Source organism: Ruthenibacterium lactatiformans, assembly GCF_000949455.1.
Classification (GTDB): domain Bacteria; phylum Bacillota; class Clostridia; order Oscillospirales; family Ruminococcaceae; genus Ruthenibacterium; species Ruthenibacterium lactatiformans.
On sequence record NZ_JXXK01000007.1, the window covers coordinates 1 to 57,671 of the forward strand.

At 60.0% G+C, this 57,671-nt stretch carries 49 protein-coding genes (1 of these 49 running past the window's edge); 18 read left to right on the forward strand and 31 right to left on the reverse strand.

The window, feature by feature from the left end; all coding sequences use genetic code 11:
• Nucleotides 1–101: 101 nt before the first annotated feature.
• The 5 genes from TQ39_RS06590 to TQ39_RS06610 all read right to left on the reverse strand — a co-directional run bounded on the left by TQ39_RS06590 (nt 102) and on the right by TQ39_RS06610 (nt 4,921).
• Complete coding sequence (locus TQ39_RS06590) at nt 102–1,094, reverse strand: ABC transporter substrate-binding protein (RefSeq protein WP_050004967.1); 993 nt, start codon at nt 1,092–1,094, stop codon at nt 102–104.
• Nucleotides 1,095–1,166: 72 nt separating this feature from the next.
• Entirely contained in the window at nt 1,167–1,991 is an 825-nt protein-coding gene (locus TQ39_RS06595; protein WP_009324766.1) for an ABC transporter permease, read from the reverse strand.
• Nucleotides 1,978–2,745, reverse strand: a complete 768-nt coding sequence (locus TQ39_RS06600) for an ABC transporter ATP-binding protein (RefSeq protein WP_009324767.1) — start codon at nt 2,743–2,745, stop codon at nt 1,978–1,980. Before TQ39_RS06600 ends, TQ39_RS06595 begins: the two co-directional genes overlap by 14 nt.
• 322 nt (nt 2,746–3,067) lie before the next feature.
• The gene (gene glpK, locus TQ39_RS06605; RefSeq protein ID WP_050004968.1) at nt 3,068–4,549 is read right to left on the reverse strand and encodes a glycerol kinase GlpK; all 1,482 of its coding nucleotides are present in this window, start codon (nt 4,547–4,549) and stop codon (nt 3,068–3,070) included.
• Between the two features lie 24 nt (nt 4,550–4,573).
• Nucleotides 4,574–4,921 carry a RidA family protein gene (locus TQ39_RS06610; RefSeq protein WP_009324769.1) on the reverse strand — a complete coding sequence of 116 codons (348 nt, stop codon included), beginning with the start codon at nt 4,919–4,921 and terminating at the stop codon, nt 4,574–4,576.
• Nucleotides 4,922–5,101: 180 nt separating this feature from the next.
• Between TQ39_RS06610 and TQ39_RS06615 the strand changes: the two genes are divergently transcribed.
• The 6 genes from TQ39_RS06615 to TQ39_RS06640 all read left to right on the forward strand — a co-directional run bounded on the left by TQ39_RS06615 (nt 5,102) and on the right by TQ39_RS06640 (nt 12,934).
• Nucleotides 5,102–6,613 (forward strand): D-alanyl-D-alanine carboxypeptidase family protein, encoded by a 1,512-nt coding sequence (locus TQ39_RS06615; protein ID WP_050004969.1) that lies wholly within the window; start codon nt 5,102–5,104, stop codon nt 6,611–6,613.
• Nucleotides 6,614–6,673: 60 nt separating this feature from the next.
• Entirely contained in the window at nt 6,674–8,125 is a 1,452-nt protein-coding gene (locus TQ39_RS06620) for a nicotinate phosphoribosyltransferase (RefSeq protein ID WP_009324771.1), read from the forward strand.
• A 35-nt stretch (nt 8,126–8,160) separates the two neighbouring features.
• Nucleotides 8,161–9,939, forward strand: coding sequence for an ABC transporter ATP-binding protein (locus TQ39_RS06625; protein WP_050004970.1), 1,779 nt, complete (start codon nt 8,161–8,163; stop codon nt 9,937–9,939).
• A gap of 51 nt (nt 9,940–9,990) precedes the next feature.
• Nucleotides 9,991–10,794 (forward strand): glycosyltransferase, encoded by an 804-nt coding sequence (locus TQ39_RS06630; protein WP_069955701.1) that lies wholly within the window; start codon nt 9,991–9,993, stop codon nt 10,792–10,794.
• A gap of 88 nt (nt 10,795–10,882) precedes the next feature.
• On the forward strand, nt 10,883–11,410 hold the full coding sequence (locus tag TQ39_RS06635; protein ID WP_009324774.1) for a nitroreductase family protein: 528 nt from the start codon (nt 10,883–10,885) through the stop codon (nt 11,408–11,410).
• 204 nt (nt 11,411–11,614) lie between these two features.
• Nucleotides 11,615–12,934, forward strand: a complete 1,320-nt coding sequence (locus TQ39_RS06640; RefSeq protein ID WP_050004971.1) for an MFS transporter — start codon at nt 11,615–11,617, stop codon at nt 12,932–12,934.
• 135 nt (nt 12,935–13,069) lie between these two features.
• On the opposite strand, the gene TQ39_RS06645 is transcribed toward TQ39_RS06640, so the two are convergent.
• Complete coding sequence (locus tag TQ39_RS06645; RefSeq protein WP_050004972.1) at nt 13,070–13,504, reverse strand: Hsp20/alpha crystallin family protein; 435 nt, start codon at nt 13,502–13,504, stop codon at nt 13,070–13,072.
• Nucleotides 13,505–13,813: 309 nt separating this feature from the next.
• Between TQ39_RS06645 and TQ39_RS06650 the strand changes: the two genes are divergently transcribed.
• From TQ39_RS06650 to TQ39_RS06660, 3 genes are all read left to right on the forward strand, one after another.
• Nucleotides 13,814–14,146, forward strand: coding sequence for a hypothetical protein (locus TQ39_RS06650; protein WP_050004973.1), 333 nt, complete (start codon nt 13,814–13,816; stop codon nt 14,144–14,146).
• A 79-nt stretch (nt 14,147–14,225) separates the two neighbouring features.
• Nucleotides 14,226–15,389: a CobW family GTP-binding protein gene (locus TQ39_RS06655; protein ID WP_050004974.1), complete on the forward strand. Its 1,164-nt coding sequence runs from the start codon at nt 14,226–14,228 to the stop codon at nt 15,387–15,389.
• Nucleotides 15,390–15,391: 2 nt separating this feature from the next.
• Nucleotides 15,392–16,336 carry a TIGR03943 family putative permease subunit gene (locus TQ39_RS06660; protein ID WP_009324779.1) on the forward strand — a complete coding sequence of 315 codons (945 nt, stop codon included), beginning with the start codon at nt 15,392–15,394 and terminating at the stop codon, nt 16,334–16,336.
• Between the two features lie 70 nt (nt 16,337–16,406).
• On the opposite strand, the gene TQ39_RS06665 is transcribed toward TQ39_RS06660, so the two are convergent.
• From TQ39_RS06665 to TQ39_RS06690, 5 genes are all read right to left on the reverse strand, one after another.
• A complete protein-coding gene (locus TQ39_RS06665; RefSeq protein ID WP_009324780.1) occupies nt 16,407–17,123 on the reverse strand; it encodes an ABC transporter permease in 717 nt (238 codons plus the stop codon).
• Nucleotides 17,120–17,962 carry an ABC transporter ATP-binding protein gene (locus tag TQ39_RS06670; protein WP_050004975.1) on the reverse strand — a complete coding sequence of 281 codons (843 nt, stop codon included), beginning with the start codon at nt 17,960–17,962 and terminating at the stop codon, nt 17,120–17,122. The genes TQ39_RS06665 and TQ39_RS06670 overlap by 4 nt, the downstream gene beginning before the upstream one ends.
• 300 nt (nt 17,963–18,262) lie before the next feature.
• The gene (locus tag TQ39_RS06680) at nt 18,263–19,165 is read right to left on the reverse strand and encodes a LytTR family transcriptional regulator DNA-binding domain-containing protein (RefSeq protein ID WP_050004977.1); all 903 of its coding nucleotides are present in this window, start codon (nt 19,163–19,165) and stop codon (nt 18,263–18,265) included.
• A gap of 1 nt (nt 19,166) precedes the next feature.
• Entirely contained in the window at nt 19,167–20,987 is a 1,821-nt protein-coding gene (recQ, locus tag TQ39_RS06685) for a DNA helicase RecQ (protein WP_009324783.1), read from the reverse strand.
• Nucleotides 20,969–22,567, reverse strand: a complete 1,599-nt coding sequence (locus TQ39_RS06690; RefSeq protein ID WP_050005043.1) for an ABC-F family ATP-binding cassette domain-containing protein — start codon at nt 22,565–22,567, stop codon at nt 20,969–20,971. The genes recQ and TQ39_RS06690 overlap by 19 nt, the downstream gene beginning before the upstream one ends.
• 432 nt (nt 22,568–22,999) lie before the next feature.
• Here TQ39_RS06690 and metA point away from each other — a divergent pair, with 432 nt between their 5' ends.
• Together metA and TQ39_RS06700 are read left to right on the forward strand one after the other, a co-directional pair.
• On the forward strand, nt 23,000–23,914 hold the full coding sequence (metA, locus tag TQ39_RS06695; RefSeq protein ID WP_009324785.1) for a homoserine O-acetyltransferase MetA: 915 nt from the start codon (nt 23,000–23,002) through the stop codon (nt 23,912–23,914).
• A 1-nt stretch (nt 23,915) separates the two neighbouring features.
• Nucleotides 23,916–25,292, forward strand: a complete 1,377-nt coding sequence (locus TQ39_RS06700; RefSeq protein WP_009324786.1) for an MATE family efflux transporter — start codon at nt 23,916–23,918, stop codon at nt 25,290–25,292.
• Nucleotides 25,293–25,357: 65 nt separating this feature from the next.
• On the opposite strand, the gene TQ39_RS06705 is transcribed toward TQ39_RS06700, so the two are convergent.
• From TQ39_RS06705 to TQ39_RS06725, 5 genes are all read right to left on the reverse strand, one after another.
• Nucleotides 25,358–26,239, reverse strand: a complete 882-nt coding sequence (locus tag TQ39_RS06705) for a carbon-nitrogen hydrolase family protein (RefSeq protein ID WP_050004978.1) — start codon at nt 26,237–26,239, stop codon at nt 25,358–25,360.
• Between the two features lie 16 nt (nt 26,240–26,255).
• Nucleotides 26,256–27,425, reverse strand: a complete 1,170-nt coding sequence (locus TQ39_RS06710; protein WP_050004979.1) for an MFS transporter — start codon at nt 27,423–27,425, stop codon at nt 26,256–26,258.
• Between the two features lie 69 nt (nt 27,426–27,494).
• Complete coding sequence (locus TQ39_RS06715) at nt 27,495–27,983, reverse strand: NUDIX domain-containing protein (RefSeq protein ID WP_050004980.1); 489 nt, start codon at nt 27,981–27,983, stop codon at nt 27,495–27,497.
• A 501-nt stretch (nt 27,984–28,484) separates the two neighbouring features.
• Nucleotides 28,485–29,249 carry a helix-turn-helix domain-containing protein gene (locus tag TQ39_RS06720; RefSeq protein WP_050004981.1) on the reverse strand — a complete coding sequence of 255 codons (765 nt, stop codon included), beginning with the start codon at nt 29,247–29,249 and terminating at the stop codon, nt 28,485–28,487.
• 174 nt (nt 29,250–29,423) lie between these two features.
• Nucleotides 29,424–30,440 (reverse strand): sugar kinase, encoded by a 1,017-nt coding sequence (locus TQ39_RS06725; protein WP_050004982.1) that lies wholly within the window; start codon nt 30,438–30,440, stop codon nt 29,424–29,426.
• A 273-nt stretch (nt 30,441–30,713) separates the two neighbouring features.
• Between TQ39_RS06725 and TQ39_RS06730 the strand changes: the two genes are divergently transcribed.
• Together TQ39_RS06730 and TQ39_RS06735 are read left to right on the forward strand one after the other, a co-directional pair.
• Nucleotides 30,714–32,090, forward strand: a complete 1,377-nt coding sequence (locus TQ39_RS06730) for an MATE family efflux transporter (RefSeq protein ID WP_242853459.1) — start codon at nt 30,714–30,716, stop codon at nt 32,088–32,090.
• A gap of 33 nt (nt 32,091–32,123) precedes the next feature.
• Nucleotides 32,124–33,398, forward strand: a complete 1,275-nt coding sequence (locus tag TQ39_RS06735; protein ID WP_009324793.1) for an AI-2E family transporter — start codon at nt 32,124–32,126, stop codon at nt 33,396–33,398.
• 113 nt (nt 33,399–33,511) lie between these two features.
• On the opposite strand, the gene TQ39_RS06740 is transcribed toward TQ39_RS06735, so the two are convergent.
• The 15 genes from TQ39_RS06740 to TQ39_RS06810 form a co-directional block, all read right to left on the reverse strand.
• Nucleotides 33,512–33,865, reverse strand: coding sequence for a GNAT family N-acetyltransferase (locus TQ39_RS06740; protein WP_242853460.1), 354 nt, complete (start codon nt 33,863–33,865; stop codon nt 33,512–33,514).
• Between the two features lie 244 nt (nt 33,866–34,109).
• Nucleotides 34,110–34,535, reverse strand: a complete 426-nt coding sequence (ruvX, locus tag TQ39_RS06745; protein ID WP_050004983.1) for a Holliday junction resolvase RuvX — start codon at nt 34,533–34,535, stop codon at nt 34,110–34,112.
• A gap of 101 nt (nt 34,536–34,636) precedes the next feature.
• On the reverse strand, nt 34,637–35,089 hold the full coding sequence (locus TQ39_RS06750; RefSeq protein WP_050004984.1) for a threonine/serine exporter family protein: 453 nt from the start codon (nt 35,087–35,089) through the stop codon (nt 34,637–34,639).
• A 2-nt stretch (nt 35,090–35,091) separates the two neighbouring features.
• Nucleotides 35,092–35,886 carry a threonine/serine exporter family protein gene (locus tag TQ39_RS06755; RefSeq protein WP_069955702.1) on the reverse strand — a complete coding sequence of 265 codons (795 nt, stop codon included), beginning with the start codon at nt 35,884–35,886 and terminating at the stop codon, nt 35,092–35,094.
• Between the two features lie 104 nt (nt 35,887–35,990).
• A complete protein-coding gene (locus TQ39_RS06760) occupies nt 35,991–37,037 on the reverse strand; it encodes an exo-alpha-sialidase (RefSeq protein WP_082052149.1) in 1,047 nt (348 codons plus the stop codon).
• Nucleotides 37,038–37,217: 180 nt separating this feature from the next.
• On the reverse strand, nt 37,218–38,486 hold the full coding sequence (locus tag TQ39_RS06765) for an MFS transporter (RefSeq protein WP_050004986.1): 1,269 nt from the start codon (nt 38,484–38,486) through the stop codon (nt 37,218–37,220).
• The gene (locus TQ39_RS06770; RefSeq protein ID WP_050004987.1) at nt 38,483–40,552 is read right to left on the reverse strand and encodes a hypothetical protein; all 2,070 of its coding nucleotides are present in this window, start codon (nt 40,550–40,552) and stop codon (nt 38,483–38,485) included. Before TQ39_RS06770 ends, TQ39_RS06765 begins: the two co-directional genes overlap by 4 nt.
• A 56-nt stretch (nt 40,553–40,608) precedes the next feature.
• A complete protein-coding gene (locus TQ39_RS06775) occupies nt 40,609–42,021 on the reverse strand; it encodes a sialate O-acetylesterase (RefSeq protein ID WP_050004988.1) in 1,413 nt (470 codons plus the stop codon).
• A gap of 46 nt (nt 42,022–42,067) precedes the next feature.
• On the reverse strand, nt 42,068–43,876 hold the full coding sequence (locus tag TQ39_RS21205; protein WP_009324802.1) for a sialidase family protein: 1,809 nt from the start codon (nt 43,874–43,876) through the stop codon (nt 42,068–42,070).
• 55 nt (nt 43,877–43,931) lie between these two features.
• Entirely contained in the window at nt 43,932–44,846 is a 915-nt protein-coding gene (locus TQ39_RS06785; protein ID WP_050004989.1) for an aldo/keto reductase, read from the reverse strand.
• A 21-nt stretch (nt 44,847–44,867) separates the two neighbouring features.
• Nucleotides 44,868–45,773 (reverse strand): dihydrodipicolinate synthase family protein, encoded by a 906-nt coding sequence (locus tag TQ39_RS06790; protein ID WP_050004990.1) that lies wholly within the window; start codon nt 45,771–45,773, stop codon nt 44,868–44,870.
• 150 nt (nt 45,774–45,923) lie between these two features.
• Nucleotides 45,924–47,153 (reverse strand): DegT/DnrJ/EryC1/StrS family aminotransferase, encoded by a 1,230-nt coding sequence (locus tag TQ39_RS06795; RefSeq protein ID WP_050004991.1) that lies wholly within the window; start codon nt 47,151–47,153, stop codon nt 45,924–45,926.
• A gap of 150 nt (nt 47,154–47,303) precedes the next feature.
• Nucleotides 47,304–49,043 carry a type 2 periplasmic-binding domain-containing protein gene (locus tag TQ39_RS06800; RefSeq protein WP_050004992.1) on the reverse strand — a complete coding sequence of 580 codons (1,740 nt, stop codon included), beginning with the start codon at nt 49,041–49,043 and terminating at the stop codon, nt 47,304–47,306.
• A gap of 62 nt (nt 49,044–49,105) precedes the next feature.
• A complete protein-coding gene (locus tag TQ39_RS06805) occupies nt 49,106–50,041 on the reverse strand; it encodes a carbohydrate ABC transporter permease (protein WP_050004993.1) in 936 nt (311 codons plus the stop codon).
• Between the two features lie 21 nt (nt 50,042–50,062).
• On the reverse strand, nt 50,063–51,037 hold the full coding sequence (locus TQ39_RS06810) for an ABC transporter permease (RefSeq protein ID WP_009324808.1): 975 nt from the start codon (nt 51,035–51,037) through the stop codon (nt 50,063–50,065).
• A 375-nt stretch (nt 51,038–51,412) separates the two neighbouring features.
• On the opposite strand from TQ39_RS06810, the gene TQ39_RS06815 reads away from it, so the two are divergent.
• The 5 genes from TQ39_RS06815 to TQ39_RS06835 all read left to right on the forward strand — a co-directional run.
• Nucleotides 51,413–52,555, forward strand: coding sequence for a Gfo/Idh/MocA family protein (locus TQ39_RS06815; protein ID WP_050004994.1), 1,143 nt, complete (start codon nt 51,413–51,415; stop codon nt 52,553–52,555).
• Nucleotides 52,556–52,788: 233 nt separating this feature from the next.
• Entirely contained in the window at nt 52,789–53,628 is an 840-nt protein-coding gene (locus TQ39_RS06820; RefSeq protein ID WP_009324810.1) for a class II fructose-bisphosphate aldolase, read from the forward strand.
• Nucleotides 53,629–53,631: 3 nt separating this feature from the next.
• Nucleotides 53,632–55,152, forward strand: coding sequence for a xylulokinase (locus TQ39_RS06825; RefSeq protein WP_050004995.1), 1,521 nt, complete (start codon nt 53,632–53,634; stop codon nt 55,150–55,152).
• 182 nt (nt 55,153–55,334) lie between these two features.
• Entirely contained in the window at nt 55,335–56,732 is a 1,398-nt protein-coding gene (locus TQ39_RS06830) for an L-arabinose isomerase family protein (protein ID WP_050004996.1), read from the forward strand.
• Between the two features lie 35 nt (nt 56,733–56,767).
• Nucleotides 56,768–57,671, forward strand: the 5' portion of a protein-coding gene (locus TQ39_RS06835; RefSeq protein ID WP_050004997.1) for an aminotransferase class III-fold pyridoxal phosphate-dependent enzyme. 656 nt of this gene lie beyond the right edge of the window; the window shows 904 of its 1,560 coding nt (coding positions 1–904); it begins with the start codon at nt 56,768–56,770; the stop codon falls past the right edge of the window.

The following is a 57,671-nucleotide window of genomic DNA, read 5'->3' on the forward strand; positions in this document are numbered from 1 at the left end:
CTTTTTGAGTACGCTGTGCGCCAAAACCGTCAGCCCAAAACCGATGTTTTCTTGCGTCAACGCGCCTTTGGCGGGACGCTTTTTTATTGTGTCGTATCGCTTTACTGCATCGCCTTTTCCGCAAAGGTATTGTTTACGATCACGTCGTGCGGCGCTGTTTTCTCCAGCTCGCCTGCGGCTGTCATCACCGTTTGCAGCAAATCGAAGCTCTCCTGCGTGAGCACCGGGTCCGTGCTGTACGCGCCGATGTCCTTGTAGCGCTGGACAGCGCTGGTCAGCAGGGCAATATCGGTGTCCGGGAAGCTGTCTTTGACCACTTCCGCGATCTCGGCGGCGGAATGCTCCGCCACCCATTTCTGGCCCTTGTACACGGCATTGGTAAAGCGCTGGATCATATCCGCGTTTTTTTCGATAAAGCTCTTTTTGGCAAAATACGCGGTGTAGGGCATCTCTCCCGCTTCCTCGCCCACAGCCGCCACGATGTAGCCCTTGCCCTCGGCTTCCACGGAGGATGCCGTCGGCTCGAACATCGTCACATAGTCGCCTGTGCCGCCCAAAAACGCACCCGTCATGTTGTCGAACTGGATGCTGTTGTCCAGCAGCAGGTCGGACGCCGGGTCCATGCCGTTTTTGCGGATGGCATACTCAAACGCCATATACGGCACGCCGCCCTTGCGGCCCGGCAGGATGTGCTTGCCCGCCAGCTTATCCCAGGTAAAGCTGTCGTCCTTTTCGCGCCCCACCAAAAAGCTGCCGTCGCATTTCGTTACCTGCGCAAACACCTCGGTGTAGTCCTCTTTGCCCTCGTTGTATACATAGATGCTGGCCTCCGGCCCCGCAAAGCCGATGTCCACGTTGCCGGAAAGCACCGCGCTCATCACTTTGTCCGCACCGCCGCCGTTGGAAAGCTCCACGTCCAGCCCCTCGTCCGCGAAGAAGCCCTTTGCCAGCGCCACATACTGCGGCGCATAGAAAATGGAATGCGTCACCTCGCACACCGTCACCTTTTGCATTTCCTTTGTCTTGCCGCTGCAGCCCGCCAGAGCCGTCAGCGCCAGACCCACACACAGGAGAAGCGCCAAACCTTTTTTCATTTATTACCACCCTTTCTTTATCGGTAAGCCCGGCGCTTTTCGCCGCGCTTATTCCCCCTGTTCCGCCCGCCGTCAGCCCCCGAACCAACGGCTCACGAATTTTTGCAGCAGCACCACGCTCTGGTACATCAGCGCCGCCATCACGGACAAAATGAGCACGCTGGACATCACGAGGTCCAGTTGAAACACCTGCCCGCCGTATACGATCAGATACCCCAGCCCGGCCTTGCTGACGAGGAACTCGCCCGCAATAACGCCCACCAGTGATAACCCGATGTTGATTTTCAATGAATTAAACAATGTGTTGATATTGGACGGAAATACGATCTTGGTGAATACCTGGCGCTTTGTGGCGCCGAAGGTGCGCGCCATTTTAATGCTTTCCGGGTTGGTTGCACGGAAGCCCGCCAGCATCTCCAGCACCGTGACGATGAGGGAAATGGCCAGCGCCATGAAAATGATGGCCTCGGTGCCCGCGCCCACGACGATGATGATAACAGGCCCCAGCGCGATCTTGGGCAGGCTGTTGAGCACTACCAGATAAGGCTCCGCCACGCGGGACACAAAGCCGGACCACCACAGCACGACGGCGATGGCCACGCCCAGCAGCACGCCCAGCACAAAGCCCGTCAGCGTTTCATACAGCGTCACGCCCACATGCATCATCAAATGGTTCTGGGACATGTTGCGCAGCGTTTCCAGGATGCGCGATGGCTGGCTGAGGATAAAGCTGTCGATCCACCCCAGCCGGGCGGATATCTCCCATTGGGCAAAAAAGAACACAAGAAAGCCGATCTGGCACGCGTGCACCAGATGGGTGCGCCGCCTTTTGCGGCGCAGATACAGCGTGCGCTCGCGCGAGACGGCGGGCGGGTTCGTCGGTCTAGCTTTTTTCATCGGTACTCAGCTCTTTCCATATATGGTCGAAGTAAGGGCCGAACTGCCGGTTGGCCCGGCACGAGAGCGGCGAGCGCCCCGGCCCGAAGTCCACGGACAGGATCTCCTTTACCTGCGCGGGCCGCGCGGAAAGGACGAGTATCTTATCCCCCATGCTGATGCTCTCCGGGATATCATGCGTGACCATCAGCGTGGTAACCTGCTCCCGCTTCAAAATGCGGTATACATCGTCGGTGACGTTCAGGCGCGTCTGATAATCCAGCGCCGAAAACGCCTCGTCCAGCAGCAGGATATCCGGCCCTGTGGCCAGTGTGCGGATGAGCGCCACGCGCTGGCGCATGCCGCCGGAAAGCTGGCGCGGGTATTTGTGGCGGAATTCATACAGGCCGTAGGTTTTGAGCAGCTCCCGGGCGCGGGCCACGTTCTGCGGCGTTTTGGCGCCGCGGATCTCCAGCCCGAACAGCACATTGCTTAAAATGGTGCGCCACTCCAGCAAATTGTCGCGCTGCAGCATATAGCCGATGTGCCTTGAAATACCTGTGACGACCTCTCCGTCCACATAGACCCGCCCGGAAGTGGGCGGCAGCAGCCCGGCAATGATGGAAAGCAGCGTGCTTTTTCCGCAGCCGGACGGCCCCACGATGCTCATGAACTCCCCCTTCTGTACAGTGAAGCTGATGTGCTCGAAGGCTGTGACTTCCCCGTTTTCGGCCTGGTATTTGTGGCCGACGTCCTCTACGCGCAAAATCTCCATGGCGCACTCCCCCTCTCCCGCCGCGTCGGCGCGCCCCGCCGCGGCATGCCGGCTGTAACGGCGCGCCGGACACCCGGCGCCGCATACCGTCTGTTCAGCCGTGATAGTACAGTACATGCAGAACAGCCGCGTTTTGATACTCAGCGCAGCGCACGGTTCTTTCTTTGCGCGCCCTGAAACGGGTCCGGGCTGTTTTTTTGCCGGGAAGAGGCCTTGGAAATAAATTTTCGTACAACAAAAGCAGCCGCGGCGAGTCTCCCCGCCGCGGCTGCTTTTGTCCGCATGGATTTTATTGTAACGGCAGCGCGGCTTCCCGGCCGCGTTACGCCCAGCCCCGGGCGCGCTCCACTGCCTTGTGCCAGCCGTCCACCAGCTCCCGCGCACGGGCCGTTTCCATCTGCGGCTCGTACAGCTTATCCAGCGTCCACTGGCCCTTGATGTCGTTCAGGTCGCGCCAGACGCCTGTGGCCAGGCCCGCCAGATACGCCGCGCCCAGAGCCGTGGTCTCGCGGATCATCGGACGGCGTACCGTCACGCCCGCAATGTCGGCCTGGAACTGCATCAGCAGGTTATTTGCCGAAGCGCCGCCGTCCACCTTCAGTTCTTTGAACTGCACGCCGCTGTCCGCCTGCATGGCTTTCAGCACGTCCAGCGTCTGGTAGGCGATGCCCTCCAGCGCCGCGCGGATGATGTGGTTGCGCCCGGCGCCCCGCGTCAGCCCCAGGATGGCGCCCCGGGCGTACATATCCCAGTACGGCGCGCCCAGCCCGGTGAACGCGGGCACCACATACACGCCCGCGCTGTCTTTCACTTTATTTGCGAAATACTCGCTGTCGGCGCTCTCGTTGATGAGCTTCAGCTCGTCCCGCAGCCATTGGATGACCGCCCCGCCCACGAACACACTGCCCTCCAGCGCATAGGTCGCCTTCCCGTTCAGGCCGACGGCCACGGTGGTGAGCAGGCCGTTTTTGCTCTCCACAGGTGTGTCCCCTGTGTTCATCAGCATAAAGCAGCCCGTGCCGTATGTATTTTTCACATCGCCCCGCGCAAAGCATGTCTGGCCGAACAGGGCGGCCTGCTGGTCGCCCGCCGCGCCCGCGATGGGTATTTCGGCCCCGCCGATGCGCGCCGCACCGTACACCATGCTGGAATCGCAAACTTTGGGCAGCATGCACATGGGAATGTCGAGCAGCGCACAGATATCCTTGTCCCATTCCAGCGTATGGATGTTGAACAGCATCGTGCGCGAGGCGTTGGTGACGTCCGTCACATGGGCCGCGCCGCCCGTCAGCTTCCAGATAAGCCAGGTGTCCACGGTGCCGAATAAAAGTTCGCCCCGCTCGGCCCGCTCACGTGCGCCCTCCACATTGTCCAATATCCACTTGATTTTTGTCGCGCTGAAATATGCGTCGATGAGCAGGCCTGTTTTGGCCCTGATCTCGTCCGCATAGCCCCGCTCCACAAGATTCGTGCAGAAATCGGACGTGCGGCGGCACTGCCACACGATGGCATTGTACACCGGACGGCCGGTGTTTTTGTCCCAGACGATGGTCGTCTCGCGCTGGTTGGTGATGCCGATGGCCGAGATCTCGCCCGCCTCCATGCCGCTGCGGGCCAGCACCTCCACCAGCACGCCGTACTGGGAGGCATAGATCTCCAGCGGGTCGTGCTCCACCCAGCCCGTTTTGGGATAATGCTGTGTAAATTCCTTCTGTGCCATGTTGACGATGTTCTGGTGCTCGTCAAAAATAATGGCGCGGCTGGACGTCGTGCCCTGGTCGAGGGCCATGACGTATTTGCTCATGCGGTACGCCCCCTTCCGGCGGGCTCAAAGCGCCGCCGTCACCGAAATTTTAATTTTGTATTCCGGCACGGCCAGCTGGCCGCCCGTGACGCTGCGCGCCGGTTCATAGCCGTCCACGACCCAGGCGTCCCACACGGCGTTGAACGCGCCGTAATCGGCCATGTCCGCCAGCGTGATGGCAGCTGTGAGCACCCGCGTTTTGTCAATGCCGTTGCGCGCCAGAATGTTGTCGATGATGTGGATGACGTCCTGCGTCTGGCCCGTGATATCGGCGTCCAGGTCTGTGGTGGTGATGCCGCTGGTGTACAGGATGCCGTTGTACGACACGCTCTGCGCGCGGCGGCCGTTTGCCCCGTTGCGTTTGATCTCCATAGTTTTACCCTCCCGTTTGTATTTCGCGCCGCGCGCAGAACGCGCGCGGCGGCAAAAATCCTTTTCATTTTCGTGCCAATCTGCTATAATCTAAAGTATGAACAGCCTTTTTTCACGCCTGCCGGGTCATACTATGCAGGTGTTTCTTTTATCTTAACATTTTCTGCGAGGAATTTCCATATGAAAAAATGCGCTGCCGGGCTTGCAGCCCTGTTTCTTATCGTTATTTTTCTTTCGCCGCGCGCCTTTGCCGCCGGGTACGAGCTGCCCGAAGGTACGTCCATCACGGCGCAGTCGGCTTATTTTGTCAACCTGGACACGGGCATCGTGGTGTTTGAACAAAACGCGGACGAGCAGCGAAGCGTGGCCAGCCTGACCAAATTGATGACCGCGCTGCTGCTGATGGAAAATGTGAGCGACCTGGAAAGCACCATGATCGAAGCAAACCGCGATTTATATACGGGAGCCATCATTGACCCCACAGTGCGCGCCTCCCACGCCGACATCCGCCCGGGCGAACATGTGAGCGCGCTGAACATGCTGTACGCGATGATGCTGCCAAGCGCCAACGAGGCCGCCGAGGCCGTGGGGTATTACCTGGGCAACGGCAACCTGAACAACTTTTACGCGCTGATGAACGCCCGCGCGGCCGCGCTGGGCTGCACCAACACCAATTTCACCAGCACCAACGGGCTTGTGGATATGGATGAAGGCAACTATTCCTCCGCCCACGACATTGCGCTCATCACGCAGGAATGCTGGAAGCACGAGGTCTTCCGCACCGTCGTGGGCACGGCGGCCCATCAGATGCCCGCGGCCGAAAGTCACAATGAACCATATAATATTCTTAGCTTAAATGCTATGATCAAGCCGTCTTCCACGGTGTATCGTTCCTATATCAAAGGCGTCAAAACGGGGTCTACCCATGACGCGGGCCGCAACTTTGCCTCCGCCGCCGTCAACGACAAAGGCGAGACATACATCGGTGTGGTGCTGGGCGCGCCGTGGGACGCGGCCGAGGACGGCTATGCTTATTCGTTTCATGACACCGCCACCATCTACGACTGGCTGTTCGCCAATTACTCCATCAAGCCTTCCATCGACACCGGTTCGCCCGTGACGGAGGTCAAGGTGAATTATTCCTCTGAAGCGGACACGCTGATGCTCTACCCCGCCGGCGACCTTAAGACCGTGCTTCCCAACGACAGCGACGAGCTGCTGGAAAAAACCTTCGATGTGCCCGAAAGCGTGGACGCTCCCATTGCCATGGGAGACAAGGTCGGCACCGTGACGCTGACGCTGAACGGCGCGCTGGTCGGCACCGTGGATCTCATTGCAGGGCAGGACGTGGCCCGGAACGGTTTTTTGTATGCGGTGTCACGCGTGCAGGCATTCTTCGGCGGGCTTTATTTCCGTGTGGTATGTATCCTGACGGCCATCTTTCTTGTGGGATACGGCCTGCTGACGTTCTGGATGTACAACCGGCAGAAGCGGCAGCGCGTCCGCCGCGCGGGCGGCCCGGGCAATGCGCCCCGCGCTCCGCGGCCCGGCCGGCCTCCCTCAGCCGGGCGCGGCGTTCCGCCTCCTGCAGGAAAGCCCTCCGCCTCCCGTCCCCCCAGCTCCGGGCCGGACGAGCTTGACCTCGGCTTCCTCGAAGACGATTTCACCTTCGGCCCGCCGGGCGAGGACTGACGCCCCTTTTTGTTTTTGAAATAAATGCAGCAAATACAATAAAGAAAGCCGGAATCTGTGATGACAAATATCAACGACGCACGCAACCTGACGCTTCTGATGGATTTCTACGAGCTGACCATGGCGGCCGGCTATTTCGAAGAAGGCTACACCGACAAGGTGGGCGTGTTCGACATGTTCTTCCGCAAGATACCCGACGGCGGCGGCTTTGCCATTGCCGCGGGCCTGGAGCAGTTCTGTGAGGTAGTGGATAACCTTCATTTCAGCGAAGAGGACATCGAATACCTGCGGGGCAAGGGCTGCTTCTCCGAGCAGTTCCTCGACTATCTGCGCCGCTTTGAATTCCACTGCAATATCTGGGCTGTGGCCGAGGGCACGCCCATTTTCCCCCACGAGCCCATCGTCATCGTGGAGGGCCCGGCCATCGAGGCCCAACTCATCGAGACGCTGCTTCTGGTCACCTTCAACCATCAAAGCCTGATCGCCACCAAGACGAACCGCATTGTCCGTGCGGCGCAGGGCCGCCCGGTGATGGAGTTCGGCTCCCGGCGGGCACAGGGGTACGACGCCGCCGTGCTGGGCGCGCGCGCAGCGTACATCGGCGGCGTGGTAGGCACCGCCTGCGTCATGGCGGACAGGCAGTTCGGCATCCCCGCGCTGGGTACCATGGCCCATAGCTGGGTGCAGATGTTCCCCAGCGAATACGAGGCCTTCAAGCGGTACGCCGAGCTTTACCCCGACAACTGCACGCTGCTGGTGGATACTTACAGCGTGGTGAAGAGCGGTGTGCCCAATGCCATCCGCGTGTTCGACGAAGTACTCAAGCCTCTGGGCATCCGTCCCAAGGGCGTACGCATCGATTCCGGCGACATTGCGTACCTTTCCAAAAAGGCGCGCAAAATGCTGGATGCGGCGGGCTATCCGGACTGCGGCGTGTGCGCGTCCAACTCTCTAGACGAATATCTGGTGCGAGACCTGATCCTGCAGGGCGCGCAGGTGACGAACTTCGGCATCGGTGAAAATATGATCACCAGCAAGAGCGACCCTGTGTTCGGCGGCGTGTACAAGCTGGCCGCTGTGAAGGATGGAGGCCGGTATCTTCCGAAGATCAAAATCAGCGAAACAGCGGAAAAGACCACCATCCCGCACCTGAAAAACCTGTACCGCATCTACGACAACGACACCGGAAAGGCCATGGCCGATTACATCACCATGGCGGACGAGACCGTGGATGTGACGGACGGCATCACCTTGTTCGACCCGGTGGAGACTTGGAAAAAGCGTACCTTTACCAACGTGCGCGCCGAACGGCTGAACCGTCCCATTTATGTGAACGGAAAGCGCGTGTACGAAAACCCGCCGCTGCGGGATATCCGGGATTTCTGCGCCGCTCAGGTGGCGACTCTGTGGGATGAGGTGACCCGCTTTGAAAATCCCCACCGCTATTATGTGGACCTTTCCCAAAAGCTCTGGGACGAACGCCAGCGTCTGCTGACGGAATTCGGCCGCTGAGCGCGGCATTCAAAGGAGAAAACACAAGGAGAATCATGGAAAAACAGCAAAATTCTATGGCCACGCCGGCGCTGCTGCGCCGCTTCTGGCCCTACATGGCCCGCTATAAGGGCATCCTCTGCTTCGATCTGTTCTGTGCGGCGCTCACCTCGGTGTGCGAGCTGGTTCTGCCGCTCATCATGCGTTCCATCACCAATATGGGCGTAAACGACCTTTCCAGCCTGACGGTGAGCTATATCCTCCGCGTTGGCGCGCTTTATCTGGTGCTTCGGCTCATTGACGGCGCAGCCAACTACTTTATGGCCAACACGGGCCATGTGATGGGCGCGCGCATTGAAACGGATATGCGCCGAGACGCCTTTGACCACCTGCAAAAGCTGTCCGACAGCTACTTTGCCAATACCAAGGTGGGCCAGATCATGGGGCGCATCACCAACGACCTGTTTGATGTAACGGAATTCGCCCACCATTGTCCGGAAGAATTTTTCATCGCCGGGCTGAAGGGCGTTATCTCATTCATCATCCTCGCGGGCATGAACGTATGGCTCACGCTCATTGTGTTTGCGGTAGTGCCCGTTATGGTCATCTGCTGCACGCGCTTTAACCATATGGTGCGCGCCACATTCCTCAAGCAGCGCCGCCACATCGGCGAACTGAACGCCCGCATCGAGGACAGCCTGCTGGGCGAGCGCGTGGTGAAGGCCTTCGGCGGCGAGGACCTTGAGCGCGAAAAATTCGAGCAGGACAACGGACGCTTCCTGGACATCAAAAAGGAGACCTACCGCTGGATGGCCGCCTTCAACACCACCACACGCCTGTTCGACGGGCTGATGTACCTTGTTGTGATCGTGGCAGGCGGCCTGTTTATGCTCTACGGCAAGATCGAGCCGGGCGACCTTGTGGCCTACATGCTGTACGTCACCACGCTGCTGTCCACCATCCGGCGCATCATCGAATTCGCCGAGCAGTTCCAGCGCGGCATGACAGGCATCGAGCGCTTCTGCGAGATCATGGACGCGGATGTAGACATCTTCGACGACGAGAACGCAAAGCCCCTGGAAAATGTGCAGGGACGCATCACCTTCGAGCATGTGAGCTTTGAATATCCGGACGACCACAATAAAGTACTGCATGATTTAAGCCTGGATGTGCGCCCCGGTGAAAAGCTGGCTCTCGTAGGGCCGTCCGGCGGCGGCAAGACGACGCTGTGCAACCTCATTCCCCGTTTTTACGACGCAACGTCCGGCCATGTGTGCATCGACGGCCGCGATGTGAAAACCGTAACGCTGGAATCCCTGCGCAGGGCCATCGGCATCGTGCAGCAGGACGTTTATCTGTTCAGCGGAACCGTGTACGAAAACATCCTCTACGGGCGTCCGGACGCCACCCGCGCCGAGGTGGAGCAGGCCGCAAAGCTGGCCGGCGCGCACGAGTTCATCTCGGCGCTGCACAGCGGCTACGACACCTATGTGGGCGAGCGCGGCGTCAAGCTTTCCGGCGGGCAGAAGCAGCGCATCTCCATTGCCCGCGTATTTTTGAAAAACCCGCCCATCCTCATTCTGGACGAGGCCACCAGCGCGCTGGACAATGAAAGCGAACACCTGGTGGGCCAGAGCCTGGCGCGGCTGGCCCAGGGGCGCACCACCCTCACCATCGCCCACCGCCTGACGACCATCCAGCACGCGGACCGCATTCTTGTGCTGGGCGAGAACGGCATCGAGGAAGAGGGCACCCACGAAGAGCTGATGGCAAAGCACGGCGTTTACCACAAGCTGTGGACGGGCGCCGCCGCGCTGGACAAGCCCATGATGTAAATAACGTTTTCTTTTCCGCACATCCACACCGAAACAGCAAAGGAGGCACCCTTGGAACAACCGCTCGTATCCATCGTCATCCCCGTGTACAACGCGGCGCCGGACCTTGCGCGCTGCATCGAGAGCGTCCGCAAACAGACCTACCGAAACATCGAGGTATTCCTCGTCAACGACGGCAGCAAGGACGCTTCCAGCCCCATCTGCCACATGTACGAACGCATCGACCCCCGTGTCCATGTCATCGACAAGGAAAACGCGGGCGTTTCCGCCGCGCGCAACACGGGCATCGCGGCCGCACAGGGCAAATACATCCAGTTTGTGGACAGCGACGATTACCTTGCTCCGGGCGCCACGGCCACGCTCATTGAGCGGGCCGAACACGCGGGTGCGGACATGGTGATCGCGCATTACTACCGCGTAGACGGCGGCAAAACCACCCGCCACGGCTTCTTAAAACGCCGCGACGTGATGGACCAGCGCGAATTTGCGCGGGAGCTGATGGACGAACCGGCCAGCTTCTACTACGGCGTGCTGTGGAATAAGCTGTACCGCACGGCGCTCATCCGGGACAACGGCGTGCTGTGCCGGGAGGAACTGAACTGGAGCGAGGATTTCCTGTTCAATTTGGAATACATCCGCTATGCCCACCGCTTCTGCGCGGTGGATACCCCGGTGTATTATTACGTCAAAAACGAAAAAAGCATCACTCATACACAGATCGACCTTGTAGGCGTGGTGAAAACCAAGGCCAAGCTGTTCACCTATTATAAAGGCCTGTACGAAAGCCTTGGCCTGTATGAGAAATTCAAGCCGCAGATCTACAAATATCTGGTGGCCACGGCCGAGCATCCATGACGGGAGGGCGCGCGGCACCATCGGCGCCTTACCGCCCCGCCTGTACTGTGCGCGGGGCTTTTTGCAGCCTGAAACAGGGGGATTTTGAATGGACTATAAAAAAATGACCGAAACGCGCCAGAGCTGCCGCGCGTTTGACCCTGTGCGCACACCGGACCGCGCCGTGCTGACGCAGGTGCTGGAAGCCGCGCGCCTTGCGCCCAGCGCCTGCAACAGCCAGCCATACCATTTTTATGTGGCCGTAGACGGCACGGCCCGTGCTGTGGGCGCCGCCACCCAAAGTCTGGGTATGAACAAATTTGCCGGCGACTGTCCCGCGTTCATCGTCGTGGCGGAGCAGCCCTACAACCGCAGTGCCGCCGTGGGCGCAAAGCTGAAAGACCAGGACTACCGCGCCGCGGACATCGGCCTGGCTGTGTCCCAGCTCGTCTACCGCGCCCACGAATTGGGGCTTTCCACCTGCATCCTGGGCTGGTTCGACGAGAAAACGCTGCAGGCGCTGCTGAACACAAACGCCCGTGTGCGTCTTATCATCGCCATCGGCTATGCCCGCGCGGACGATGCGCTGCGCACCAAAAAACGCAAATCCCTGGAAGAACTTGTCACCTGGCTGTGACGGCTCCTTCCGTGAAGAAAAGGAGGATACGCACGGTGAAGCTCTGCATCGCGTCCGCTCCATGCAAGGTCTGACAGGACGAGCCTGCATGGAGCCTCTTCCCCGCATTCGTCCCGGCGGTGTGCGGTTCGCATAGCGGTCCACACCCGGCAGACTTTGCATTTTTGGATTGAAGTATTTCAAACAAAAAGGAGCAAAGTCGATATGAGATCTTTCAAAGTACTGATCAGAGAGCTGCGCGGCTTTTTGATCTTATGGCTGACCCAGTCCTTTTCCGCACTGGGCAGCGCAATGACGAATTTCGCCCTCATCGTCTGGTCTTACCAGGCGCAGGGCTCTGCACTCACCACAGCGCTTTTGTCCGTATGTTCCTATGCGCCCTATGTTGTGATGAGCATTTTCGCAGGCGCTCTGAGCGACCGTTGGAACAAAAAGGCCGTTATGCTGGCCAGTGATAGCTTTGCTGCACTGTGCACGGTCGCTGTGCTGGTACTGCTTCAGGCCGGACGGCTGGAGATCTGGCACCTGTACTGTCTCAACGCATTGAACGGACTGATGAACACCGTGCAGCAGCCCGCCGCGGATGTAGCCATCAGTCTGCTGACGCCCGAAAGACATTACCAGAAAGCCAGCGGCCTTCGTTCGCTCGCCAACTCTCTGATCAACATGCTGACGCCGATGTTTGCCACGGCACTGTTGGCGCTGGCCGGCATCCATGCCGTCATTTTGTTCGATCTGTTCACCTTTTTTGCCGCGTTTCTGTCGCTGCTGTTTCTGGTGAAGCTGCCCGCAGCCCCCTCCGGCGCTGCCCGTGCAGAGAGCGTGCTTCGTTGTGCCCGGCAGGGGCTGCGCTTCTTAAAGGGACAGCGGGGCATCCTTCACCTGATTTTGTTCCTCGCCGCCATCAATTTCACCGCGTCGGTCTACAACGCGGCATTCCCCGCCATGCTGCTTTCCCGCCAAGGCGGCGGCGAGGCTGCTCTGGGTGCCGTCAACACCGCTACGGGAGCCGCGCTGCTTTTGGGCAGTGCCGCCGCCTCGGCGCTGCCGCCGCCCAAAAGCCGTGTGCGGGCGGTTTGCAATACCCTGCTGCTGGCCATGAGTACGGAAAACTTTTTTCTTGCCTTCGGCCGCAGCGTCCCCGTCTGGTGTCTGGGCGCGGTATTGGGCTGGGCCGCCATCCCGTTGATGAATGCCAACCTGGACGTGCTGATGCGCACCCACATCCCCATTGCCATGCAGGGGCGTGTGTTTGCTGCGCGCAATACGCTGCAGTTCTTCACCATTCCGCTGGGGTACTTTGCCGGCGGCCTGCTGGTGGACAAGGTATTCGAGCCGCTCATGGCCCGCCGCCCGGCCGGAAGCCTGCTGTGCGTTTTGTTCGGTGCCGGAAAGGGCTCGGGCGCCGCGCTTCTGTTCTTCCTATTGGGACTGCTGGGTGCTGCCACCTGCCTTGTGTTCCGTCGGGACAGGCAGATCTGGGCGCTGGAATGTCCGGACGGGGCGCGCGCTGCAGGCCGGTAAAACGGCCCGCAGCGCTTTCCCGTATAGCACACTGCTTTCCCTGCACTGCATCCATCTCATAAAAAGGCCCGTGGGCCGCCGTATCTGCGGCGGCCCACGGGCCTTTTTCTTCCTTTTTCTGCCGTACTTGGGGGCTTATTCCCCAGCGATCTCGATGCGGCGCGCCTGCGGGACCCGCGCCGCCTGCTTGGGCAGCGTCAACTCCAGCACACCGTTTTTGTATGCGGCGCTGATGTGTTCCGTATCCACGCCCGAAACGTCGAAGCTGCGGCTGAACGAGCCAAACTTGCGCTCCCGGCGCAGATAGTTGCCGTCTTTGTCCTTTTCTCCGCTCTCGCTGCTGTGGCGCGCCGTGATAACAAGCGTTGTACCGTCCAGATCAATGCCGATGTCCTCGCGCTCAAAGCCCGGCAGCTCTGCCTCCAGCAGATAGCTGTCGCCTTTGTCCTGCACATCGCAGCGGAACTGTGCCATATTGGAAATGCTGCCATCCCAGAAGCTGCGCTCCACATTATCGAGATAATTGAACAAATTGCGTTCATTGCGGCCAAACGGAATCAAGTCAAACATAATCTGCTCCTTTTCTCTGTGCGTACTTTATTTTTCCCGGCGCCCGCGCGCAGACAGGTTGTTTTGCCGGAACATGTTCTTTTTTGTTCCCCTTCGGAACAATTTTTATTATAAAGGCTGTTCGTGAACTATTTTCGCTAAATTTATGAACAAAACATGAATTTTTAGCACTCTATTATATCGAGTGCTAAAAATTTTCAACTTGCAAATTACACTGCTCTTGTGTATAATGAATTTATCTGCCCGCGATGCTTATAATGTATAAAAAGCGTCTGCAGACGGTTTTACAACACCCCAAGGAGGGATATCATGAGCTTTCTTTCCAAACTGGTCGGCATCGGCCTCGTGGCCGGCGCCGCCGTGGCCGCTGTTAAGCTGATCGAGAAGGTTTGGCCGCAGGACGATGCGCTGGACGACGTAGTATACACTGTTGAAACGGGCGAATTTCCGCTGGAGGACGGCACGGACGCCGAAGATGCGCCCGAAGCGCCTTACCGCCCTTTCGATCCCGACGCAGCCCTCGCGCCCGTGCCGAATGTGAACCCTGTGGAGGCGCCGCCCGCCGTGCCCGTGACTGATCCGACCAAAATCGCGGACCCGGCCGATTTCCAGGACTGGGATGAGCTCGGCTGCCAGGGCTGAACGTTCCGCGTTCCGCCGTATTTGTACGTTACACGCCGCTGCCCTGGATGCAGCGGCGTTTTGCATGGAGGTAACAGCAATGACAAAAATCACAATTTTTTCCGGATTCCTGGGCGCGGGCAAGACCACGCTCATCAAAAAACTCATCCCCACGGCCTACAAGGGCGAAAAGCTGGTGCTCATTGAAAATGAATTCGGTGAGATCGGCATCGACGGCGGCTTTATGAAAGACGCCGGTATCGAAGTAACGGAGATGAACTCTGGCTGCATCTGCTGCAGCCTGGTGGGCGATTTTGGCGCGGCGCTGCAAAAGGTACTGGACGAATACCATCCCGACCGTATCCTCATCGAGCCGTCCGGCGTGGGCAAGCTGTCCGACGTCATCCGCGCCGTTCAGGCCCTGCATGCCGATGTGGAGCTTGCGGGCTTCGTCACCGTGGCGGATGCATCCAAATGCCGCATTTATATGAAAAACTTCGGTGAATTTTACAACAACCAGATCGAGCACGCCAGCGCCATCATTCTGAGCCGCACGCAGAACCTGCCGGAGGATAAACTGGCCGCGGCCGTTGCGCTGCTGCGCGGGCACAACGAAAAGGCCCCCATCGTCACCACGCCGTGGGACGCGCTCACCGGCGCGCAGCTTTTGGACGCGATGGAACAGAAAAACAGCCTGATGGCGGAGCTGACCGCTCTTGCCGGGGAAACTGCCCACACGCATCATCACCATGAAGATGGCTGTACCTGCGAGGCGTGCCGACATGAGCATGGGCATGATGAACACCGCCACGACCACGGGGATGAGCATTGCCACGACGAAGCACACGCACACGGTGGAAACTGCTGTCACAGCGCAGAAGAGCATCACCACGGCGAAGACTGCACCTGCGGGACATGCCGGGACGGGCACGGCCATAACCACGCCGAACACCATCATCACAGCCACGAGGGGCATCACCACGCGGACGAGGTGTTCACAAGCTGGGGAATGGAATCGCCCCGCAAATTCACCGAGGCTGAGGTTGCATTCTGCCTGACGGCTCTGGATTCCGGCGACTACGGCGCGGTGCTGCGCGCCAAGGGCATCGTCCCCGCGGCGGACGGGACCTGGCTGCATTTTGACTATGTTCCCGGTGAGCAGGACATCCGCACGGGCGCCGCCGATTACACCGGCCGCCTGTGCGTTATCGGCGCACAGCTCAACGAAGCGGCGCTCAAAACGCTGTTCGGCGGGGAGGCATGAGCATGAGTATCCCTGTTTATCTGTTCACGGGCTTTCTGGACGCGGGCAAAACCGCTTTCATTCAGGAAACGCTGGAGGACCCGGGCTTCAACACCGGAGAAAAAACGCTGGTGCTGCTGTGCGAGGAAGGTGAAAATGAATACCGCCCCGAAAGGTTCGCAGGCGGAAACGTCAGCTTTCTGCCGGTGGAGGAGCAGGCCGGCCTGACCACCGCTTTTTTAAAAGACTACCAGAAAAAACACCGTGTGGACCGCGTGCTCATTGAATACAACGGTATGTGGCCGCTTCAGGCGCTGTATGACGCGCTGCCCACGGACTGGGATATCTACCAGATCATCCTTCTGGCGGACTCTACCACCTTCGCCTCCTATATGACCAATATGCGCCAGCTTGCCGTGGACAAATTGCAGGACCCTGAAATGGTGATCTTCAACCGCTGCACCGACGCCACGGACAAGGCGTACCTGCACCGCGCCGTTCGCATGGTGAACCGCCGCGCCCAGATGGCGTTTGAGCGCACCGACGGCAGCGTGGACCCCGACGACGTTGTGGATGAGCTGCCCTTTGATACTGACGCGCCTGTCATAGACATCGCGGACGAGGATTTCGGGCTGTGGTATCTGGACGCTATGGACAACCTGGACAAATACATGGGCAAGACCGTGCGCTTCAAGGGTTATGTCTGTCAGACGCCCCGTGTGCCCAAGGGCTGCTTTGTGCCCGGCCGCTTCGGCATGACATGCTGCGCCGAGGATATCTCTTTCATCGGTTTTATCTGCGCGGCGGAAAACGCCGCCGCGCTGCAGCACCGCAGCTGGGTGACCGTGACGGCCACCGTGGGCGCAAAGGAGCATCCCATCTATGACGGCGTCGGCCCCTGGCTGGAGGCTGCCAGCGTCACCCCCGCCCAGCCGCCCAAGGAAGAGCTTGTATACTTCCTGCGCTGAACCGAAAACAGCATCCGCCCGCCGGGTATCCGGCGGGCGGATGCTGTTTATTGAACGATAAAAATTCCGCTCAGTTGTCCACGCCCTTTTTGCGGAAGGCCAGCGCGAACAGCACTGCACTGCCCGCCGTCCACACGGCAAGCACAGCGACGTCCCAAAGCACGTTCGCCCCCATCCACGATTGGTGCCCAAGCCCCAGAAACATTAAATCGGCCGTAGCCGTGGTCGGCACAAAGGACGCGACTTTCTGAAGCACGCCGCCCATCCCGGCAAACATGGTGGGCAGCATGAATACCAGAGCCAGCGGGCCTGCAATGGTGCCCGTAGAGGTCTGGTCCCGGCAGACGATCCCCGTCAGGCCGCCCAACAGCAGCATCGTTATGCTGCCTGCCGTGCACACCAGCAGGAATACCGGAAGCTGCACCGGGCCGAAGCCCGTCAGAAAAAACAACACCGTGTCCACCAGCAGAGTGCCTGCCAGCACCGCCAGCGTTTTCGCGGCCAGAAACTCCCCGCCCGTCACATTGCACAGCATCAGCGTGCGCATGGTGTTCTTTTCCTTTTCCTCGGCGATCATCATGCCCAGCACGGAAAGCGGCGTCAGGCACAGGTTCATCATCACGCCCAGCATCAGGAGATAAGCGGGCGACATGCCAAGATCTACGAACTGATAGATAACGATAAAGATCAGCGGCAGCGCCAGCATCAGGAGGACGTTGGGATTTTTGAACATATCCACAATGTCCTTTACAAACAGCGTGCGCAAAACACGCAGATGCTTTTTCATACCAAATTCCTCCCCGTCACCTGCAAAAATATTTCTTCAAGGTCCGGCTCTTCCGAATGCACGGACGCAATGCCCCGTCCGGAAAGGTCCGCCAGCAGCGCCCCAATCGCCTCTGGATTCCTGGCACACTCCAGCGCCTCACCGTCCTCCAGCAATACGCGCACCCTGTCTTTGGCATACTTCAGCTTCAGTTGTGCGGGCACGCCTGTCTCGGCAATACGCCCCTCGTTCAAAAAAGCCACGCGGGCGCACAAACGGTCCGCCTCCTCCATGTTGTGCGTGGTGAGGAAGATCGTCGTGCCGCCGTCGTTCATTTCCCGCAGCAGGCGGTGGATGGCCGCCGTGGTGGCGGGGTCCAGCGCAGCGGTGGGCTCGTCCAGAAACAGAAGCCGGGGCCGGTGCAGCACGGCCATGGCTAAGATCAGCCTCTGGCGCATACCCTTAGAGAGCTTTTTTGCCACGCGCTTGCCCGCGTCGGCCAGGCCCACTTTTTCCAGCACTTCCCCGATGCGGGAGGCGGGCAGGCCGCGCAGGTCTGCAAACAGCTTCATATTTTCATAGACGCTCATACGCTCGTACACGCCGCTGTTGTCGGACAAAATGCCGATCTGCTCATAAGCCGCGCTGTCAAGGCGGGCAATGGGCGCGCCGAATACGGCAATCTCTCCCGCGCCGGGCCGGAGCTGACGTGTGAGAAGCTTGATGGTAGTGGTTTTTCCCGCGCCCGAAGGCCCAAGAAAACCAAAAATCTCCCCTTCCTTCACGGCAAAGCTCAGGCCGTCCAGCGCCCGGGTACTGCCGAAGGAAAGGGATACGTTCTGCATGGATAGAATGTCCATTGGCGGTTCGCTCCTTTCGGTGAATGATATCATTTTACCGAAAAAAAAGCAGTCTTGCTACAAAAATGCCGTGAAGGGAGCATCCCAAACGGCGAACGGAGCATTACGGGGCATGAACGGAGCAGAAACCATTGCCGTTTTCCGCCGCCGCCCTTTTATTTCCGGCGCGAAAATTCCTCCAAAGGCCCATAAAGCAGATACGGGCATCCGTATCGAAACGATAAGCTGCGCCATCCCCGCCGCATACGCCGCCCGGGCAGGCACAGCTTTTATTTTCTCCCGCCATACGCGGCTTCTTTGTCAAAACCGGTACTGCCGCCGCATGGCATCAATGCGGCCCTTGCTGAGCGGCACACCGGATTCCGGCCCGTTCTCCAGCCGCAGCGCGTAGCTGTTGCGCGTCCAGCGCACCACCTCCTGTACCTTCTGCATGTTCACAAGGTAGGAGCGGTGGCAGCGAAAAAAGCCGTAGCGTTCCAACCGGGCGGACAGCTCCTCCAGCGTGAGCGCGCAGGCGTATTCTTCGCCCCGGACGCTGAGCGCCGTGCGGCCGGACGCGCTTTCGGCAAAGTCGATGTCCGAGGGATTGAACAGCAGCAATGTCTCCCCGGCTTTGGCCGGGATCTTTTCCACCGCTGCGCCCTGCGCCGCGCTTTCCTCGGCGGCCTCAAGCCTTTCCAATCCGTTCCCGTCCAAATGGTAACGCTCGCCCGGCAGCAGATAGACCGTGCGCGTGGAAGCCGTGGCCGCGATGCAGCGCCGGCCTGTGGACGGCACGCCGTCCATCCATTCCAGAATGCGCCTGCATCCTTCCGCGTCCTGCCCAGCCAACGGTTCTTCGATGTAAAACACCTCGGGAGCGCGGACGATCTCCCGCGCGATGGAAAGCCGCCTGCGCTGGGCCGGCGTCAAACGGCGCAGCGGTGTGCGCCGCGCATCCTCCAGCCCCATGGCGGCCAGCGCGGCGTCGGCCATGCCCCGTGTGCCCGCCATCCGCTCGAACAGACGCAGGTAAGCCGCCGTATCCATTCTGTCGTAAAAGCCTTCGTCCGCACGCACGAAGCCAACGCTGCGCCCGCTTCGGGCCAGCTCCGCGCGCAAAGGCGCGCAAAGCTCCGGCGCACACTCGAAGTTCACGGCACAGCCGCCGCCTTTCAGCAGCAGTTCCCGGGCTGCGTGCGGCAGCGCCGCACTGCTTTCCATGTCAGCTTTCCTCCCCGATCCGTTCCAAAAACGCTTTGCCGTAGGCGTCGGCCTTTTTGCCGCCCACGCCCGGCACCTTCAAAAATTCAGCCATCGTGCGCGGCTTTTGGGCGCTCATGGCGCGCAGCGTCGCGTCGGTGAAAATAACGAACGCAGGCACGCCCGCGCGCTTTGCGAATTTCAAACGCAGTTCCTTCAGGCGCTCGAACAGCGCCATATCCGCGGGCAATGCCGCCGTGCTCTCGTGGGCGCGGGGTGCCTCCTTGGCCACGCGCAGCGTGACGGTGCCGCCGTATTCCAGAAATTCCAGCGCGGGCGCCCCCAGTGAAAGCGTGGGATACTGCCCCGCTGCCTGTTCCAGATAACCCGCGGCCGTAAGGTGGTTGAAGATCGCGCGCAGCCGCGCGGCGGAAACACTGCGCAGGCGGCCATAGCCGTCGGCACGCTCCAGCCGGTGGCGCAACACGCGCTCGCTCTCGCTGCCGCGCAGTGCGTCGATGACAGTGGCCGCGCCCAGCGGGTAGCGCAGGTCCCTCAGGAACAGGAAGATGATGCGGGCCTCGCCGCTCACGTCCACCTTTTCCGTCTGCGTGCTGCACACCGAGCAGTTGTCGCAGTGTTCGGGCGCGTTCTCGCCGAAATAGCGCAGCAGATACGCCCGCAGGCAGCTGCCGGAATGGCAGTAAAATGTCATACGGCGCAGCCGTTCCTCGTCCTTCTCCCGTACCAGGCGGCGCGTTTCCTCGTCCAGCGCGTCGTTTTCATCGTCCTTTTCAATAAAAAACCGGTTCGTCACCACATCCTTGCCGCCATACAGCAAAATACAGTCCGCCGGCTGGCCGTCGCGGCCCGCGCGCCCGGCCTCCTGGTAATAGCTCTCGATGTTTTTTGGCATGTTGTAATGCAGCACAAAGCTGACATTGGATTTGTCGATGCCCATGCCGAAAGCGTTCGTCGCCACCATCACCCGCGCTTCGTCATACAAAAACGCGTCCTGGTTGCGCTGGCGCTCGTCCGCCGAAAGGCCCGCGTGATAACGCGTGGCCGCGTAACCGTCAGCCCGCAGCTTTTCGCACACCTCTTCCACGGTCTTGCGCGTCAGGCAGTACACAATGCCCGAAGCGCCCGTGTGGGCCGCCAGATACCGTGTGACGGCCGCGTATTTGTCCCGCGGTTCCTCCACACCAAAATACAAATTCGGCCTGTCGAAGCCCGTCACCACGGTTACAGGGTCCGCGAGGCCCAGCAGGCGCACGATATCCTCCCGCACCTCGCCCGTGGCCGTGGCCGTAAACGCCCCCACCACGGGGCGGCGGGGCAGCGTTTCCAGAAAGCGGGCGATATCCAGATACCCGGGACGGAAATCCTGCCCCCACTGAGACACGCAGTGGGCCTCGTCCACACACACCATGCTGATGTTCATGCCCTGCGCAAAATTCTGAAAGCGCGGCGTGAACAGCCGCTCGGGCGCGACGTAGATGATTTTATACACACCTTCCATAGCGTTGGCTATGGCCTTCGCCGTCTGCCCCTCCGTCAGGGAAGAGTTCAGGTATGCGGCGCGCACGCCGCTTTGCACCAGCGCGTTGACCTGGTCCTTCATCAGGCTGATGAGCGGCGACACCACCAGCGTGATGCCCGGCAGCAGCAGCGCGGGCAACTGGTAGCACATGGATTTGCCCGCGCCCGTGGGCATGATGCCCATGGCGTCGCGCCCCTGCAAAAGCGCGTCGATGAGCTGCTCCTGCCCGGGGCGAAAACCCTCGTAGCCGAAAACAGATTTGAGCAACGCGCGTTTTTCACTCACCGGTTGTGCTTCCATTCCAAAAATTCCTCGTAAGTGCCCGTGCGGTCCAGACAGCCCGGCTGGCCCAGCGGCAGCTCGATGATGCGGTTCGCGATCTCATCGATGAACTGGTGGTCATGGGACGAGAAAAGCAGGTTGCCGGGAAAGCGCGCCAGGCCGTCGGCCAGCGCCTGGATGCTCTCCAGGTCCAGATGGTTGGTGGGCTGGTCCAGCAGCAGCACATTGGCGTGGGTCATCATCATACGGCTGAGCATACAGCGTACCTTTTCGCCGCCGGACAGCACCTTTGCGGGCTTGTATACCTCGTCGCCGGAAAACAGCATCCGGCCCAGAAAACCGCGCAGATATGTTTCGGTGGTGTCCTCGCTGTACTGGCGCAGCCAACAGATAAGGTCCTCGTCAAAGCCCTCAAAAAAAGCGGAATTGTCTTGGGGAAAATAGCTCTGGCTCGTGGAAACGCCCCACTTGAAGCTGCCCGCGTCCGGCTCCATCTCGCCTGTCAGGATCTTGAACAGCGCGGTCTGGCCCGCCTCGTTTTCGCCCACGAGGGCGATTTTGTCGCCCTTGTTGGCGATAAAGCTGACATTGTCCAGCACCTTCACGCCGTCCACCGTCTTGGTGATGCCCTCCACAAACAGGATGTCCTTTCCGGCCTCCCGCTCCGGCTCAAAGCCCACATAAGGGTATTTGCGGCTGGAGGCGGGCATCTCCTCCAGCGTAATGGAATCCAGTATCTTCTTGCGGCTTGTGGCCTGCTTGGATTTGGATTTGTTTGCGGAAAAGCGCTGGATAAAGTTTTGCAGATCGCGGATCTTTTCCTCTTTTTTCTTATTCTGGTTGCGGATGAGCTGCTGCATCAGCTGGCTGGATTCGTACCAGAAATCGTAGTTGCCCGCATACATCTGCACCTTGTTGTAATCGATATCCACGATATGGGTGCAAACCGCATTCAAAAAGTGGCGGTCATGGCTGACGACGATGATGGTGCCGGGATAATCCATCAAAAATTCTTCCAGCCAGTCGATGGATTCAATGTCCAGGCCGTTGGTGGGCTCGTCCAGCAGCACGATGGACGGCCGGCCGAACAGAGCCTGCGCCAGCAGTACCTTCACCTTCTGGCGGCCGTCCATCGCCGACATGGGCGCGGTATGCAGGTCCATCGGAATGCCCAAACCGTTCAAAAGCTGGTCCGCCTCCGTCTCGGCCTCCCAGCCGTTCATCTCGGCAAATTCACCCTCCAGCTCAGCGGCTTTTTCACCGTCCGCGTCGGTAAAGTCCTCTTTCGCATACAGCGCTTCTTTTTCTTTCATAATGTCATACAGGCGGCGGTTGCCCATGATGACGGTGTCCATAACATTGTACTCGTCGTATTTGAAATGGTCCTGCTCCAGAACGCTCATCCGGTCGTCCGCGCCCATAGTCACCGAGCCGGTGGTAGGCTCCAGCGCGCCGGAAAGGATGCGCAGCAGCGTGGACTTGCCGGCGCCGTTCGCTCCGATGATGCCATAGCAGTTGCCGGCCGCAAATTTCAGATCGACGTGTTTATACAGCGTGCTGCCCGCGAACTGCAGGCTGACGTCGGTTACAGTTAACATAAAATTCTCCTTTTTCCCGGGCCGCACCGCACAATCCGCGGCTGACGCCTTAAACTCCGTCCCGCCTGCAGCTTTTCCGTCCTGTTTCGCAAAAGCCCTCGCCAAAACACAACGTGCGGCGGTTTCGCCCACGGGCGAAATCGCGCTGAATGGAGCCGCCTGCGCCGAAGGCACAAGCTGTGAGCCTTGTTTCATGTGACGAAAAAATTTTTGTACGGTCCGGCGTTTTGGAATGCTACAATGCCGCCCTTTTACAAAACGCTATCTTGTTTACCATACCATGCCCGGCACGCTTTGTAAATACCTTTATACTTTATTATTATGGACACACGGCGCTTGACGGATGCCGCCGCCATGCCGTACAATGGATGCTGTACCCCCGCTGCGGCAGCGCCCCGCGCCCCGGGCGGGTTCAGAAAGGAGCGCCGCTTTATGCCGCTGATCATCCCACAGACCCTGCCCGCCTACAAGGCGCTCGAGGAAGAAAACGTGTTCGTCATGCACCGGGCCCGCGCCATGACGCAGGACATCCGCCCGCTGCGCATCCTGCTGGTAAATCTGATGCCGACGAAAATCGCCACCGAAACACAGATCGCCCGCATGCTGGCCAACAGCCCCCTGCAGGTGGAGCTGACGCTGTTGCACATGGATTCCCACGAGAGCACGCATGTGCCCGGAGCGCATCTGGAGGCGTTTTACAAAACCTTCGACGAGATCAAAACCGAGCGCTTCGACGGCATGATCGTTACCGGCGCGCCCGTGGAAATGCTGGCCTACGAGGAAGTAGATTACTGGCCCGAGCTTTGCGCCATTTTTGAATACAGCAAAACGCACGTGTACAGCACGGTGCACATCTGCTGGGGCGCGCAGGCTGCGCTGTATTACCATTACGGCATCCACAAGCGCGTACTGCCGCAAAAAGTGTTCGGCATTTTCGCCCACCGGGTGACACGCCCGAAAAACCCGCTGGTGCGCGGCTTTGACGAAGTGTTCTACGCGCCCCATTCCCGCCATACCGAGCTTTGCCGCGAGGAGGTGGACGCCTGCCCTGCGCTGCGTGTGCTGGCCGAAAGCGGCAGGGCCGGGCTGCATATCCTCGCCACGGATTCCGGCCGCCAGATCTTTGTGTGCGGCCATATGGAATACGACCGCGACACCCTGCGCCTGGAGTACGAGCGCGACGTTAAAAGAGGCCTTCCCATCGCCGTACCGGAGAATTATTTTGAGGATGACGACCCTGCCAAGGGCGTTGTTTTCCGCTGGCGCAGCCACGCCAACCTGTTTTTTTCGAACTGGCTGAATTATTACGTCTATCAGGAAACGCCTTACGATTTGGAGAAGCTGTGAAATGGAAGCAAAGACAGTAAAAAGCAATATGACGGATATGACACAGGGCAGCCCAGCCAGACTGATCCTGTTTTTCGCGCTGCCGCTGCTGGTGGGCAACATGTTCCAGCAGCTTTACAATATGGTGGACAGCATCGTAGTGGGCCGCTTTGTGGGCAGCACGGCGCTGGCCGCCGTGGGTACGGCGTTTCCTGTGGTGTTCCTGCTGTCCAGTATGTTTATGGGGCTGGGCATCGGAGCCATGGTCATGGTGAGCCAGTTCTACGGTGCGGGCGACGCCGAACGCCTGAAGGCCACCATCGACACTATCTATACCGCGCTCATCGTCGGCATCGTGCCGCTCTCCATCGTGGGCATCCTTGTCAGCCGCCCCATCATAGCGCTGCTGGCGGTCCCGGCCGACACCGCGGACCAGTGCTGGATCTACATGGTCATCGTGCTGGGCGGGCTGATCGGCAGCCTGGGGTATAATGCCAACTCCGGCATCCTTCAGGGTCTGGGCGACAGCAAAACGCCGCTGCTGTTCCTTGTCATAGCGTGCATCATCAACATCGTACTGGACCTTCTGTTCGTGGTGGTATTCCACTGGGGGGTAGCGGGCGTGGCCATTGCCACCATCATTGCACAGGCGTTCAGCTGGATATTCGGCATTTTCTACATCAACAAAAAATATCCCCAGATCCACATCCATCCGTTCTGCTTCAAGTTCGACAAAGCGCTTTTCGGCCAGATCGTCAAGCTGGGCGTGCCCGCCGGCGTGCAGCAGGCGCTGTTCAGCTTCGGCGTCATGGCCATGCAGCGGCTCATCAACAGCTACGGTTCGGCGTTTATGGCGGGCTTCAACGGCGCCAACAAGCTGGATACCTTTGCCTTTATGCCCATCCAAAGCTTTGCCACCGCAGCCACCACGTTCGTTGGGCAAAACATCGGCGCCAACAGGCCCGAGCGCGTGCACAAGGGCACTGTTGCCACGCTGTGGATGAGCTGCGGCTTCAGCGTGCTGGTGGCCGCGCTGCTGCTGCCCACGGGACGCTTCTGCATGCGTCTGTTCTCCACCGAACCCGCCGTCATTGAAAGCGGATTTGCGTACCTGGCGCGCATTCTGCCGTTCTACTGGATGCTGGCCATTATGTTCGTGCTGTCCAGCATCATGCGGGGCGCGGGCGAGATGATGGTGCCTATGATCTCCAGCCTTGCGGCGCTGTGGCTGGCCCGTGTGCCCGCGGCCTATCTGCTGGCGCATTTTTTCGGGCCGATGAACATCCATTTCTGCTACGCCATCGGCTGGGCGCTGGGGCTGGCCATCTGCGTGCCGTACTATTTCTCCGGCCGCTGGAAAGAAAAAAGCATTGTCGTGCGCGCGGCCGGCGGAAGCTGAATACAAAAAAGCGCCTTGAACGGGACCTTCAAAAGTCCTGTTCAGGGCGCGCTTTTTTGCTGCTGCTATTTTCGACGGTCTGCCCGGACAAAAGGCGGCTCAACGCGCGGATCCACCAGAAGCCTGTATTTTTCAGGACGGCGGTATGCGTTGCCGTGCGCCTCGCATTCGCGGTAGGCGCGAAGCCGCGCCAAATCAAGTGCGGCAAGATAAATTCCTTCCTCTTTATCCGCTTGCAGGATACAGGTATCCCGCGAGCCCTCCAATTCGGGAAGATATGCTACGCCGTCAAAAGCGCTGGAGCCGCCGTTGCAATCCGGAACAGATGCCGGATAATTGCAGGTGGCGACCGCCAGCATGTTTTCAAAGGCCCTTCCCCGCAGCTGGGAAAGGCGGTTGATTTCCATAGGACAGGCATTGGGAACCAAAATGAGCTCTGCCCCTTTCAACATCAGGACCCGTGCGCTCTCCGGGAATTCCCTGTCGTAGCAGATCATTGCCCCTACTTTTACTTCACCGCAGGCGGTATCCAAAGCGCAAACGTAAAAATCCTCACCGGGTGTCAGCTCCCGCTCCACATCAAAATCACAGGTATGCACTTTGGCGTAAACGAGCTTTCTCTCTCCGAACCTGTCAAAAAGAACAAGCGTATTGCGCGGGCCTCCCGCATATTCTTCCAGCAGCGTGACGCCGATGGCCATTTCCAGCTCCCCGGCAAGCCGCTGGAAGGAACGGACAAAGCTGCCGCCGGACGGAACAGCCTCAGCCTTCCACTCCTCCGCGGGTCGCCCGTAAATATTGTATCCGTTGCTCCACATCTCGGGGAACAAAGCGATATCCGCCCCCATCTTCTTTGCTTTCCGACAGGCACGGATTCCCTTTTCCAGATTCTCTTCCAAGCCGCCGCAGGGCGCTATCTGCAATAAGGCAATTTTCAAAGGCCGCATATATGCCTCTCCCCCTTTACCGCCCGCACAGCGTGCGAACGCGTTCCGCACACAGCAGCATTCCGGCCACGCCCGCCAGCAGGAACGCCGGCAGCAGACCGATGCCCAGCCGTGCGGCCAGCACGCCGAACAGAGCGGGCACAAATGTGGTGCCCACATATGCGCATGCCATCTGCAGGCCAATGACCGCCTGGGAACGCTCCGCCCCAAAGCGGTAAGGCGTTTCATGGATCATACTCGGGTACACGGGCGCAAAGCCCAGCCCAAGCACGGCCATTGCCGCCACGCCGAACCCGGCAGGCAGCGGCAGCATCAGCAGTACGGCGCCCCCGGCGCTGACGAGCTGGCCCAGCCGGATGAGCGCCGCGCTTTTCATACGCATACTGGCAAACCCGGAAAGGAACCGTCCCAAAGTGATGCCCAGAAAGTACAGCGACACGCCCCGGGCCGCCGCCTCTGCTGAAAGCCCCCGTGCTTCCACCAGGTAGCTGGCGCCCCAAAGGCCCGCGGCCGCCTCGATGGCACAATAGAAAAAGAATGTCGCCAGCGCGCCTTTCACGCCCGGAATGTTCAGCGTGCTTTGTTTTTTGCCCGCCTGCTTCGCGGCCGCGGCCTCGGCCCGCAGAGCCGCCCGGTCCTCATATCTGTCCCACATGGGCAGCGTGACGGCCAGCACCGCCACCAGACAGAACTGGATGGCACACACCGCGCCGTAACCACCGCGCCAGCCATGCTTCCCGCCCAGGAACAGCGATAGGATAACAGGCCCCAATGTAGCTCCCACGCCCCAAAAGCAGTGCAGCCAGCTCATGTGGCGCGCCTCGTAGTGCAGCGCCACAAAGTTGTTCAGCCCCGCGTCCACCGCGCCCGCGCCCAGGCCCATTGGCACCGCCGCCAGCGCAAGCCACCAGAAGCCCGGCGCAAGCGCATAGCCCAGCAGTGCGCAGGCCGTCATTGTCACACTTACCAGCGTTACACGGCCGGTGCCGAAGCGGTGCAGCATCCTGTCCGCCGAAAGGCTGGCCACCACCGTGCCGCCCGCCACGATCATTGAAAGCACGCCCGCACTGTCCAGCGGTACGCCCAACGCGGGCTGCATGGCGGGCCACGCCGCGCCCAGCAGCGAATCCGGCAAGCCCAGGCTGATGAATGCCGCGTAGATCATACAAAGAAAAAACGTCGCCATAGATCCGGTCCCTTCTGCCCCATCGGGGCGATGTCCTGTGCATGCGCCGGGCTAAGCCCACGGCGCGGTTTAAAACTCCGCAAGCTCCGTAAATGCACTGTCCTCCGCTTCGGTGACGCTCCCATAGATGCACCGGGTCCTGCAGCCCACACGCAGATAATGGCGCAAAACGGTCTTTGCCGTGAAAGGCATCTCCCGCTTCAGCACGCTGTCATACGGCACCCACTCCAGCCTGCCCTCATCACATGTGCCTCTCACTGCGGCGCCGGGCTTCAGCCCTGCAAAAAAATAGTAATTCTGCCGGATCTCCCCGTTTTTCATGCGCAGCGTGATATACCGCAGACGCAGCTCCTCCAGGCTTTCCTCCGTAAGGCCGGTCTCTTCCCGCAGCTCCCGCAGAGCACAGGCCCGAGGGTCGTTCAATTCGGCCTGCTCAAAATGGCCGCCTACGCCGCACCAGGACGGCGCTACCACGCGGGAGCCGACCCGGTACAGCATCAGCAGTTTCCCCTCCCGGAAAAGGTATACCGCAGTCATATTCCGCAGCTTCTCAGCCATGGCGTTTCCCTCCGTCCGGCGCACTGCTGCACGCCAATGTTTCCAGTATAAAACGGGCCGCCCGTTTTTTCAAGCCGGACAGCCTGTTTCATCTTGGAAAAGAACTGCTTTTTCGCCAAGGTGCTTCCGAACAGGCGTTTGGCCCCGTTCGCCGCGCACGGCGGTCTTCGCCGCAGCTTCGCTTTAAACGCCCCGCGCCGGCCCGCGGGGCGCACAGCATTGTTTGAAATGAAAAAGGGGACAGCTGAGCGCTAAGGGCCGCATCCCCTTTCGGCGCGGTTGTCCGCAAGGGGACTTTGCACGCTTCTATACGCGCCTGCGGGCGCAGTTCCCCTTTTGGCCGCATGCGCCCCATGGCCTGCACTTTGCTTCGCAAGGCTGCATGGCTTTGCCGCCGCCAGCTTTTTCTCCGGAAGCTCTTTTACCTTTTCACTTTTTTCGGCATTCCGACAGGCCGCCCGTTCTTTTATCGCCTCGGCAAAAACGGAATGCCGCAGCGCTTCACGCCGCCCCCAGGCTCAGCAGCCACCGCAGCGCGGGACAGAGTCCCGGACAATTCGCCGTCAGATACGCCGCCACATCCTGCATCTTCGTCGCTTCGGTGATAACCAGGCCCGCATCTGCATTCGCCCCCACAGAGACAGGCGCCGCAGCTGCGCCGCCCACGGCCACCCGGGAAGCAACGGCCGCGCCGCCCATGGCGTACATACCAATGGCACAGCCGCCTGCCGCCACCAGCCCCACGGCCACGCCGCCCACAGCGAACCCGCCCAGCGCAAGGCCGCCCAGGCTCAGCAGGCCCACACCGATGCCGCAGAAGCTTACAACGCCCACGCCAAATCCCCCCAGCGCGACGATGCCCGTGGCAATATTGCCGATGGCGATGACGCCTTTTGCACGCCGTAGGCCATAGCCGCAGTTGATGTGCACCAGTGGAAGGCCGAGCAGTGTGTGTTTGCTTTTGTATTCATAACCGGGAACAACGTTTACCGTCGCGCCCGCCGGCACACACACCGTCTGTCCTGCCGTCACCACCTGCACCGTACCGCTGGGCTTCGTTTCCACCACGGCCTCCGGCCGCACCAACGCGTCCAGTGAAGTACCGAACAGGTCCGCCAGAGCCACCAGCTTGGGCAGATCCGGCATGGTCTGCCCCGCCTCCCATTTGCTCACCGCCTGACGGGAAACATCCATCAAGTCTGCAAGCTGTTCCTGGGAAAAGCCTTTTTCCCGCCGCAGCCGCACAAGGTTATCCGCAAAGGTCATATTGATCTCTCCTTTTGTTTTTGATGGACTTATCATAGCCTGTTCCCCTTTCTGTGCGCCACCAACCTGCGCCTTGCAATTTGTCAACCGCAGGTTGCGTGTGCTTTTTCTGCTCTTCACAAAGCAAAAAGGGCCGCGCCGTGGCGCGGCCCGCAAAACAAGCGGGGAGTGCGGTCAGCGGTTCATCTCGCTCACCGGGCCCGTGGCGTTGTGCTCCCGGATGATGCGGTCGATCTCCTTGAAATCGGAAGAAGGCAGATCGCCCGGCACTGTGTTTTTGACGCTGGATGTGGCGTTACCGAACTGCATGGCTTTCTGTGGATCGCCGTATTTTAACAGGCCGAACAGCACACCCGCCACATAGGCGTCGCCGGAACCGATGCGGTCAATGACGTCGATGTTGGTATAGGGCGGCTCCGTGTAAAACGCGTCCTGCTGGGCGGAATACAGCACCGAGGTGAAATTGTGCTTACGCGGGCTGAGGACCGTGCGCTGGGTGGTGGCGACAATTTTCACGCCGTACTCCTGCGCGTAACTTTTCATGATGTCCTGCAGCTCTCCGGTTTTTTGGAACATACGGCGGCTGGTCTCTTCAGAAACGAACAATACATCCACCAGCGGCAGGATGCCTTTGATGGTCTCTCGCGCTTCGTCTTCACCCCACAGGTTCGCACGGTAGTTCACGTCAAAGGAGATGAGCGCGCCGTTTTCCTTGAATTTTTTCAGCACCTGAATGGCCACGTCGCGCGTGCCCAGCGCCAGGCTGATCCCGCTTAGATGGAACATCCGCGCGGAAGAAAACGCCTCGGCCGGAATATCGTCCATCGTAAGGCCGCAGACGGAAGCGTTGAATCGGTCATACACGATGGTCGGCTTGCGCGGCGCGGCGCCCATCTCATAATAATAGATGCCGAGGCGTGCGCGCGGGTCGTCGTCATACGTTAAATAATCATCCGACACGCCGACGAAGCGGATGCGGTTTTTGATGAAGGTCCCCAGCTCGTTCTGCGGCAAGCGAGAGATGATGCCCGTTCGCAGGCCCATGAGCGCTACGCCGGAGGCTACGTTCAGCTCCGCGCCGCCGGCGCGCTTTTCAAAAATGTCCCCATCCACGATGCGGGCATGACGCGGCGGCGAAAGCCGCAGCATGATCTCGCCGAAGGTAATGAGGTCGAACGCCTTTTTTTCCATAGGAAAGCCCTCCATACGGTTATTTTCAATTTCAGTATAGCATAAAACTCCGCGCCTTGCGAGAAGGTTTTGCATTGTGGAACGTGCCTCCCGCCCGCCGCATCAGCACTGTGCAACTCTTGCGCGGGCGGGTTGTAAAAGGTGCGGAAAGGGCACCATGCGGTTTCTTTCTTTTGCTGCGCATGCTATAATAAAAATGTATTGAAAATTTACAAAAGAGCCGGAGCGGCCCGAAGCGGGGTTGCTCCACAAGGTCAAAAAGGAGAGGTTTTTTTGCAGAACAAGGACGAAGCGCTGGGCACACAACCCATTGGCAAGCTGATGCTCAGTCTTGCCCTGCCGGCCGTTGCCGCGCAGTTCATCAACATGCTGTACAATATCGTGGACCGGATCTACATCGGCAACATCCCCGGCACAGGCGCACTTGCGCTGACAGGCGTGGGCGTTACGTTCCCCATCATCCTGCTGGTCTCGGCCTTTGCCGCATTCGCCGGAATGGGCGGCGCGCCGCTGGCTTCCATCCAGCTGGGCGCCGGCAACCGTGAAGGTGCGGAAAAAATTCTGGGCAACTGCTTTTCCATGCTTCTGGTGCTGTCTGTTACACTGACAGTCATTTTCAGCATCTTCAAAACGCCGCTGTTGTATATGTTCGGCGCCTCCGACGCCATCATCGGCTATGCGGAGGACTATATCTCCATTTACCTGGCGGGTACTATTTTCGTACAGCTTGCTCTGGGCCTCAACACTTTCATCAGCGCACAGGGCCACGCCACCGTTGCAATGCTCAGCGTGCTCATCGGCGCGGTCATTAACATCGTGCTCGACCCGGTGTTTATTTTCGTGTTCGGCATGGGCGTTTCCGGCGCGGCGCTGGCTACCATCCTTTCTCAAGCCGTCAGCGCCGCGTGGGTGCTGCGCTTTTTGTCCAGCGCAAAAAGCGGCATCCGCATCCGGCGCGGGAACATGAAGTTCGAAAAGCGTGTGGTTGGCAAGGTCATCGGGCTGGGCATCGCTCCTTTCATCATGCAAAGCACCGAGAGCCTTGTGAATATCACGCTGAACGCCGGGCTGCAGCGCTACGGCGGCGACCTGTACGTGGGCAGTATGACCATTATGCAGAGCGTGATGCAGATGCTCGTCATGCCCATCCAGGGCATCACACAGGGCGCGCAGCCCATTATGAGCTACAACTACGGCGCCAAGAATTACAGCCGCGTGCGCAAAACTTTCAGCCTGCTGCTCAAGGTAATGCTGCTCGTTACCGTCTCGGGCTTTGCCCTGGCCGCGCTCCTTCCCGGCGTGCTGGCGCGCATGTTCACTCAGGACGCGGAGCTGATAGAAATCGTTAAAAAAATGATGCCCATTTTCTTCGGCGGCATTTGGGCCTTCGGCGCGCAAATGGCCTGCCAGACCACCTTTATGGCGCTTGGCCAGGCCAAGATCAGCCTGTTCCTGGCGCTGCTGCGCAAAGTGGTGCTGTTGGTGCCCCTGGCATTGCTGCTGCCTGTTGTCATGGGCGGCAATGTGCTGGGCATCTATATTGCCGAGCCTGTGGCCGACGTGATCGCCAGCTTTACCACGCTGTCCCTGTTCCTCATCAAGCGCAAAACGCTGCTGCCCGACGGCGGCGCACCCGCAAAAAGCAAATAACCCGACGCTTATTTTCAAACGACGGAGGCTGCCGTGAAGCACGATTCCTTTAAAACTTATCTGCACTGGGGGCTCACTGCCTTCGGCGTTGTCGCGTTGAGCATCCTGTTCTTTTTCTCTCTGTTCAAGGTGGGCGCGCTGGTGCATTTCTTCCAAACGCTGCTGGGCATTTTAATGCCGTTTGTGTACGGGCTGGCCATGGCCTATCTGCTGACTCCGGTGTTCAACTGGCTGCACGCGCGCTTTGCGCCCGCGCTGCAAAAACACGTAAAAAATCCACGCCGTGCTGCCCGCGCCGCAAAATTTCTTTCCACGACGCTTTCGGTGCTGCTGGCGCTGCTGCTTGTAGCCGCGCTGCTGTGGATGGTGCTGCCGCAGGTGATCTCCAGCATCGTCGGGCTGGTGGAATCCAATCTGCTGACGAACAGCATCCAGAACGTGACGGGCTGGATCGAGGACACGCTTCAGAACAACCCGCAGTTCGAAGCTGCCGCACAGCGGGTATATGCCGAAGCCGTGGCAGCTCTCACCGCATGGGTAAAAACGGACATGCTGCCCCAGCTGACGAACCTGATGAGCGGGCTGCTGGGCACCCTGACCTTTTTCAAGAATGTATTCATCGGCATCATCATCGCCATTTATGTGCTCAACAGCAAACAGCTTTTTGCCGCACAGGCCAAAAAATTGCTGTACGGCTGCCTGAGCACCCGCCGCGCCAATATCGTGCTGGATAACGCACGTTTTACTCACCGGGTATTCGGCGGCTTCATCAACGGCAAGCTGCTGGATTCCCTCATCATCGGCATCCTGTGTTTTGTTGGGATGACAGCGCTGCGCATGCCGTATGCGATGCTCATCAGCGTGGTGGTGGGCGTAACGAACATCATCCCGTTTTTCGGGCCGTTTATCGGTGCCATTCCCAGCGGGCTGCTTATCCTTCTCATCGACCCGCTCAAGGCGCTTTACTTCGTGCTTTTTATCCTTGCGCTGCAGCAATTCGACGGCAATATCCTGGGCCCAAAAATTCTGGGCGATTCCACCGGCCTTTCCAGCTTTTGGGTGATGTTCGCCATTCTGCTGGCCGGCGGGCTGTTCGGGTTTGTCGGCATGGTCGTCGGCGTGCCGCTGTTTGCGGTGCTGTACAGCATCCTCTCCGGGCTGGTGTGCCATTCGCTGCGCCGCAGGGGCATGCCGGAGGAAACACAGGCCTATTATGAACTGGACCATGTGGATGAGCGCACACACGACATCCTATACAATGAGGCTCCGGCCCGGCCGGCCGCGGGATCTGCGGACAGGCCTGAATGACCGTCTGTCCGCTTTGAATTGAAAATCGGGGATGTATGATACATCCCCGATTTTATTTTTCCACTTTCCGGCCGTGCGCTCCGTTTTTTTATACCCGCCAGCCTTCGCCCGCGTTACAGCACCCTTTCCATCACCACAGCCGTATAGCTTCCGTTGTTCACTTCCTCGCCTGTGCGCACAAAACCATTCTTGGTCCAGAATGCCTCGCTTTGGCAGTTTCCTTTGGCAAAGCCCAGCCTGGCACGCCTCAGACCCTGCCGTTTCAAAAAGCAGAGGCACTCTTCGATGATCGCCGTTCCCGTCCCTTTTCCCTGGCTGGCGGAATCCACCATGAAAAGGCCGATGAACGCAGTCTCATCATTGGGATATTTGAGGATCAGGTCCATAACGGCTGTCAGCATACTGCCGTCAAAAAATCCAACGTAAAATTTATCTTCTCCGCTTTTCCCCGGCGGCAGAACTTTCATATCCTCCCGGATGCTTTCCAACGTTACACACGGCGGACAATATTTGTAAAATATGGGATTTCCCGCCGAAAGGCGGTACACTGCGCCGACATCGCTGTCACACAGCCTTCTGGCGCCATACCTCGAAGATAACCCGGCGGGCTCCATCCTTTCCCCTTCTTTCTCACCTATGGCTTCATGCTGCTCCGGCTGGAAAACAGGCAGGGCCGCCGCAAATGCGGCGGCCCTGCCTGTATCCGTCTGTTCAGCTTTTTCCCGTATTGCGGCGGTATGCCATGTAACTTTCCAAAATCACCGTCGCCGCCACCGCGTCCAGCACATCCTTACGCCTTTTGCCGTAAGTGCCGTTTTCCGAAAGGATGTTCGCCGCGCTTACGGTCGTCTGCCGCTCGTCCCACAGCTCCACGGGAATGGGCACAATGGCCCGCAGCGTATCGGCCAGCTTATGGCTCTTCTGGGCGCGCGGGCCCTCACTGCCGTCCATGTTTTTCGGCAGGCCGATGACGATCATCCCCACCTCATATTCGCGGCTGGCGTACACGATTTTTTCCGCCACCTTGGCCAGACTCTTCTCCTCGATGATGCCGATGGGACTGGCCAGGAACTCGGTGCGGTCACACACAGCAAGGCCCGTTCGGGCATCGCCGTAATCCACTGCCATGATCTTCATTGCATTCTCCCTTCCTGCATGCTTGTATCTCATGCGGAATATACCTTTTATCATACAGGATACGGATGGTTTTTTCAAGCTGCGGCACACCCTGAAGCGCTCTATTTGCCGCCCCGCGCCCGCACACGCAGGCCCGCGATGATATTCATGAGCGACGCCACACAGATAATGCCCAACGCAATTGCACCGGCCTCGGTGAGCACCCGCTGGGCATACTGGCCGAACGCCTCATACTGCCCGCGCACAAGAAAGCTCATCATATAATATAGGTCGCCGCCTGGAATCAGCGGAATGAGCATGGGAACCAGCAGCATGATGACCGGCGCCTTGACGGCGCGCGCCAGCAGCTCGCTGGCCAACGCCGCCGCCAGCGTGGCGAAAAACAGGCCCGCAAAAATATCCAGGCCGTTACAGGTGCAGGCCAGATACACCGCCCACGCCAACGCGCCGCCTCCGGCGGCCAGCAGCAGCTTGCGCCCGCGGATATTGAACAGCACGGCAAACCCAACCGAGCCGATGCAGCCCATAAGCGTCTGTACAAAATACCAAGCCATTTTCATCCCCCCATCCGCATCAGCACGGCTGCAAAGCCGATGGCAATGGCCAGAGCCTTGAGCACGGCCTCGCTGAGTCCCAGAAGGCCGGAAATGGTATCGCCGTTAATCATGTCCCGCAGCGAGGTCGTCAGCGCAATGCCCGGAATGAGCAGCATGATGTTGCCGATGATGATCTTATCCGGGTTCTGGCCCAGGCCGAAGCCCACCATCAGCATGACGGCCAGTGCTGCCAGCGCGCTGGCCAGCATACTCTGCAAAATACCGTTGAGCCGCAGCCGCTGGCAAAAGCGCAGCGCGCCGAACAGCAGCATGCCCGAAACGGCCGCCGTCGCAGCGTCGCGTAACGTGCCGCCGAAAAAGGCGGAGAACGCCGCTGAGATAACGGCGTACATGGCGCACTGGGCGGCGTCCGGGTAAGCCGGGGCATTGCGTACCTCCTCCACCGCCTGCCGGAATTTTTCCGGCGGCAGCGGGCCTGCACACAGTCTGCGCGAGAGCGCGTTCACCCGTTCCACACGGCCCAGGTCCGTATCCCGCGCGCGGATGCGCCGCGTTTGTGTAAGTGCGCGCCCCTCCGGTGTGCGCACCGTCAGCACGATGCTGGACGTGATGGTAAAAACGTCCGCCTGCGCAAAACCATACACCATACACAATCGGGTGAGGGTATCCTCCACACGCATCACCTCGGCACCGCTGGTCAAGAGCAGTTCACCCATGTCCAGAATGCACGCCAAAAGCGCGCCGTCCTGCGTTTCCGCCTCGCCCGGCGGCGCGGCGGCCTGTCCCTGTGCCATGCGTTTCCCCTCCGCAAAATCCACAATTTTTCCGGCGGCATCCGCGGGCGCGGGGCCCGCGTGAACCACACAAAGCGCGGCACAGCGTGCCGCGCTTTCTGTTTTTACTCCTTGATCTCCAGCACCAGGTGTTCAATGGCCGTATGCCGGTTCATATATACCACATTCAGACGGCCGTCCCTGTCCCTGCACATGGCGGGCTGGCATTTATTTCCCGGCGCGGCGGCCAGTTCGATAAGGTTTTTCCAGGTTTTTCCCTCATCCTTCGAATAGGCCAGCGTCAGAGGGCTGCGCTCGTGCCAGTCTGCCACAGGCGTGTCGTTGTAGGCCATCAGGATGGTGTCTTTGTCCCAGCTGATGACATCGATCTTCGATTCGTTATTGAGGATGGTTGTGGGCACAGGCTGCGTCCAGGTTTTGCCGCCGTCCCGGCTTTCGGCTGTATACGACACCAGTGATTTCACGCCCGCGCCCCAGCCCGTACTGCCCGGACAGGTACGCGTGAACATACGGATGGTGCCGTCCGGCCGAAGGCAAAGCGCCGGCTCCCGGATGAGATTGCCGTCGTCCGCAGAGAGGATGGGGCCTTTTTCCCATGTCTCGCCGTCGTCGTGGGAAAGATAGATGCGAACTGCGCCGAAGTATTTATCCGGAAGCTCACTGCTTGTGGAGGCGAACACGATGGTGCCGTCATCCAGCAGGACGCTGTCGTTGGAGGCGTGGCCGCTCTGGATGCCCGCGGGCTGCGCCGGCTCCCATGTGCGGCCGCCGTCCTTCGTTTTGCGTGTCCACAGCTCGTCCCGGCCGTTGCACCAGGTGGTGAAGTTCACCTCGGTGTCCAGAAATTTTGCGAACAGGAGAATGATCTCCCCCTTTTTGTTTTTGAGAAACACCGGGTCATGGCAGCAATAACGGATGTCACAGCCCACGGCGTCCGGGTTCGACCATTCTTTTGCGCCCGGCTCCAGCACAGACACCCAGTCTTTGGCGTCGCGGCCCATGGGGTCGCCGTTCCACTGCAAAAAGCCACCGTTCCATACGGCCAGCAGATTGCCGTTGTCCGCCAGCGTCAGGCTGGGCATATGATAGCACTGGCGCTCGTCGAACCACTCGACGACCCACTTTCTGTCTATGATCTTTGCCTGCATCATATTTCTCCTTTTTTAACAATGGGAAGCTTGCTGGGGCAGCAGCCGCCCTGAATTTCTTTGCGTTGCCGGGCCGGCAGGGTTTTCTTTCCGCAGTTTTTTAACAACGGAAAGCGCTTTGCGGCCAACGGCTCTTCCGTTTTTGGCAAATATGTTTTTGTTTATGCGGAAAAACGCCCGCGTTCAAGCCCCCGGCGCGGCCTGCTTCGCGGAGCGCATGGCCCCGCGGCACAGCAGCACCGTGCCCACCTGGGTGAGCGTCAGCACAAGCAGGCTCCACACCTGCACGCCCACATCCTCGCCCACATATACGTTCATAACGATGATGATGGAAAGCCCCACACAGCGCCCAAGCTCCAGAACGGTATCGTTGACAGCCAGCAGCTCGGGCCGGTGGTCGTCCATCTCGGGCACCAGCTGCATCATATCCAGAAAAGTGCTGTATGTGGAATTCTCCAGAAAGCCCGCAAAAAACGAATTGACCACTGTATATAGAATAACCGTCATCGGGCTGAGATGCAAGATGCAAAGTGCGGCAATGCCTGTGAGCACCGCTACCGCGACACCCATATACCGTACCCGGTTCGCCAGTGAAAGGATGCGGCTGGCGATGACGTAGGAAGCGATGGCCGCCGCGGCTGAAAGGAAGGTATTGAAGCCCACCAGCAGCTCATTTTTCACCATCTGGTACAAAACGATACTGAGGATGAACGTGAACGCACCTTCTCTCACCCCTTTGCAGCCCTGCGCAGCCAGGCTGTACAGCAGATGCCGGTTGCGTCCAATGGCGCGCAGCGTGCGGGGATAGTCCACCTTATGCGCGCCCGCCATACGGCGCTTGGGCAGCCGCAGCGCCAGCGCACAGGTGACGGCGGACACGGCAAACGACAGCCCGAACACCGCCATATAGCCCCGCGTACCGCCCACTGCGTCGATGATGAAGCCCGCCAGCAGCGGGATGGTGAGGTTGACGACGTTGGCGCAGATGTTCACAATGGCAAGGCCGCTGTCCCGGTTGGTAAGGTCTGTGGAATCCGACAGCAGATGGCCGTAGCTCAGCCAGTAGCAGCCGTCCGCAAGACCCGCCAGAAGCCCAAGCCACAAGTGCCAGCGCGAGGCGTTGTCCCCCAGCACGATCAGCAGCAGATACAGCACATTGTAGCCCAAAATACCCAGCACCGCCGTCACGCCGGAATCCGTGCGCTGCAAAAGCCCTGCCGCCAGCAGCATGGCCGCCGCGCTGCCCAGGAAAAACGTAGCGTTATACATCACCACGACCTTTACGTCGCCCGTCTGCCCCAACAGCATCGTATTGATAAATACATGGGGCAGGCCGTAAAATACCAGAAAACACGCATGCACCGACAAAAAACGGTAAAATCCGCCGCCCAGCGTCTCGCCGTTCACCAGCACCTTCAGATAGCCAATAAATGCCCTTATTTTTTTGCTCATGCCGGGGTCTCCCCTTCCGCCCCCGGCGCGGGCATGCGCAGCAGAACAGCTTCCATGCTGGGCACATCTACCGGCACCCGAACGCCTGTTCCCGCCGCTTCACACACAGCGGCCTGCGGCGCGGCCTGTTCTACGTGCGAACGCCAGACCTCCGCGCTTTCCGGCGCAGTTCCCGCAGAAAACGCCAGCTCCACAGCGTCGGCATCATCCGTGCTGCCGTTTACAAGGTAGACATCCAATCCCCCGTCCCGTACAAAGCAGTACGGCTCCAGATACGGCGCGCCGCACACCAGCGGAAACGGCGCGCCCGCTGTGCGCAGCACGTCGTGCAGCACAGCCTGGCGCATGCTGTTCAGCAGCATGGGCGGGATGGATACAGAGCTTTCAAAATTCCCGAAGGGATAGACGAGTACGCGGCCGTCCACCACCACCTGGCCGTGGGCGGTACGGCGGCGGAAAGAATCGTACAGCGCAGTATATTCGTTCACCTGTGCGCCCTGCGCATAGGTCACATCCAGCGCGTCGCTGCACGAGACGATGGCCGAGGCCCGTGCGTTTTTACGCCCGCAGTAGGTCTTGCCGTTCGTCACCTGCTCATAGGCGTAGCCGCCGTCGTTTTGGCGCAGCCAGCGCACGCTCTCAATGCCCGCAAGGCGGCCAAGTCCCATTTCGCACAATGTCCAGGCCGCGTCTCCGTTCAAAATAACGAAATTATTAGCGAACAGCCGCGCCAGCGTTCCCGCATCCCAATTGCGCAGCACCTGGCCGGATGCCGCCACTATCTGACCCGTCAGTTCGGGGCTGCCGGTGTAAGCATAGGGCACGCCCATGGCGGGCAGCAAGCCGGCAAAAAACGCCTCCTGCGGATACAGCTCCTCCATGGAAGAACCTTCCCGCGTGTGCAGCGTGTACGAAGAACAGGGGCTGTACAGTACGCGTACCCCCAGGCGCTCCTCTCTGAACACACCTCTGCGGGTCAGGGCATTCAGATAGGGCTTTGTACGGTGCAGCATCTGCTGATAGCCATCCTCCCAAACGATGCCGTTGCCGTTGAGGTCATACAAGTCGATGGTGATGCCCGCCAGATCCAGCGGCAGTGCGCTCAGCAGCTGGAAACGCGTGAACCGGCGGGATTTCGAAAACAATGAGAACGGAAAGTTTTCCAGCTCCGGGTATACCTCGGTCTCCGATGGGAGCATTGCACGGGTGAGCATAGACACCATATTGAATCCGTGCAGATAGTTCGACGGGGAATTTTCCTGATATCCGGGCAGATGCACACGGTCCACAGGCGGGCGTCCAGCCGCAAGCGTGTGCAGCAATGCATGCCAGTCGCGCCCCTCGGCGGCGTGGATGTGCGGAGCCGAGCTCATGAGGCCCACCTTCGCCTGCTTTGACGCAGCGCGCACCGCCTGTCCGATGGCTCCGGCGGCGCTGAGCATCGTCTCACGGCTCACATCCAGCCATATCTTCCGATAAGGATGCGGCTCGCCGGGACACAGCACGCCTGCCAGAAATTCTTCCCGCGTCAGCGGCTTGCCCGCGCGGGCGCTGTACAGCTTCATATGCTCGTCACAAAAGCAGCCTCCCCACGCAAGAGGCTCGTGGTTATGCAGACGGAAGTCGTCCTCCACCCAAAGGATGGAGGGCTCCAGCTCCGCATAGCGCGCGTACAGCCGGGCGATGTATTTCTGCCATTCGCCGCACAGCGGGCAGACGCACAGCTTCGCTTCATTTCCCTCCACATCCACCATGGGGCGAAAGTTCTGCTCCGGCCGCAGCGTTTTGCCAAGGTCCGCGTGCATGACGCTGTGCCACTGGTTAACAGACATCGTAACACCTTTTTCGGCCAGCAGCGCGCTGATTTTGCGCATCATTGCAAGATACACGTCCTGCTCGTCAAAGCTCATATGGCCGGTGTTGATCTCCTCCACGTTGGCGAATACGGCCACGTCGTCGATATCCGCCTCGTCCACATAGCGCAGCAGCGCCGGGATCTCCTCGGCATCGTTGAAGCCGGGGTCGCAGCAGAAGCGGAAAATATATTGAAATGGATCTTTTTTCATAGGGCGGCAGCCCTCCTGTCTGTGAAATGCGGCCGCGCCGCGCGCGGCAAAAAGAGTCAGCCCTGTTCTACGGGCACGCCGTAGAACGAGAGCATGGGCATGCGCATGCAATCGCTTGGGATGGCCGCGCCCGGGTTCATGCGCCATGCGCCATGCAGGCGCGCATCCGCGCCAAGCGGGCGTTCAAAAGTGATGGTCAGGCTGTCCGCGCCCGTCTCATACGCTTTCGGGGCGGCAAGGCCCTGCGCGTCCTCGGCTTCAAAGGGCAGCAGGGCCGCGGGCACGCCAAAGGGATTGAGCCAGTTGCGGATGCGCGAAAAGCGAACCGTCACCGTGTCCGGGGCAGTCTGAACCACGGATTCCGGCTCCGGCGCCATCCAGTCCACATCGCGCCCGTAGCATTCGGCCAGCGCGGCGCGGGCGCACCGTTCCCCCACCACAAGATTGCCCTCTGAAGCATTGTGGATGAAGTCATACAGCGCAAGGTCCGCGGCCGGCACCACGGTCACATGCTCCAGCGTGTGCCACGCCTGGCGCTGCGCCTCACGCACCATGCCCCACTGGCGGTCCAGCTTTTCACTCGGGCCCTCCATGCAGCGGTTGAGCTGCACAGTGAGGAACGGCAGCTCCGGCTGGCCCAGCGCCGCGCGTGTGTGCCGCACAAAAGCCGCAAACCGCTCCAGATATGTCTGCGCGCTGTCCTCGTAGCCCTCGGCCTCGCCCTGATACCACAGCACCGCCCTGGGATGGATGTCGTAATCTGCCAGCATCTCCAGCATATTGGTGAAAAGCGCGCCGTTTTCCTCCGGGTTCCACCAGCGCAGCGGCGCGCCGCCGTAAGCGCATGGAACAAGGCCGATGGGATACCCCAGCTCTCGCTTGAGCCGCTTTGCGAAATGCAGCCACGGGCTGTGGCCCGGGTTGTGGTTCTCATAATGGCCGACGTGCAGGGCGTTCGTCGTCTCGCCCAGCGGATGAGTTGCAAGCTCCCACCGGGCGCTCGTGCGCAGCACGTGCACGCCCAGCTCAGGGTCGTCCGCTACCGGGTTTTTTGCGCGGCCCGCCGCATTGCTCTGCCCCGCGATGACGAACACATCGCCCACGCCCACATTGTGCACCATATCGCCGCGTGTGCAGGAGAGGCCGTCCCAGCCCTCGTAATCCATATACGTCTCAATGCGGTATAGCCCGCCCGCCGGTACCCGCGGAAAGGTTATCGTCCAGTTTTCGCTGTCCAGCACCGTACATTCCGTCCACGGAACGACGGATTCCCCTGTGCTCTCCAGCGCTACACGGGCCTTCACGGTCGTTTTCGCATGCGGCACGGCCGAAAATTGCAGCGGCAGCTCCTGCGACAGATGCACCAGATGATATTTTCCCTCCAGCCGAATGCACGCCGTACCGCCCGGCCCCTGCTGAAAGATCTGCCACGGGGCCACGCCCCGCGTAATGGTCACGCCATAGTCCATCCTGTATCCCCTCTTTTTCTTTTTATCCAAGTCACCGGCTCTGCCGTCAGACATACCAGTCCGCGCTCGCCATGGGCCGCACGTCGTCCAGCGGGCGCGGCGCATGCACGCTGTGGATCCACCGCAGCGCCCCGTCCTGCCCGCGCCGCAGCACGCCGCACCCCAGCAGCCGTTCCACGGCTTCTTCACACAGCGCGCCTTGCGGCAGAACGCCGGAGCCGCCCGCCGCCCCGCGCAGGGCCTCCTCCGCCTGCGGGAAATCCCGCAGGAACTGCGGCGCAAGGTACAGTGTTCCGCCCGCAAAGTAAGCGTCGTAGGGATAACCGGCCTCACGCCTCGGCGTCAGCGCCAGGATCGTCATCATCGGGCCTGTGCAGGCGCGCACATCCTGCGAGCCATGGCACACTACGTCCACATTGTAGGCCAGGTGTATGTCTCCGATGCCGTTGTAGCGCACTGCCGAAGCAACAGCCCAGCCTTCCGCGTCCGTGCATACCTGTTCTTTATCCGGCGCATCCTCCTGCGCCGTGGTGTTTACACTGCCGTCTTCGTTCCAATAGGTGTTGAAGCGGAACTCCACCTCCTGCCCGGCCAGCGGGCGGCCGCCCGCCGTCAGGCGTGCGCGGAACGAATTGATATATCCGCTCCCGTCCGGCGCAAGCATCCGCTCCAGCGAGAGCTGCGCGGCGCGCGGCATATCGCGGGCGCACTCCGGTGCAAACACCTGCGCCTGGATGGTCATGTCATTCTCGCCAAAAGCGTTGTCGCCGCCCACATGGCCATACAGGCCAAGCCGCCCGCCGTCCAGCGCCAGCAGATAGGGCTGGTAGAGGAAATCGAACGGGACGTCCGGCTCGATGCGCGTCCAATTTTCACCGTAATCGTTGGAGAGTGAAAAGCATTTGTTGCGCCGGTAACCCACGATGCAGCCCCGCTGTGCGTCCCATGCAATGGTCTCGGGCACATACCCCCCCTGGGGGTCACGCACCGGGTCCCCGGGCGCGCCCGTGCAGATGGGGTACAGCGTGCCGTTCAGCCAGCCGTCCGGAGAGGGCGTGACGAACTGGCGCCCCACCGGAGTGCCCTGCACGTCTCCCGCGATGAAGAGAAGCCGTCCGTCGGGCAGTTCCACAAAATCAAATTCATGGGCGCCGATACCGGGCAGGATGTAATTCGGCGCGCTGAACTCGCGGCCATCCCTGCTGGTGAGAAAAAACGGCTGTATCTTGCTCTGGTAGGTCTCGCCGGGCAGCATGGTGTTGCGTGTGGCGCGCTCCCTGCCCGGGCCCCAGGGCGTTCCGTACAGGCTGGCCAGCACCACGAGCGTACCGTCCCGCAGACAGCGCACGCGCCACAGGTAGGGCGCAGTGCCTTCCAGCAGCCGGCGCACATCTGTCCATGTGCTGCCGCCGTCCCGGCTCTCCCGCACGCGGATGCAGTCGCTCCAGCCCGTGCGCTCATCGTTGTAGCGCGGCACGTCGAAGCCCACGATGCGCCCGTCGGGAAAGCCTGCGTTGCACAGCGAACCCTCCCGCCGCCCACAGCGGCCCGTTTCGGTAAAATTCACACCGTCCACAGAACGCATATACACCCGGTACGAGCGCTGCCGCGCGCTGCCGCCCTCCACGGAGCAATAAGAAACCGGCACGCCCGCCGCCTCGGCAAATTCCAGCCGGGGCGGGATGAAATCCGGATTTTCAGCTTCCAGCGTTTCGTCGAACGAAATACCGATGGAACCGTCTCCGTAGGGAAACGCCGTCACCCAGGCCACAAACCCGGGCCGTTTTTCCGGCGCATAAACGAGCTTTTGCTCAAAGTCCCCGCGCCAGGGGATGCTGTCGGTCAAACACGCCATCTCTCACACTCTCCTTTTGCGCGCCTGTGCGCGCCGCATTTTTTTTGGGCCGGCGTCACCGCACCGCGCCCGCCGCCTCGTCGATCTGTTCTTCACGCTTGACGCCCACCAGAGCGCTCACCACGCCGGGCTGTGCCAGCGCCCAGCGCAGCGCGTGCTGTGTCATCGTCACACCCTCTGCCGCGGCTTCGGCCGCGCAGCGCTCTATCACATCATAGGTTTCGTCGGTGAAAGGCTTCATCCACTCCGGCTTTTCCGCCAGGCGGCTGCCCGCGGGCGCTTCCTGTCCCCGGCGGTATTTGCCCGTCAGCATCCCGCCCTGCAGGAGCTGGTACGGCACCACGCCCACGCCCTCTTTTTCACACAGCGGCAGCAGCTCCTCCAGCGCGCCGGTATTCAGCATACTCAGGGCAGGCTGGCACAAAGCCGGAGCCGGAACGCCCTCGTCCGCCGCCGCCGCCAGCAGCGCGGCCAACTGAGCCGCTGTGTAATTGCTGACGCCCCAGGCGCGTATGGTGCCCGCGCGCAGCTCTTCCCCCATTGCGCGGGCGACGGCATGCGGCTCCGTATCGGGGTCGTACCGGTGCAGGTAATAAACATCCACATAGTCTGTGCGCATTCGCACCAGGCTTCGGCGCAGCTGAATGCGGATGGCCTCGGGGCTGGTATTTTCGTCCTCCGGGGCCTCCCCCACCTTCATGCCCACCTTTGTGGCCAGGATATAATCCCCGCGGCGGTGTGCCACGGCCTCGCCCACGATCTCCTCCGCCACGCCGCCTGCGCTGCCCGCATAACGGTTGTAGCCCTCGTACATATTGGCCGTATCGATGAAATTGACGCCATGCTCCTCCAGCGCGTACCGCACCAGCCGCACCGCGTCAGGTCCGGCCACCGGGCTGCCGAAAGTCATGGTGCCCAGGCATATCCTGCTTGCCTGCATGTCTGTGCCGGGAATCTTCGTATACTGCATAGGGTCGCTCCTTTCCGCGGCTCATAACGCCGCCGCCATATCCTCCAGCCTTTGCAGCCGCGCCAGCAGGTCGGCCAATACGGCCGGCTCCACCTTGCCCGGCTCCCATGCGCTGGGCCTGCGGAAGCACCGCCCGGCATAGCCCCTGGCCCGCATCAGCTCTTCAAATGTATCGATAATGCCGTAGTTCCAGCCCACGGCCAGAAATGCGGTGAACTCATCCATCACCGGCTTCACGGCGTCCGTCCCGCCCGCGCGCACGCGCGCGTATACCTTTGCATATAAATCGGGCAGCAGATTCGCCCAGGTGCCGATGCATCCGTCCGCGCCGTACAAAAGGCCTGGCACCAGCATCTCGTCAAATCCAGAATACACCACTTTTTCCGGATATTCCAGCACCACACTGCGCAGAAGGAAAATATTCCAGTCGCTCATTTTGATGCCCGCCACGCCCGGGATGTCCAGCAGCATGCGCAGCTCCGGCATGCCTGCCGTCATGCCTGTGACGCCGGGGATATAATACACGATCACCGGCGCACCGGCGGCGGCCAGCGCCTTGTAATATTCTACGATCTGCGGCCACGGTTTTTTCGGGGGGATGCTCGCCACCGCATGCGCGCCCAGCGCAGCGGCCTGCCGCGCCAGCTCCACGGCCTGGCGCTGGTTTGTCTGGCCTACATGCACAATGGCCAGCTTGCCCGCGGCAAGCAGGCGCGGCACCAGAAGCGCCGCCGTTTCCAGCCGCTCGTCCTGCGTCAGATTGGCCGCGTCGCCCGTGCCGCCGTTGATGTACAGCCCTGCAACATCCGTTGCCAGCAGCCGGGTGAGGTTTGCCTCCAGTGCGCCGCGGTCCAGGCTGTCGTCCTCACCGCAGGGGTTCACGATGGGAGCCACCACGCCCCCGAAACGTGTCTTGTCGAATGCCATATTCTTTATCCTCTCCGCCGTAATGGCAAAACGAAACCGAAAAGGCCGGCGTCCGATGCTCCGCCGAGGACGCCATCGGGCCCGCTGCCTTTTCGGCCGTTTCCCTGTTCATTTTCGCTTGTCAGGGTACCGTTCCGTTTTTGCCCGCGCTCAACCGCGCAGGTCCTTCACCGCATGGATGAGGCCTTCGCACATGATGCGCATGCTCTCGTCGTCGATACCGCACCACCACGGGAACGAGAAACTGTTGTCCCACCAGGCGTCCAGCACCGGGCAGTCGTACGCGCCGCAGCCCTTTTTCTGGAACAGCGGGTAGCGATACAGCGGATAATACTGCACGATGGCGCGTACGCCGTATTTCTGTGTCAGCAGGTCCAGCAGGTCGTTGCGGTTTTTTCCGTATTTGCTTCCGTCGTAGTGCATGATGTACTGGTGGACGACATAGCGCCCTCCCTCAACGATGCCCGGGAAAGTGATCTCCGGCACATCCTTGAGCCATTCGCGGATCTTGCGGTCCTGTTCGATGAGGATCTCGTTATTGGCGATCACGCTCTTGAGCTGCTCGGAGCCAAGCGCACATTGCGCTTCGCCCAGGCAGAAGTTCTGCGGCCAGCGGTCTTCCAGGAATTCGTCCACGTTGCTCATGGCGGGAACCCAGTAGCGCTCACGTTCCCCCTGGAACGCGCACAGGCCGTTGTGACGGATGCCCGGCACGTTGTGAGCCACCTGGTCGTCGCTGCACACAAACATGCCGCCCTCGCCCAGAGTCGTCATCGTCTTGGCCGCATGGAAGCTGAAGCAGCCAAAATCTCCGAAGGTCCCCACATGCTGGCCGTCGATGCGGCAGTCCAACGCCTGTGCGCAGTCCTCCACCACCTTGATCCCGTGACGCCGGGCGATGGCCACGATGCGCTTCATGTCGCAGGGGATGCCCAGCAGGTGAACGGCCACCACAGCCTTGGTCTTGGGCGTGATCTTACGCTCGAAATCATCGGGGTCGATGGTCCAGGTATCCTTATTGATGTCTGCCCAGACGATATGTGCGCCAAGGTCGCCGAAGGGAATGGCCGACGCACAGTAAGTATACGCGGGCACGATGACCTCGTCGCCGGGCTGGATGTGGCAGAAGATAGCCGCCAGCTTCAGCGCGTTGGTACAGTTATTTACGCCGAAGGCATACTTCGCACCCACGAATGCGGCGAAGTCCTTCTCGAACTTTTCAAGATATTTGCCCTGCGTCTGGCCCTCCGCATTGCGCATCACATCTACAACAGCCTGGATCTCGGCCTCTGTGTACGGGTGCTGCATCATGGGAAAAATCACCTTAAACCCCTCGGCCTTGCCGCGGCCGGAAGGATCGGACAGCTTTGCCTGTGGCATATTCATACCCTCCTGAATCGTTTTGTTCTGCGCCGCGCGGCGCGCGGCGCATATTTTTCTGTTTGGCCCGGAATCCCGTCATGCCGGGGCTCCGGACATGGTGCCGCGCCCCTTTGGGGCGCGGCTGCTGCGGGCAGTGCCGAATAAAGTTTACGCGGCGGCGCGGGCTGTGGCAATGGCCTCGTTGACCATCGTTTCCAGTTCGGCTGCACCGGCAGCCTCATACTCGGCCACATAATTCGGCCATGCCGTCTCGACGTCCATCTGGCCGCCGATCATCTGCGTCAGATACTGGTTGGAGATATCCTGCAGCTTCGTGCGGATATCAGCGGCCTCAGAGGGCAGGCTGATCAGATTGTAGTACGCCGGCAGATACTCCACGGCTTCATCCACGAAGCCGGAGACGATCCCCTTGGCATAATCCACAAGCGCGGCGTCCTCTTCAGTGGCCCACTCGTTGCTGTTGTCGATGGGGTGGGACACGGCCGTCCACCAATCGTTGTCTGCAAAGTTCACTTCATATTCCGTGCCGCTGAGCAGGTAGCTGAACCAGACATATTTGCAGCGGTTGTCGTCATAACCGTAAGCTTTGTTGATGGGCTGCCAGAAATCAGAGCCCTGATCGTTGCGGAACTCGTAATTTGTGGTGTTGTGCAGCAGGTCCTGTCCCTCTGTGCTTGCCAGATACTCCACCAGGTCGAGCACGCGGTCAGGGTTTTCGCAGGTAGTGGGAATAAAGTAATGCGCACCGATCCACGTGCCTGTGGTATATGTTTTACCATAATTTCCGTCGGACGTGAGAGACGTGCCCAGCGTCAGGTCGCTCATCTGCGCGCCGTCATTGGCAGCGGCCCAGGCTGTTTTATAAAAGTCGCGGAACTGGCCCGGATAACCAAAGCCGAAGTCCGCAGAAGCGATCTTGCCCGCGCCGAAATCAGAGTATGCGTCATCGAAATCGCCCTTGACGCCGATACCGGAATCCAGGCCGCCCGCCGCATACATTTCGGCAAGCTGTTTCACAACTTCCTTTGCTTCATCGCTGACAGTGGCCAGCGTCCAGTGCTCGCTGTCGGTACCGATTTCGCCGCTGGGCACAAACCCGCTCCAGACGTCGCCCGCCGGAGGCAGAATGCTCGTACCCTGCGGGGCAGCCAGAGTCTTGTCAATCTGCTGCCAGTTGGTCAGTTTGTCGTTGCGGGGCCACCAGCCAACATAACCGGCCGCGCCGCACGCCTTGGTGAAATCAATGAATTCCTCCACGGTAGCGGGCGTTTTTCCCTCGTTCACTTCGTTCAGAATCGCAGTATTGTACACGGGCACACCGGCAAAGCTGGGGTCCGCAAACGCGGCCACGGAATAAATGGCATAGGCGGCGTTTTCATCGCCTGTGTACAGCTTGTTGTAAGCCTTGTACTCGTCGCTGTTGATGATTTTGTACAGCGTGGGGTAGCGGTCAGGCTCAGCATTGACGATCTCGGCGATATTGACAACGAGGTCCTCTTCAGCCCATTTGCTGATCTTCTCGCTCTCGCCCCAGGTGGGGAACAGGTCGGCGGCGCCGCCCGTGAACAGCTCGGTCTGCATGCGCTCGTCAAACCCATCTGTGCCGGTATCGTACTCCAGCGTGACGTTCACGGCTTCTTCAATCGCTTTTTTAATAGGGTCGTTCTCCATGCCGTCCACGTCGTCGACGCTGTTGCCGAACTGAGCGAAACGGATGTTGACCGTCTCGCGGCCGGCGTTGGGGTTAGCGTCGGCAGGCTCGCCCGCCGAGGTAGAGCCAGACCCGCTCGCGGGGGTGGAACTGCCTGAGCCGCCGCAGCCCGCCAGCGCGGACACAAGCATCACGGCCACCAGAAGCAGTGCCAAAACGTGTAAATGCTTTTTCATGGTTAATCCTCCTTGTTGATTATGGTTCTATATGTTCTACCCCGCAGCGTGGGGCAATAACATCATTCCTTAACGGCTCCCAGCGTGATGCCGCTGGTAAAATATTTCTGCAGGAACGGATACACGCACATGATGGGCACCATGGCGCAGATAATGGTCGCCATGCGCAGCGCCATGGGCGGCGGAAGCTGCAGGCCCATGCCCACGGCCCCGTTGCGCACCTGGTTCATCATGGTCTGGTCCACCAGCATGCGGCGCAGAATCCAGGCGAAAGGCTGCAGATTCGTCTTATTGGAAATAAACATCATGTAGTTGTAATAATCGTTCCAGTTGATGACTGCGATGAACAGCGCAATGGCCGCCAGCATGCTGCGGCTCACAGGGATGACGATGCGGAAGAACACGCCGATATCCGTACAGCCGTCCAGCAGTGCCGCTTCCTCCAAAGACTTTGGCACAGAATAAGAATAATAGTTGCGCATGATGATGAAATAAGTGATATTCAGCGCTCCGGGAATGACCATGACCCAGTAATTGCGCAGAAGCCCCAGGTTCTGATAGAGGATATACTGAGGGATCAGGCCGCCCGTAAAGAACAGGTTGAACACAACCAGCGCGTTGATGACCTTCATGCCCTTTACGTGCACCTTGCTGACGCCGTAAGCCATGCTGGCCGTGACGAGCACGCTGAGCGCAGTGGCGATGACCGTCTTGCTCACCGAGATCCACATGCTGTTGGTAAAGCTTTTGGTACTGAAGATTGCTTTGTAATACTGCAGGTCCACACCGCCGGTGGGCCACAGCATCAGCCCGCCCTTGATATACTCCTCATACGGCGTGACGGACGCCACCAGAACATACCACATCGGATACACGCATACCAGCGCAAAGACGATGCAGAAAAGAAATACGAATACATCGTAGAAGTTAAATCCCAGTATCTGGCGCATGCTGCGGCGATATTTGCCGTTTCTGCGCAAGCTGTTGTTTGAACGCATCGATAAGGCCCTCCTTCCGGCTTAGAATATGCCCTGGACATCCAGCTTTTCCACAAATTTGTTCGCACCCAGCACCACGATAAGGCCCATGGTATTGAGCACAAGGTTCATGGCTGTGGAAAGCTCGAAATTCGTGCCGGAGCCGCCCAGGCTGATGCGGTAGATATATGTGGAAAGCACGTCGCCGGTGCTGAGCACATAGTTGTTGTACAGGTTGTATACCTGGTCAAAGTTGGAGATGAACAAGCTCGCCAATTGCAGGATCAGCATGATCATCACGCTGGGAAGGATGCGCGGAATGGTGATGTGCAGCAGCATATCCTTACGGTTGGCGCCGTCGATGGCGGCGCTTTCGTACAAAGCAGGGTCGATGCCCGAGATCGCCGCCAGATACACGATGGTGGAATAGCCCGCCGTTTTGATGATGTTCGTGATGACAAGGATGGTGCGGAACATGGCCGGGTTTTTCAAAAAGTCCACCGGCTGGCCGCCCAATGCAGAGATGACCTGGTTCACCACTCCGCCGATATCGGCCGAGGACGGATACTCCAGAAACACCTGCACCAGGCCGGCAAAGATGACCCATGAGAGGAAGTACGGCAGATACACACAGGTCTGCACCACGGGTTTAACCTTCTTGATCTTCAGCTCGTTGATCATCAGCGCCAGAAACACGTTGAATGTAAAGCCGAACGCCAGATTATACAGGTTGATGAGCACCGTGTTTTTAAATGCGCGGATGAAGTTTGGGTCTACCAGCATTTCCCGGAAATGAGACAGGCCCGCCCACGGGCTGCCCCACACGCCCAAGCGGGGGGAATAATCCTTGAATGCAAGCAGAATACCGTACATGGGACCGTAATCGAACACAAGCATGAAGACAAGCCCCGGAAGCACCAGCATGTAAACAAACCAGTATTTGCGCATATACGCAATAAATTTGTTTGGCCGCCGCAGCGCATTGGGGGCCCGCATGGCCCTTGATTCCTCGGACATTTGAAAACCTCCCGGATGATTCAAGATTATTAGTAATAAATTTTTAATAATTTTGTCTTTTCTGTGCAAAGTTATTTGCTTTCACCTACTTGACTTTTAGATGTCACCTGTGGCACAATAACCTTGCAATCCTTGATTTCAATTAAACTATATCAGCATTTATCGGGGTTGTCAAGCAAATCACCTTTCAAAAAGTAGGGCATTTCTTTAGTAAAAATCTACAATATTTTCTCTTAAAATTTGCTAATAACAAAATAATTATTAGCGCAGCGAGCGTATAAAAAGCGGCGCAGGCGCACTGCAAAGCCATTTGCCCGCCTTTTATATGTAATATAAGGAAAAGCGGCCCCGCACAAAAAATGGAGGAATGGAATTATGAAACGCATCGGGTTCATCGGATATGGTCTGCGCTCGGAAACAATGATGAAATCCTTCCGTTCGCTGGAGGCAGACATCACCGTAGCCGCCGTAGCAGACCCGCGCCATGCCGAGATCGCCCCCGGTCTGGCAGGCGACCCTTATTTCGCCTATACCCGCTGGTATGCAGACGCGGACGAGCTGCTTTCCGGGGAAGCGCTGGACGGGGTGTTCATCGGCACACGCTGCTCGCTGCACACCCCCTACGCCTGCCGGGTGCTGGATATGGGATTGCCCCTGTTTTTGGAAAAGCCCGTGTGCATCACACGCCCCCAGTATGAGCAGCTGCGCCGCGCGGCCGCAGGCAAGGAGAAGCAAGTGGTCGTTTCATTCCCGCTGCGCCTTTCCTCCATCACATTGGAGATGAAGCGCATTGTGGACAGCGGCGTGCTGGGCAGGCTTACGATGGTGCAGGCCGTCAACAATGTCCCCTACGGCAGCGTTTATTATCACAGCTGGTACCGCGACCCGGCCGAGACCGGCGGCCTGTTCCTGCAAAAGGCCACCCATGATATCGACTACATCCACTTCCTCACAGGCGAGCGCCCCGTTTCCGTGTGCGCTAAGACCGCCAAGCTGCATTTCAAAGGGAACCGTCCGGCGGGCCTGCACTGTCCGGATTGCCCGGATTACCGCACCTGCCCCGAAAGCAGCTACGTGGTAAAAAACATTTTGAAGGAAGATGTCCAGGGCGACTCCTGCTGCTTTGCCTCAGACACCGGCAACGAGGACGGCGCCAGCGTCATTTTCACAACGGAAAGCGGCATGCTGATCAGCTACAACCAGAATTTTGTTGTAAAAAAGAGCGCCGGGCGGCGCGGCGCACGGCTTATCGGTACCGAGGGCAGCGCGGAATTTGATTTTTACACCGCCGAGATCCGTGTGGACCGTTACTTATCCCCCCAGACAGTCACCCACAAATTCAACTTTCCCGCAGGCATGCATTTCGGCGGAGATGAGATGCTGGCACTGGATTTTCTGCGCGTGCTGGACGGCGGAGAAGCACGCTCCGACCTTTCAGCCGGGCTTGTGAGCGCCGCAAGCTGCCTCGCCGCCCGGCAGGCGGACGCAGAGGGGCGCTTCCTTTCCATCGAGTATTGACGCGGACCGCGCAAATATCCATCCCCTTTCACCTGCAAAAGCTCCGCACAGGAAAGCTTTTTCACCGGCATCCCGCCCGGGCCGGCACGCCTGCCGCGCAGGGAGAGCCACGGACGGCATCAGGCCGGATTCTTCATTGTCAAAAGCTCTTTGTTATACCGGCCGCGCAGGGAGATTCGAGGCGGCCGGCATCCGGCCAAGTTTCCCATTGTTAAAAAAGGAGGACGACTGCTATGTTAGTCGATTTGAAAACCATTCTCGCGGACACCCGTGAAAAGCACTATGCCGTTGGGCTGTTCAACTGCGTCACACTGGAAATGACGAAAGGCATCCTTGCGGCAGCGGAGGAATTGCACTCCCCCGTCATCATCGGGCCCGCCGAAAGCCTTTTGCCCGGCGCTTCGCTTGCGGAATATGCCGACATGATGCTAGGCATGGCCCGCCGTGCCGGTGTGCCCGTTGCGCTGCACTTTGACCACGGCTTCACGCCGGAGCTGGTGGAAGAAGCCATCCGCCTGGGCTTTTCCTCCGTTATGTACGACTGCAGCATGCTGCCCTTTGAAGAAAATGTGCGCCGCACCCGTGAAATGACCGCCAAGGCGCACGCCGCGGGCTGCTCACTGGAAGCAGAGATCGGTCATGTCGGTTCCAACGGCTCCGCCGAAGAAGCCGTCGCCAAAACCATTTATACCCAGCCGCAGGACGCGCTGCGCTTTGCTGCCGAAAGCGGCTGCGACGCGCTGGCTGTTGCCATTGGTACGGCCCACGGCGTATACGCGGAAAAGCCCGTGCTTAATCTGGACTGCCTCGCCAGTATTGCGGGAGCATGCTCAACGCCGCTGGTGCTGCATGGGGGCAGCGGGCTTTCGGACGACGATTTCCGCGCCTGTGTTGCGGGAGGCATCTCCAAAATCAACATTTTCACTCACAACAACCTGACAGCCGCCCGTGCCGCTCACACCCATTTCACGGAATCTGTTGGTGCATTTGAACTGATGCCGTTCATCACCGAGGCCGTCAAGCACGAAACGATGCATCATATGCGCGTATTCGGCAGCGACGGAAAGGCGTAAGAGATGGGCGGCACACAGATACAGGCACACGAAGCTGTCAGCCGCTGCATCGCGGTGCTGGACGTGGGCACCACCGCCGTGAAAGCTTGCCTTTTCTCCCCCTCGCTGGAACTTCTGGCGTGCAGCGTGCAGGAATATGCCCTGCGCACACAGGGCGAACGCGTGGAGGCCGACGCGGCGCAGTACAAAGCCGCCGCGCGGGCCGGGCTTGCCGACGCGCTGTCCCAGGCGCCCGGCTGTATTCCCGCAGCCGTAAGCATCACCACACAAGGCGAAACACTCACGCTCGCGGACCGTTCGGGCGAGCCGCTTCGCCCCTTTCTGGTGTGGCTGGACAGCCGCGCGGAAAATGAGGCCCAGGCTCTGCGCAGTGTGCTGGACAACGAGACATTTTACAAAACCACCGGCCTGCCGGAGGTCACCGGCGCGCTTCCGCTGGCAAAGCTGCTTTGGCTGCGCAAACACGAACCGGATACCTTTGCCCGCGCGCATAAGCTTCTGCTGCTGGAGGACTATCTGCTCCATTGGCTGACCGGCCGGTTCGTAAGTGAAAAATCCCTGCAGACCTCCACCGGCTGGTTCGACCTGCACAGCGACGGGTTGTGGCACAGCGGCCTTGCCGCCGCCGGCGCGTCTGCGGAACTGCTGCCCGAACTGCTGGAATGCGGCGCGCCCGCAGGCTCTCTGCTGCCCGGCCCTGCCGCCGAGCTGGGCCTGCCACCGAACATCCCCGTCGTTGCGGGCGCAATGGACCAGACCGCCGCCGCGCTTGCCGCAGGCTGCACGCGCCCGGGCACCGTCACCGAAACCACGGGTACCGCGCTGGTAATGGCCGCCTGTACAGACGCTCCCATGTTTCGCAGCGGGCACCACGTAACCGTCTACCGCCACGCATTGCCGGGCAAGTACCTGTACCTGCCCATCGGCAACACGGCGGGCATGGCGTTGCGCTGGTTCCGGGACGAATTCTGCCGCGACCTTCCCGCAGGAGCAGCGGGATATGCAGCGCTGGACGCGCTGGTGCAAAGCGTCCCCTGCGGGTGCGACGGGCTGGCGTTCCTGCCGTTTTTATCCGGCAGCGTGGATCCCGACGCCTGTCCCGAAGCCCGCGCCGTATTCTTCGGCGCGCGGCTTTCCACCACGCGGGCCCATTTCGCCCGCAGCGTGATGGAATCCGTCGCGTTTCTGCTGCGGGACTTTTTCGGCATGCTGAACGCTCTGGGTTGTCCCGCCGACACCGTGTACTCGCTGGGCGGCGGCGCACGCAGCGCTGTGTGGCAGCAGATCAAAGCCGATGCCTGCGGGCGCACGTTCCGCGTGCCCGCGTGCAGCGAGGCCACCGCCATGGGTGCCGCCCTTTTGGCCGGGTGGGGCAGCGGACTCATCGCCCCCGGCGTTTTCCCTTGCCGCGGTGAAAGCGCCGTCTATTTTCCAGACAACGCCCGCGCGCCCGCTTATGACACGGCATACAGCCTGTACAAAAAGCTTTATGCCGCCGTCAAACCGCTGTACAACGCGTTTTAAAGGGGCTGCCCGTGAACAAACCGCACCGCGCGCCGCTTTTGGCACCTTGCCGAAAGCGACGCGCGCCCGGGCGGCCCGCGAATACGACGTACCGTACGCCGCCGCGAGCCCGGCATCGTCCACAGATTCACGGCGTTTGCCGCACGAAAAACCTTCCCATTGTCAAAAAGGAGGAAAAGGATATGGAGTTACAACACAAGCCGCGTCTGGGTATCCTGGCGCTGATGCTGGAGGGCTACGAGCCTTTGTTTCCGGGCATCATGGCCAGCCAGCACAAATATGTCGAGGAGGTCATCGCCTCACTCTCCGGTACAGCCGATTTTGTCTTTCCGCGAATCGCCGCCAGCCGGGAGGCCATAGAAGCCCTCACCGCACAATACAACGCCGAGGGACTGGACGGCATCCTCATCCTGATGCTCAGCTATTCTCAGGGGCAGTACCTAGTACACGCCATGCAGCGCAATACGCTTCCGTTGGCGCTGGCACTGGTGCAGCCGGATGAGACCGTGGGCGACGATTTCGAGGAATGGGAGCTCACAGTGAATCAGGGCATCCACGGCTCACAGGACAACGCCAACTGCCTGATGCGGGCCGGCATCCCCTGCGCATTCTTCGCGGGCAGCCGCAAAAACGGCGAGCTTGCAGCCTTTGCAGCGGATTTCGGCGCGGCGGCGCACACGGCATGCGCGCTGCGGCGGATGAAGATCGGAATCATCGGAAAGCTGGCCGGCATGGGCGACGTTATCACCGATGATATGGCCGTTTACCGCAAGCTGGGGCCGGAATTCGTATACGATTCCATCGGCGCCGTGCAGCGTGCCTGCGCCGGGGTCACGCCGGAGGATATCTCCGCGCGCGTGGCGTACGAGCACACTGTTTTTGAGATCGACCCCAAGCTGCCGCCCGAACGCCATGCGGAGTCCGTGCGCATGTATCTGGGCCTCAAGCGTTATCTGGAGGAAAACGGATATGCGGGGTATACCGTTCACTTCGAGGAATTCGGAGCAGACGGACGGTTCGAGCATCTTCCCTTCCTGGCCGCCTCCAGCCTGATGGCCGACGGCTACGGCTATGCAGCCGAGGGCGACGCCACTGCCGCCATGCTCATGGCGGCTATGTTGCGCCTGTGCGGGCAGGCCGGTTTCAGCGAGATGTATATGATGGATTTTGCGCGGGAGGCCATCCTGCTGTGCCACGCGGGCGAGGGCAACTGGGCCATGTGCCGCAGGGACAAAAAGCCTTTCCTGATGGATCGGGTATTCAATGAAGGCGGCCTTTCCAACCCGCCCACACCCATCTTCACGCCGGAACCCGGCCCCGCAGGCGTGATGAGCCTGGTGCATGTGGGCGGCGAACGCTTCCGCCTCGTATATGCCCCGGGCGAGATACTGGACGAATGCAGCCTGCGCAAGATCGACATGCCGTATATGTTCTTCCGGCCCGCATCCGGCGTACGCGCCTGCATCAAGGCATGGCTGGAGCAGGGCGGCACTCACCATGAGGTCATCGTCCCCGGCGACTATGCTGCGCGCGTCCGTCTGCTGTGCCGCCTGCTGGGCATTGAGTTCGTCGAAGTATAAACAATACGCCGCAATGGCAGAAAAGGAGAATTGATATGATCCAGAACATCCGGCGTTCCCTTACCGACTTGCTTGGCGCGGAATACACCGCGGCCGTGTGCCGCGCGCGCGCGGCACTCACAGGCGAAAGCCCCGAAGCTCTGCGCGCCGTGGCCGATGAGAAGGTCGATTTTTATCCCGAGGCTTTTGCCCGCCGCCAGGAGGAGCTGATGGGCGACATCGGCCACTCCCTTGCGCCCGCTTTTGCAGACACTGAGGACGGCGCGCCCACCCATTCATACCGTGCCGCCCAGCACAGCTTTGCAGCTCCGCTGGGCGGGCTGGGCGCATTCCGCATCGGCGAGGACGGCCGCCTGTATTTCGCGGGCAAAAGCGAGCATTACCAGATTCCCCTGGGACACGACTTTCCAGGCTACTCGCTTATTGAAAACGCCAAGCGTCTCGGAATCCCCAATGCTACGCACAACAACACCCGCGGCTTTATCACCCGCACGCTGGAGCGCCGCCTCATCGCCGCCGCCAACGGCCTCCAACCCACAGACCCGGCGCTGGACCGCATTCTGTCCCAAAAGGAGCCGGGCGTGCTGAATACCGTCATCAATCTGGAGACCGGCTCCCTGGCCGTGGAGGCCGCGCTCAAAATGATGCTCTCCCGCTTTTACACCATCGACGGCGCGCCCGCACAGTATGCAGGCCGCGTACCCGTGTTCGTTGTCATGGCAGACAATGCCGGCGGCGTGACCGGAAACTATCACGGCACTACGGTGCTGGCGCAGACGCTGCGCGGCCTGTGGCCGGACTTCTACACAGCCGCGCAGAAAAACGAGCTGTACAAGGTGGTGTCCGTCCCCATCAACGACTCCGGCGCCTTTGCCGAGACCATGCGCCGCTGGAACGAGGGCAAATACAAAACGGCGGGCTTCTGTCACGAGATCGTCC

What these genes read in the sequence shown, in the direction of transcription:
- TQ39_RS06590 (WP_050004967.1), bottom strand. Translation starts at nt 1,094, where the DNA reads ATGAAAAAAGGTTTGGCGCTTCTCCTGTGTGTGGGTCTGGCGCTGACG.
- TQ39_RS06595 (WP_009324766.1), bottom strand. Translation starts at nt 1,991, where the DNA reads ATGAAAAAAGCTAGACCGACGAACCCGCCCGCCGTCTCGCGCGAGCGC.
- TQ39_RS06600 (WP_009324767.1), bottom strand. Translation starts at nt 2,745, where the DNA reads ATGGAGATTTTGCGCGTAGAGGACGTCGGCCACAAATACCAGGCCGAA.
- glpK (WP_050004968.1), bottom strand. Translation starts at nt 4,549, where the DNA reads ATGAGCAAATACGTCATGGCCCTCGACCAGGGCACGACGTCCAGCCGC.
- TQ39_RS06610 (WP_009324769.1), bottom strand. Translation starts at nt 4,921, where the DNA reads ATGGAGATCAAACGCAACGGGGCAAACGGCCGCCGCGCGCAGAGCGTG.
- TQ39_RS06615 (WP_050004969.1), top strand. Translation starts at nt 5,102, where the DNA reads ATGAAAAAATGCGCTGCCGGGCTTGCAGCCCTGTTTCTTATCGTTATT.
- TQ39_RS06620 (WP_009324771.1), top strand. Translation starts at nt 6,674, where the DNA reads ATGACAAATATCAACGACGCACGCAACCTGACGCTTCTGATGGATTTC.
- TQ39_RS06625 (WP_050004970.1), top strand. Translation starts at nt 8,161, where the DNA reads ATGGAAAAACAGCAAAATTCTATGGCCACGCCGGCGCTGCTGCGCCGC.
- TQ39_RS06635 (WP_009324774.1), top strand. Translation starts at nt 10,883, where the DNA reads ATGGACTATAAAAAAATGACCGAAACGCGCCAGAGCTGCCGCGCGTTT.
- TQ39_RS06640 (WP_050004971.1), top strand. Translation starts at nt 11,615, where the DNA reads ATGAGATCTTTCAAAGTACTGATCAGAGAGCTGCGCGGCTTTTTGATC.
- TQ39_RS06645 (WP_050004972.1), bottom strand. Translation starts at nt 13,504, where the DNA reads ATGTTTGACTTGATTCCGTTTGGCCGCAATGAACGCAATTTGTTCAAT.
- TQ39_RS06650 (WP_050004973.1), top strand. Translation starts at nt 13,814, where the DNA reads ATGAGCTTTCTTTCCAAACTGGTCGGCATCGGCCTCGTGGCCGGCGCC.
- TQ39_RS06655 (WP_050004974.1), top strand. Translation starts at nt 14,226, where the DNA reads ATGACAAAAATCACAATTTTTTCCGGATTCCTGGGCGCGGGCAAGACC.
- TQ39_RS06660 (WP_009324779.1), top strand. Translation starts at nt 15,392, where the DNA reads ATGAGTATCCCTGTTTATCTGTTCACGGGCTTTCTGGACGCGGGCAAA.
- TQ39_RS06665 (WP_009324780.1), bottom strand. Translation starts at nt 17,123, where the DNA reads ATGAAAAAGCATCTGCGTGTTTTGCGCACGCTGTTTGTAAAGGACATT.
- TQ39_RS06670 (WP_050004975.1), bottom strand. Translation starts at nt 17,962, where the DNA reads ATGGACATTCTATCCATGCAGAACGTATCCCTTTCCTTCGGCAGTACC.
- TQ39_RS06680 (WP_050004977.1), bottom strand. Translation starts at nt 19,165, where the DNA reads ATGGAAAGCAGTGCGGCGCTGCCGCACGCAGCCCGGGAACTGCTGCTG.
- recQ (WP_009324783.1), bottom strand. Translation starts at nt 20,987, where the DNA reads ATGGAAGCACAACCGGTGAGTGAAAAACGCGCGTTGCTCAAATCTGTT.
- TQ39_RS06690 (WP_050005043.1), bottom strand. Translation starts at nt 22,567, where the DNA reads ATGTTAACTGTAACCGACGTCAGCCTGCAGTTCGCGGGCAGCACGCTG.
- metA (WP_009324785.1), top strand. Translation starts at nt 23,000, where the DNA reads ATGCCGCTGATCATCCCACAGACCCTGCCCGCCTACAAGGCGCTCGAG.
- TQ39_RS06700 (WP_009324786.1), top strand. Translation starts at nt 23,916, where the DNA reads ATGGAAGCAAAGACAGTAAAAAGCAATATGACGGATATGACACAGGGC.
- TQ39_RS06705 (WP_050004978.1), bottom strand. Translation starts at nt 26,239, where the DNA reads ATGCGGCCTTTGAAAATTGCCTTATTGCAGATAGCGCCCTGCGGCGGC.
- TQ39_RS06710 (WP_050004979.1), bottom strand. Translation starts at nt 27,425, where the DNA reads ATGGCGACGTTTTTTCTTTGTATGATCTACGCGGCATTCATCAGCCTG.
- TQ39_RS06715 (WP_050004980.1), bottom strand. Translation starts at nt 27,983, where the DNA reads ATGGCTGAGAAGCTGCGGAATATGACTGCGGTATACCTTTTCCGGGAG.
- TQ39_RS06720 (WP_050004981.1), bottom strand. Translation starts at nt 29,249, where the DNA reads ATGACCTTTGCGGATAACCTTGTGCGGCTGCGGCGGGAAAAAGGCTTT.
- TQ39_RS06725 (WP_050004982.1), bottom strand. Translation starts at nt 30,440, where the DNA reads ATGGAAAAAAAGGCGTTCGACCTCATTACCTTCGGCGAGATCATGCTG.
- TQ39_RS06740 (WP_242853460.1), bottom strand. Translation starts at nt 33,865, where the DNA reads ATGAAAGTTCTGCCGCCGGGGAAAAGCGGAGAAGATAAATTTTACGTT.
- ruvX (WP_050004983.1), bottom strand. Translation starts at nt 34,535, where the DNA reads ATGAAGATCATGGCAGTGGATTACGGCGATGCCCGAACGGGCCTTGCT.
- TQ39_RS06750 (WP_050004984.1), bottom strand. Translation starts at nt 35,089, where the DNA reads ATGGCTTGGTATTTTGTACAGACGCTTATGGGCTGCATCGGCTCGGTT.
- TQ39_RS06755 (WP_069955702.1), bottom strand. Translation starts at nt 35,886, where the DNA reads ATGGCACAGGGACAGGCCGCCGCGCCGCCGGGCGAGGCGGAAACGCAG.
- TQ39_RS06760 (WP_082052149.1), bottom strand. Translation starts at nt 37,037, where the DNA reads ATGATGCAGGCAAAGATCATAGACAGAAAGTGGGTCGTCGAGTGGTTC.
- TQ39_RS06765 (WP_050004986.1), bottom strand. Translation starts at nt 38,486, where the DNA reads ATGAGCAAAAAAATAAGGGCATTTATTGGCTATCTGAAGGTGCTGGTG.
- TQ39_RS06770 (WP_050004987.1), bottom strand. Translation starts at nt 40,552, where the DNA reads ATGAAAAAAGATCCATTTCAATATATTTTCCGCTTCTGCTGCGACCCC.
- TQ39_RS06775 (WP_050004988.1), bottom strand. Translation starts at nt 42,021, where the DNA reads ATGGACTATGGCGTGACCATTACGCGGGGCGTGGCCCCGTGGCAGATC.
- TQ39_RS21205 (WP_009324802.1), bottom strand. Translation starts at nt 43,876, where the DNA reads ATGGCGTGTTTGACCGACAGCATCCCCTGGCGCGGGGACTTTGAGCAA.
- TQ39_RS06785 (WP_050004989.1), bottom strand. Translation starts at nt 44,846, where the DNA reads ATGCAGTATACGAAGATTCCCGGCACAGACATGCAGGCAAGCAGGATA.
- TQ39_RS06790 (WP_050004990.1), bottom strand. Translation starts at nt 45,773, where the DNA reads ATGGCATTCGACAAGACACGTTTCGGGGGCGTGGTGGCTCCCATCGTG.
- TQ39_RS06795 (WP_050004991.1), bottom strand. Translation starts at nt 47,153, where the DNA reads ATGCCACAGGCAAAGCTGTCCGATCCTTCCGGCCGCGGCAAGGCCGAG.
- TQ39_RS06800 (WP_050004992.1), bottom strand. Translation starts at nt 49,043, where the DNA reads ATGAAAAAGCATTTACACGTTTTGGCACTGCTTCTGGTGGCCGTGATG.
- TQ39_RS06805 (WP_050004993.1), bottom strand. Translation starts at nt 50,041, where the DNA reads ATGCGTTCAAACAACAGCTTGCGCAGAAACGGCAAATATCGCCGCAGC.
- TQ39_RS06810 (WP_009324808.1), bottom strand. Translation starts at nt 51,037, where the DNA reads ATGTCCGAGGAATCAAGGGCCATGCGGGCCCCCAATGCGCTGCGGCGG.
- TQ39_RS06815 (WP_050004994.1), top strand. Translation starts at nt 51,413, where the DNA reads ATGAAACGCATCGGGTTCATCGGATATGGTCTGCGCTCGGAAACAATG.
- TQ39_RS06820 (WP_009324810.1), top strand. Translation starts at nt 52,789, where the DNA reads ATGTTAGTCGATTTGAAAACCATTCTCGCGGACACCCGTGAAAAGCAC.
- TQ39_RS06825 (WP_050004995.1), top strand. Translation starts at nt 53,632, where the DNA reads ATGGGCGGCACACAGATACAGGCACACGAAGCTGTCAGCCGCTGCATC.
- TQ39_RS06830 (WP_050004996.1), top strand. Translation starts at nt 55,335, where the DNA reads ATGGAGTTACAACACAAGCCGCGTCTGGGTATCCTGGCGCTGATGCTG.